Raw genomic sequence first — 57671 nt, 5'->3', positions numbered from 1 at the left:
GGTTGTATACCCTTCTGTTCCATGGACTACTTGATAGAATCCTTCTCGAAGAATAGCCATATTTTCAGGCGAAATATTTACTTCATTTTGAACAGTTGTTTCGATTTTTTTCTTTTGTTCACCTAAGTTACCATTTTCATCATTTCCATAAATTCCAGAAACGATATGTGGTTGAATTCTCTTTCCTCCATTGGCAACAGTTGAAGCGTATTGAGCCAATTGAATTGGTGTATACGTATCAAACTGACCAAATGCTAAGTCGGTAAAGTTACCAGATGTATACCATTCACCGTCATTATCCGCGTTAAATTTCTTCATAAAGTCAACTGAACGAGAAATTCCAGCTGATTCATTAGGTAAATCAATTCCTGTAGTCGTTCCCAACCCAAATTCTTTAAAAGAGTTTCGTAGTTCATCGTAAGCTTTTGTTTCTTCATCAAGGCCAGGAAGTCCCATGTTAGGTGTATATTCTAATCCTAACATTTTTAATGCTACTTTGATCATATACGTATTCGAAGATAATTCGAGTGCTTTCACTGCATTTAGTGCTATTTGACCACTTCTGTTAAAGACAGAACTTTTTTCAGCAGAACCTTGTAATTGAATGGGTTCGTCAATCAAGACCTGGTTTCCACTAATAACACCAGTTTTCCAACCAGCTGCCAAAGTACCAGCTTTGACCACTGACCCTGGCGTGAATGCGTTAGTGATTGTTCCAAGAGCATTCTCCGTGATTTCTCCTGAACTTTCTTCATGGCTAAAACCAGCTAATGCTAATACTTCCCCAGTTTGTGGATTCATCGCAACTGCGTATGCACCTGGTGAATATTTGGCTTTGCCGCTATCAACTAAAGCTTGGAAGTTCCGTTTTAAAATTTCATCCACTTTATTTTGAAATTCTGCATCAATCGATAATTTTAAATTTGAACCTTTTTCGCCAGCAAAAATTTCTTTTTGACTTGAAACATTTCCTTCGTTATCTAATTTCACTTCATATTGTGTTTTTGTTCCTTGTAGCACATCTTCATATTGTTTTTCCAAATAACTTTGACCAACACGATCATTTCGTGAGTATCCTTTTGCTAAATAAGCATCAATATCATCGGCAGGCAATCCTTGTTTTTCGGTTGTTACACTACCTAGAATACTTTTCATCGAATCGGCAGCTAAATACTCACGGGTCCAATCAACACCAGTTGAAACCCCTGGTAACTCTGAAGCATTTTCAGCAACAACTGCTAATTCACGATCTGTTACACCAGAATTTTTGATATAAACCGTATTTAATTCATACGCGCTGTTCATTCGTTTGAAAATGGTTGCCATCTTTAATTGTTCTTCATTGAAATTGATTTCTTCGTCCGTTACTTTCTCCACTGTTGCTGCGTATTGTTGACTATTATCTAGTTGTTTTTCAGTAGAAGAAAGACGTTTTGTTGCTTCCGCTAAATGATCCGCATCTGCTAACCAAAAATCCTTTTTATCACGAGCTGTTAATGAGTCATCAGCTGGCACATCAATTAGTTCGTTCAATTTTTTTGTTAATTTCAATAGGTCCGTTGACGTCATCTGTGAGCCTCTTGTAAAAGTGATTGCCTGATTTGCTTGATTTTTTACTAAAGCTTTTCCAGTTGCATCGTAAATCATCCCACGAGGTGAACTTTCTTGAACGGTAATTGTTGAAGATGATTTAACTTTGGCTTCCATCGTCTCACCATCAACGATTTGTAAATAACCTAACCTAGCAATCAATGCTACGAATAACGTAAATATAATAAAGAAGAGAACATTTAAACGAAAAGGAACGTGGGAACGCCGATAGGGTTTATTCCTCGGTTCTTGTGTTCCCTTTTTTAACTTGTCAAACCAAGAATTATTCTTTATTTTTTTCATAAAATCTTTCATTATTTCCTATCCTTCCCGCATACTTACATTCACGAAAAATTATACCCAAAAAAGTATGAATAACAAAGAAAAAATCATCAGATGATGAAATTCTTTAACGAAATTCAAGATACCAGAGTTTTTTTGTTTCACACTAGGTGGAACACAGTCAAGGAAGCTTGACTGAAAACTCATAATTTTAAGTGTTTTTTTGAAAACAACGTTTCCCATTCCTGTGAAACATCTACAAAAAACTTAACCTTGTGGAAAACTTTCTCCACACAAGTTTTCTTTTTCACGAATCAAATCCAGCTTTTTTACGCTCATTATTTAAAATATTGCTGAATTGCTTCACGTGTTTGAGCCACTTTCTCGCTTAAGTACTCATTTTTTGCCATATAGAAATAAAAAATGATATCAACTGTCGCAAATTGTGCCAATAGTGAGTTTGTGGCCGCACTTCGATTCGTGATTTCTTTAGGGCGAGAAGTTTGTACAGTTACATCTGCTAATTTACTTAATGGATTGTTTCCAAATTGAGTTAACACGATTACTTCGATATTCAATGATTTTGCTAACTCTCCTAAAGCAACGACATCTGCACTCTTTCCCGAATTCGAAACGAGCCAAAGAACTTTTTTTTGTTCGTTGCTGACTAATTGAGGCAGTAGCACATGGATATCTTTTTCAAAAATAATCGGTTTGCCCACTCGCGACCACTTTTGCAAAATATCTTCAACAACTAAAGACGAGGCGCCCACACCATAAAGGAAAACCGTTTCTGCTTCTTCTAAACTTTGAACAACAGTCCGGATGGTTTCTTCCTCCAAAATATCAACGGTTTCTTTGATTGCCACTTGTGCATTATTTCCAAGTTTATTTTTGATTGAATAAAACGATTCATTTGGTTCAATATCACTAAACCCTTCAACTAATCCTGTTTGTAATTCCGTTGAAACGGTAATTTTGAAATCCGTTAGACTTTGAAAGCCAATTTTTTTGGAAAAACGAACAACTGTCGGTGCACTTGACCCAGCTGCTTCGGCTAAATCATTCGCAGTCATTGTCGGAATTTTTTCTACATGATTGATAATATAATTGGCAAGTTTTCTTTCCGCAGAAGAATATTCTTCCATCATACTTTCGATACGACTAATTACGCTCATAAGTCACCATCCATTTAATTAGAGTCACTTTAGTATAACATACGAAAAATTTTTTCATTTGATTCCACCAAGAAAAAATTGGTTAATTTGTTCGAAAAATCCAAAATAAAAAAAGGCTAGGACACTTACGCATCCTAACCTTAGCAAAAAAATCGTTTAGCCTTCACGACTGTAGTTTTTCACTTCAGCAACCATTGCATCAACAAAAATATTTAAGTCTTCAACAGAAGTTTCTTTACTTCCATAACGACGAACGTTGACAGTTGCATCATCCATTTCTTTGTCCCCAACAACTAATTGATAAGGAATTTTTTGTGTTTGTGAAGCACGAATCTTGTAACCCATTTTTTCATTACGATCATCAACTTCCACACGCAAGCCCTTCATTTGAAGACGTTCTTTGATTTCATAAGCGTAATCACCATGTGCTTCGACAGAAACAGGGATAATTGTTGCTTGGATTGGTGCTAACCAAGTTGGGAATGCACCTTTGTATACTTCTGTTAAATAAGCAACAAAACGTTCCATCGTTGAAACGATTCCACGGTGAATAACTACTGGACGATGTGTATTTTCGCCATCTTCGCCTACATATGTTAAGTCAAAACGTTCTGGTAACAAGAAGTCTAATTGAATAGTTGACAATGTTTCTTCTGTTCCTAAAGCTGTTTTTACTTGAACGTCTAATTTTGGTCCGTAGAATGCAGCTTCACCTTCTGCTTCAAAATAGTCAAGTTCTAATTCATCCATTGCAGCTTTTAACATTGTTTGGGCTTTTTCCCACATTGCATCGTCATCAAAATATTTCTCTGTATTGTTTGGGTCGCGATAGCTTAGACGGAAACGATAGTCTGTGACGTTAAAGTCTGCATAGACAGCAACCATCAATTCAAGTGTGCGTTTGAATTCGTCTTTGATTTGATCTGGTCGTACAAAAGTGTGTCCATCATTCAAAGTCATTTCACGTACGCGTTGTAAACCTGAAAGTGCCCCAGATTTTTCATAGCGGTGCATCATTCCTAATTCAGCAATACGAATTGGTAATTCACGATAAGAATGGATATTGTTTTTATAAACCATCATGTGGTGAGGGCAATTCATTGGGCGCAATACTAACATTTCGCCATCGCCCATATCCATTGGTGGAAACATATCTTCTTGATAGTGGTCCCAGTGTCCAGATGTTTTGTACAGTTCAACATCACCCATAATTGGAGTGTATACATGTTGATAACCTAAGCTAACTTCTTTATCTACAATATAACGCTCAATTGTGCGTCGGATTGTTGCACCTTTTGGTAACCAGAATGGTAATCCTGAACCAACTTCAGGTGAAACCATGAATAAACCAAGTTCTTTTCCTAGTTTACGGTGATCTCTTTCTTTTGCTTCTTCACGTAAGCGAATAAATTCTTTCAACTCTTTTTTGTCGAAGAATGCTGTCCCATAGACACGTTGCATCATATGGTTATCTGAATTTCCGCGCCAGTAAGCACCTGCCACTGATAATAGTTTGAATACTTGGATGCGTCCAGTTGACGGAACGTGTGGGCCACGGCATAAATCAATGAATTCACCTTGTTGGTAAGCAGTAATTACTTCATTTTCTGGCAATTCAGTAATTAATTCTACTTTATAAGGATCGCTTGCAAAAACTTCTAGTGCTTCTTGTTTTGATAACACACGACGTTCAATTGGCAAGTTTTCTTTAACGATTTTCATCATTTCAGCTTCAATGGCTGGCAAATCTTCCGCTGTAACAGGATTTTCGCCATTGTCAGTATCATAGTAAAACCCAGATTCAATCGCTGGGCCTACACCAAAATGAATACCAGGATATAAACGACGCATTGCTTGAGCCATCAAATGGGCGGCAGAATGACGAACTAATCCAAGTGCGTCTTCGTGATCTGGTGTAACAATTTCAATTGTTGCATCTTCTTCGATTGGACGATCCAAATCAACTAATTGGCCATTCACTTTACCTGCTAGTGCTTTTTTAGCTAAACTTTTTGAGATGCTTTCAGCAATTGCTACGGTTGTGATGCCAACCTCAAACTCTTTGACTGCGCCATCTGGAAAAGTAATTTTTAACATAGAAATTCCTCCTTTGAATTTTGATTGACTCGATTCGACAAAAAAAGCCCTAGTATCTAAACAGATACTAGGACGAAAATTTCGTGGTTCCACCTAATTTTGAACACAAAAGATGTGTTCCTCGAGCGTGTTAACGGTCCGACCGCCTTTGTTTCAACAAAGGTTTCGAAAGTGGTCATCCTTTGGTTTTCTTCTGGAAAAGTTTCAGCCTAGCTTTTCCTCTCTAATAGAAGACTCTCAAATTCAGTTGTCTTTCTCATCAATCAATTATGTGTTTATTTAACCACTAATATTTAGAAAAAGCAAGTATGAAATCAGACTTATTTTTTCCATTCTCCATTTACACCATAAGTACCTTTTTTCATTTCATTGATAATGACATGGATATGCTCTTTTGGTGCGTCCGTATTTTTATGAACAACCTCAGTGATATCTTTCATCATATTTTCTAATTGTTCTGGGCTACGTCCTTCGACTAATTCTACATGAACAAACGGCATTTCCTTCACCCCCTTTCGCGATAGTTTTCTTTCTTAAGACAAAAATAAAAATGGATGACATACAGCATATAAATCATCTACGTTTTAATTTGAATTCAAGTACTAGTTTTTCAACTAATTAACCTTGTTCTTCCGTACTTTATATTAGCACAAAAATAGGGATCGATTTTACTTGTTTTGAGACATTTTTATGGAACAGAAAAAAACTTTCTAAAATAAAAAAGCAGTCAAAGTAAATTTATTTTGCGTTTCACTTTTCGGAATAATCACATACAAAAAATAAAAATTAAGGAGTATTTTTCCTTAACGCCTGTTTGTCTTTTGAAAAAAATAAAACAGACTGGATATCATACCAAAATTGCATGTAAGAAAATAGTGCTCTATCCATAAGCAAACTAGCATCAATAAAACAAAAATGAGTTGAACTACATAGAGCCTTTTCTTGGAATTTCTTTCAGATGTCGTCGAATAGATCGTTTTTCTCATTTATTTTTATTCCTTTTATTTTGTTCCGTTCTAGCTTAATACTACTCGTTCTGGATTGTTCTCCTGCAAAACCTTTTGTTTTTCATTTTCAGCAAAAAACTCCAAGCTTAGCTATCCCATTATGTCATACTCCGTTCTGCTTTGCTTGTGATAATCATCCTGTTATTTGCTGTCATTAGTTTCTTGTTAAATAAAGGAGGTATGACAAAAATCTTGTCATACCTCCTTTTGCCGAATAAGCGATGTTCCCAACGCAACTCCTCTCCACATCATTCACAACTGTCCAAAAATATGAAAAGTTATTTTTGTCAGTTTCTCGCTATCTGTTCAGAGCTAAGCAGTTTGCGCCACAACCTTATTCACGGTGTTCCCAAACTAACTCTTCGAGATAGCTTACATTCACTGCTAAATATAAAGAGCTATTTTGCGTGCTTGCTCGTTATCTGTTCGGAGCTAAGCAGTTTGCGCCACAACCTTATTTTACAACGTCTTGACTATCGTCCGGCTCATTTGCTTCTATTTTTGCATCACCAGCATGAGCAGGTTTTGTTCCATATTTTTCAGTTAACTCTAAACCCTGAACTTCTAACGCAGGATAGTACTCTTTATTTGCAGCATTCAGATCTACATTATTCGTTGTTCCATCACGTAAAAATGTTTTGACCAATTCATAAATACCATTATCTGCCATCTCACCGACATGTGAAATCACCTGATCAGGTTTATGATAAAATTCTTGAGGAACAATTGTTTCCCCAATTGTTCCATTAGGAAATGAGGCAAGATGCTTCACATCAGCTGGTGTTGTTAGTTCATCATTTTTTGAAATAATTGATAGATAATTTATGCCATCAGGAAAAGCGGAAGAATTAATTCGAGTTAAGAAATCTGATTCCCGTGTTGCTTGTCTAATTGCTGGAACAAAAGGAATAAAATCTGGAATTTCTGGCAACCCTTGGAATGGTGCTCCTAAAGCTACATACGTTTCGACATTTTGAGCCATGAATGTAGGACGATAATGTAATGCCCATGCTGTTGCTAAGTTTCCCATACTATGAGCAACAATCGAGAGTTTATGATCTGGGTATTTTTCTTTCAGCAACCAAACAGCAGCTGCAACGAATTTCCCAGAGTATTGTAAGTCTATCGTATTCCTCTTTGGTAAAGTAATTGTCGCCGGAATAAATTCATCTTCTGGTAACTGGGCACCATACGACCACGACCACGCACCAAAACCAGTATTGTCTTTACCATTGACTAGCAAAACAATTTCTTTCTTTTGGCTAATCAAGTTTTCGTCTGGATACACCCATAAACTGTTTTCAACAATGTCCTGATTTAGCTCTTTAAATTCAAGTTCACTTTCATACGATTTAGAACTAGCATACACGGGATGTTTAACATGTTTAATGCCTGTGGCAATACCAGCTACGCCTACTAGAGTAATGGCAAAACAAATAAGTCCATTTCTTTTATTCCATTTCATCCTAATTATCCCCTTTCAAAAAAGTAATTCCTTCCAAAATCCCCTCTTCTGCTTCATCATAAATACCGATTTTATCCATAAATGCATGAATGAATCCTGGATATACGGTCATTGAACCTTCTGTCTTTGCAGCTAGCAACTTTTCAGCAAATGATTCTACTTGCTGTCTTAACGGATCAAATTCACCGACGATGATTTTTACCGGTGGTAATTGGGACAAAATCTTATCCGAAGCGAATAGTGGTGAAATCAACTCATTTGAACGATTGATTGAAGCCCCACAATACCAATCTTCAACCTGTGCCTCCAAAGACGAGAACCCATTAATATACTCCGTAACCAGTTCTTTTTCTTCTTCGCTTTGCGTTTTGATCGCACGCGTATCCCAAAATTCACCTTTTCCTGTTGATGTCAGGTCAACAACAGGATAGTAAGAAACTATTTTTTTTACATAACCAGTGGTCATAATTGACGCATCTAAAATAGCTACGCTGATTGCTAAATTCCCGCCTGCTGAATCACCAGCAACAAAAATTTTATCTGATGAAATATGGAATAAATGACCTTCCGTTGCCAAAACTTCAACCACTTTATAACAATCCATCAATCCAGCTGGAAAAGGATTCTCTGGACTTAAGCGATAGCCAACAGAGACTACTGCCAAATCTGCTCTATCAGCAAATGTTCTGCAAATTTTCTCTACATTTTGGATTGAGCCCCCAAAGAAGCCTCCACCATGATAATAAACTAAAACGGGTAATACTTTCCCTTTAAGTTTTTCCTTGCGATACACTCTTACGGGGATATGCCCCTTAAGTACCGTGTCCTCAATTAGCAGGCTATGCGTTGTGATGTCTTTAGCTGGCCACCCCATACCATCTCTCATTTGAACAATCGTTTGTGGTGTGCTTTCTGTATTCGATTGTCCTGTCGATGGCATTAGCTCCTCTCTACTCCCAGAAGTTAATTTTCCAACTAAGTTTTTTCTTTCAATGTTCATTGTTCCATTACCTTCTTTACTTTTTTATTTTGTGCTTGAATAAATAGCTGATAGATTACTGCACTAATAAGCAACAAAGCACCTGACAACAAAAAGGTTGTTGATGTCGTAGTGATTCCAGCCAATTTACTGAAACCTGATATAATTGTAGGATTTAAAAACACGCCCAGATTAATTCCAACTAACAGACAGGTGGAAGCAATATTTTGAGAAGCAGCGTTGCTGACTTCTGCCACTTCACTAAAGACCGTTGGGTTAATTAATCCTTGGAAAAATCCAATAGCAATCACTAACAAAGTAACTAGCACCAAGTGATTCACTAAACTGAGACTTCCAAGTGCAACACCAAGACATGCAACAGCAACCGGACCAGTAAATGACTTCAATCCTTGTTTTACTTTTCCAAAAACAATTCCACTAAAAAATCCACATGCAGTTAAAATGGCTAAACTCAAGCTGGCTTGTGCTGGTGTCCCAATCCCCATTTCGATGAATAAAGAAGCCAGTTTAAAAATTGCAGTCATAAAGAAAGCATAAACAAAAAATAGATAAACTGAATAAAAAATAACTGCTCTTTCTATTGTTACTTTTTCATCTGACGCATTTTCTTCTAAGTCTTGTTGGCCATTCGGTACGATAAATCCAAATAAAATGATTGGAATAATCGCAATGAAATACACAAGATAGCTTAAATGCCAGTTGAATTGTAATAACCATCCTGCAATCAGGCTAAAAATGGTACTACCTAAAGCTGTTAACGCTCCTTGGTATCCCAATAAGCGATTCCTTTCCTCACCACTGTAGTATTTGGTAATTAAAGAATATGCTAATGCATTGAATAAACCTATTCCGCAACCAAGCAAGAATCGTGAAACCAATAACAGAGTATAGTTTGTTGTAAAAGCTGGTGTGACTCCTGCTAAGAGGGCAATCGTTAGCCCCAGCAATACAGTCGGTTTGTCACCAATTTTTCGAGTAATCATTGGAGCAATAAAAACAAATAGAAAAATACCAAAATTGGGGACTGACATTAATAGTTCAATTGAACCAGCACTTCTGTTTGGAAACACTGATAAGATATCTGGCACAGTCGCCGATACAGCTGGCGCGACCATACAGATTAGGGATATCGACAAAATAGCAAATTTGAATAATGGGTTATTCTTACTCATACTAAAAAACCTCCAATTTATTTAGATAGCGCTTTCTATACTTGAATATTAGCTCACGCGATTAAATAAAATAAGAGGCTTTCCTGCTTACTATTAGGGCATATCCTGACCTTTGGATGCTTAGCGAAAGAATTTTGCCGTCTGATTATAATATTTTTTTAGTGTTTTATTTAAAGACTTTGTACTGGCAAACCCTGTTTCTAAAGCAATTTCTTCAATTGTTCGATCTGTTTCGCGAATCAACTGTATCGCCTGATAGCTCCTAATCAATTCTAAATAGCTAATGATTGAAACACCAACTTTACTGTTAAAGTAGCGAGAAAGGTACCCTTCTGATAAATAAAATTCATCAGCAATCATTGAAATTTTCAAGCGTTGATCAGAATTTTTGTGTATATAGTCTAATATTTTGTAAATTTTTTCATCCAACAGATGGCTTGAATTTTCTGCTTGTTCAATAGCAAATTCTTTGACATACATTCCCAATAGTTTCAATAAACTGGCAGTAATCATGACATTGTTTATTCTATCAACTGGTTTCTTGACTAACTCAAACAGCGAATCAAGCTCTGAAATAAACATGGCATACTGTTTCTTGGTAACACTCTCTTGAGAAATTTTTGATTGATTTATCCTAAATTTTGCTATATCCGGAAAATATTTTTCAATCCACGGTGTTGGAAAAATAATTGTAAGTACACTATCCGGATAAGAAGTTTCCTTGATATTTCGTATACCATGTATTTCAAATGGATTGACAAATACTGCTTCACCTTCATTAACTGTATAATTTTTTCCTTCGATAAAGTAACTATCAACCTTTCCTTTAGCGACATAAGTTATCTCAATCTCTTTATGCCAATGACGCAAAATTTGTGTTTCCTCGGCCTTTTGGATAATAAAGATAGCTGGAAATTCACTGTTCTCAATAAACTGTTCCAACTTATACTGCATCAACTGTAGCCTCCTCACCATTCATTTCTACAAACAGAACCACTTTTTCGTTTGATATGTTGGTTTCTCTTTTTCACTAATTATAACACCCCTTATTCTCTACACTTGCTAAATAAAAGAAAAAAGGATTAGTTGGCTACCACCTAACTAATCCTCATTTATTTTCTTATCTTGTTCCTACCCATTTTCAAAGTTGACAATCCCTAACAAAAATGAAACCCTTACTCACTTAAAAAATAGCCTGAATCACCAATAATCACTTCTCACAACCAGGTTTACTGCCTTCATTTGAGTGCAACTATTTTTTTGCACGTAACGCACTTAAAATCGAGACTGTATCAACTACTTCTTGTAACATAGCTCCCAAGAGTGCAGGGATTATTCCAAAACTTGCGATCAACATGAGTGCAATACAAATAAAAATGCCAATTAAGACTGATTGGCGTGCAATACGCATCGTTTCTTTGGCAATCAAAACAGCTTCAGGAACCCGTGTCAAATCATCTTTTAAAATGACTACGTCTGCACTTTCGCTAGCGGCTGTTGCACCATGTGCCCCCATTGCAATACCAACATCTGCTGCACTTAGCGCAGGTGCGTCGTTCACGCCATCACCTACCATCGTTACTGGTCGTTGTTTCTCAGGGACATCCGCTAAAATCTGCCATTTATCTTGTGGTAAACATTGCGCATGAACCGTCGTGATTCCGACTTTTTTGGCGATTGTTTGCGCCACAGTTTGAGTGTCCCCAGTTAGCATCATCACCTGTTTCAAGTGGAAATCTTTCAGTTGCTTGATGGCATTTGTTGCCTCAGGACGAATCACATCTGCAAAGTGGATTGTGCCAACAAATTCTCGATCAAAAGCAACATAAATAATGGTTTCTTCCGAAGCAATTTCGGGTACGCCCAGCCATTTGGCTCTGCCAACTTGAAGAAAGTGATTATCAATTCTTGCTTCTATTCCTTGACCAACAATTTCTTTTAATTCTGAAGTTGGCAACAGTTTTTGATTTTTTGCATAACTAACTAATGAACGAGCTAAAATATGGCTAGATTCTTGTTCTGCACTAGCTGCATACATTAGTAATTCTTCTTTTGACAATTTACCAGCTGGTTGAACTGCTGTCACTTCCAATTGTCCCTTGGTGATTGTCCCGGTTTTATCAAAAGCAATCGTTTTAGTCACTGCTAGCTTTTCAAGCGTGGTACCATTTTTAACAACGATTCCATTTTTACTCGAACGACTCATTCCGGCAACAAGTGCGACGGGCGCTGCCAAAATTAAGGGGCAAGGTGAAGCAACAACTAAGACTTCGACAAAACGATGTGGATCACCTGAAAGCCACCAAGCGATTCCGCCAATGAAATAAGCTACCAATGTAAATGGGACTGCATAGCGATCTGCCATTCGGACAAACTTTGCAGGTTTTTCTTTCGATTCTTGAACCAGATTAAGAATCAATTGATATTGGCTATCTGCAGCACGTTTTTCGACCCGCATTTCTAATGAACGATCACCATTGATTGAACCAGACAATAACATATCACCGATATTCTTAGTAATGGGTTGTGATTCACCTGTTAGTGAAGACTCATCTATTTCCGAGCTTCCTTTGATTACTCGCCCATCAACAGGGACTGTTTCACCCGGTTTAACAACTAGTTTATCGTTGACTTCGATTTGCTCGACGGGTAATTCTTGCCAATTTCCATCAATCCACTTATGTGCTGTTTGAGGTGTATTATCAAGCAGTGCTTGTAACTCTTTACTAGCTTTTTGATTCGCATAATCTTCTAGACTATCGCCACCCGTTAACATAATCAAAATCATCAAGCTCGCCCAATATTCTTTCACTATTAACGTTGCTACAATCGCTGTAATTGCTAAAATATCGACGCCATATTTTCCTGAGCGTAATGTTTTGATCATTTCGAGGAACATCAAAAAGGCAAGAATACCACCAGTAACTGCAATCAAGAAAAATGCCAGTTGAGACTGATGAAAAATAAATTCACTGATTAACGCTATCCCACCAATCAATACTGTTAAAAGAAATTTTTTTAAATGTGTCATCTTTCTCAACCTTCTTTCACTTTCAAGCATAGGCGTTCTTTTCTCTTTTTTAAACTAATACGTGCTAAATGAAAACAACTATCATTCTTGTTTATTCTTTCCTTTTTCACACATTACTTTGACTAAGCTGTTACCAAACTTTTTTTCACTAACTTTTAAAAAATACCTTTTTTCCCATAATTGTGCTATACTTTTAGTTCGTTATTTAAGGCGGAAGGAGCAAATAAGCCATGAATGAAAGACAAATGGAACAAGCACATGTGGACGAAACCGTTCAATTAATCCAGCTTGAACAAAAATTATTAAACAGTAAGCAACAAGAATTGACCCAAGAAATGAATACCTCAACAAAGGAAATAGCTAATCACCGTATCCGTGCTGGTTCTAATGAGTCATTTTACGAGTCTGCTGTTGAATACCGCCAACATGAACAAGAACTACTGTTAAAATATCATACTCTCGATGCACAACAGCATCGTTTACAGACTTTAGATGTCATGCAAGGGAATCCCTATTTTGCCCGCATTGATTTTAAAGAAGAAAATGAAGCAGAAACCCTTTATTTAGGGATTGCTTCTTTACGTGATTTGACCGAAGAAACAATTGTCATCGACTGGCGCGCACCAATTGCCAATCTTTATTATGAAGGTGAAATCGGACCTGCTTACTATGAAACAGATGTCGAACGTATGACCGTGGAGTTGTTACTTAAACGCCAATTCAAAATCCAAGACGGCGAGATTCTCTCAATGGTAGACACTTCTGAAGTAATCAACGATGATTTTTTACTAGAGATTTTAGATGAAGCTTCAAGTACCCATATGAAAAATATCGTTTCGACAATCCAAAAAGCACAAAATGCAATCATCCGCGATACAACTAGCAAAGTAATGCTGATTGAAGGAATCGCAGGAAGTGGAAAAACTTCTGCTTTGCTTCAACGAATTGCTTTTTTACTGTACCATAATCGGAAATGGTTAGATGCGGAACACGTATTGTTATTTTCACCCAACCATTTATTCTCAGACTATATTTCAACTGTCTTACCTTCTCTTGGTGAAAGTGGTGTCCCAACCAAGACATTTAGAAGCTATATAGAAGAACTGCTACAAGATTATTCGCTAGTTGAAGAAGATCAACAAGAACATGGTTTTTTATTTGGAAAAAATGATCCAATCCACGACTTAAAAAATGGCTTAACACTAGTTAACCATATCAATCATTATGTGAAGGCAATTACGAATTATGGACCTTTATTCCGTGACATGAAAATCAATGGACGAACCATTCTCGCAAAAGATTCTATACGAAAATGGTACCAAGAAACAAATACTTTGCTACCTTTGCATCAACGTCTTTCTCTGCTGCAAACAAAGCTACTTAAAAAATTAGGTGGCTTACAAAAAGATGAAACGCGTCAACAATGGGTGAAAGATTTGGCTGAAGAACAATTGCAAGAATTATACGCAACTGATCCAAACCTTGAGTACACAGAGCAAAAAGAAAAATCTTTACGCAAAAAACTGGCAAATCAAATCGTACGTAAAAAATTTCGTCGTGTTCATCGTGGTATTACCAGCTATCAATTTGTGAATATGCCTAAACAATATCTCCACTTTTTACAAAGTGTTCCAGAAAAAGCACTGGTTTCCCATGGGATTTCCAAAGAACAATGGACAAAACAAATTGCTGAGATTCGTCTAAATTTTCGTCAAAAACAAATGAAACAAGAAGATGCTGTTTTATTCTTCTTGCTAATGCGTCGCACATTTCCAGTAACAATTACTCAGAAAGCTCGTTATGTTTTTATTGATGAAATGCAAGATTTCGCACCTTCACAGGTTGCCCTGCTTCAAGCACTTTATCCAAAAGCAAACTTAACTTTCTGTGGCGATCTCAATCAAAATGTCTTTGGTAATGAAACCATCGTTGGTTCTCTTCCACAGCTTTTTGACAATCAAGAGGTCACACGTTTCCAATTAACAACCAGTTACCGTTCAACTAAAGAAATCACTGACTTCGCAAATCATTTCTTATCCAAAGAAGATCGTGTCGAAACAACTGCTCGAAAAGGTGATAAACCAGTCATCATCGAAGCTTCAACTGCTGAAAAACAACTTCATTGGTTTGAAGAAACACTTGAACAAACGCAAGCCAAAGCAAAACACTGGCGGACAGCAATCATTGCTAAAACACAAGAGGAATGTGAACAGTTATATGAACAATTCCCTGAAAGTTTGAAACAACAAGTTCAATTGATTCTTGATGAGGAAGACTTTATGAAACGTTCAATTATTCTGTTACCTGCCTTCTTGGCAAAAGGACTTGAATTCGATCGCGTCTTCTTATGGAATATTAACGAAGAGCAGTTCCACACAGAACAAGACAAGCTAATTTTGTATACTATGTGTACACGCGCAATGCACGAATTAACACTGTTTACGTCCTTCAATAAGAGTCCATTATTGAAGGCAATTGATTCTTTGACTTATAACAAAGAAGTGATTTAAAGCATTTTACCAAAAAAAGGGGGTACGACAAAAAGCTTGTCGTACCCCCTTTTTGAATATACGAATAAAGGTTATTCCAAAACAACTCCTCGGCATAGTTTGCATCCACTTCAAATTATGGAAAGCTATTTTAAATAAAGCATCCTTATTGCTTGGAGCTGCAACCTCATTCACCGTATTCAATAAGTAACTTCTTTCAAATAAGTCTAAATTTGACAAAAATTTGAAAAATCATTTCTGAAAATTTCTCCTTATTTCTCGAAACTGACTATTTCTGTCACAACCTTACAATAATCTAAAGTAAAAAAAGAGAGAAGCATCAGCGTCAGCCGATGTTCCCCTCCCATCTTAATATGTTTATGCTGTACCGATTACCAAAAAATTAGTATCTGCACCGAAAATTTTTATATTATTCAGGTATCTGCAAATCTGTTTCCGGATATTTCAAACTAACTAAAGTCACGATCATTCGTAATTCTTCAATGTTTTCTGGAAATTCGGGATCAAATATTTTACTATGACGCCCCACTCCACCATTGTCGATCAAACGATAAATTCGATTCCAGTCAATAAATTGTTCAATTGTTTGAAAATGACTGATTGGATATCCTCCGCTATCCAAAATTTCGGTCAAGCGAAACACGAGATAGGCACTGTCGATGATTTTCTCTTTGGATGAAGTAACAGTTGGATCTTGTTCAATCAAAATCTTCTCTGGTTGATGTTTCAGACTCCATTCTAACAACAAAAAGAAAGCTTCCATTCGATACCCCTCGTTAAACAGCTGGAAAGAGGTTTCAGCATTTTTAAACAAGAGTGGAATCAAATAATTCTTTTGATAAATGAGCATGGGTACTCGATCAATTGCACATTCCAAATAACGATTCAAATAACCTATCCCAGTATAATTTCCTAAACGATAGCCTTCTACACCAAATCTTGCATACTTATGTGCGATACTTGAGCAATCAGCAATATTTACCGCTAATTCTTCTACTTTTTCGTAACCGCTTAATATTCTATCGAAAGGTTCCAAAATTATTTTTGCTTCCATCATTATTCCTCGCCCAAATTCCAATATACTCTGTATCATTTCAAAATAATACCTGTAACCTTATGATACCACAGGTGAAATGGAATAAAAAACAAAAATCAACTAGTAAAATCTTTCCTTCATCAAAAAAGAAGCATGGCATCAACCTGCCATACTTCTTTGATTTGAAAAAAGTTTGAACAAACTAGGCAAACGCCTAATCGTCCAATTCAACGTTATGGAAAATATTTTGAACATCTTCAAGTTCATCTAACGCATCGATCATTTTTTCAAATTGTACTAAATCATCACCAGTTAAAGTGATTTCAGTTTGTGGTAACATTTGAATTTCTGCAATCGAAAATTCTGTAATGCCTTTTTCTTTCAATGCTTCCTGGATAGCGTGGAAATCAGGAACTTCACCATAAACGATGATTTGTCCTTCTTCTTCGATGACATCACGAACATCGATATCTTTTTCCATTAAATATTCAAGAATTTCATCCGCATCGTCGCCAGCAAAACCAAAAATAGCTGTGTTATCAAACATATAAGAAACGGCACCAGAGACACCCATGTTTCCGCCGTTCTTACCAAAAGCTGCACGAACATCTGCTGCAGTTCGGTTCACATTGTTTGTCAATGTATCAACAATCACCATCGAGCCATTTGGTCCAAATCCTTCATAGCGCAATTCAGAATATGTTTCGTCTCCTGAACCTTTTGCTTTTTCAATGGCGCGGTCAATAATATGTTTAGGCACATTATAGGTTTTCGCACGATCAATAACGAAATGTAACTTTTGGTTAGCGTGTGGGTCAGGTTCACCTGATTTCGCTGCCGCATAAATTTCAATCCCGAATTTTGCATAAATTCGACTGTTGTTTGCATCTTTAGCAGTTTTCTTTGCCACAATATTAGCCCATTTACGACCCATATTTTCACTTCGCTTTCTCTTTTTCTAGTTCCGTAACGCAAAAACGTCCTGTTTCATTATACTTGTGAATCCTAATTCTGTGAAGCTTTTTTTCATTATTCCCATTTTATCAAAAAATCAGCAATTTATTTTCTCTATCCCTTGATTAGAATTGGCATTCGGCCAAAATTTTGTTCAATCAACTGACTGTTCGCTAAACAATAAATTTGATCGCTACGAATTAATAACTGTGCTTCTGTGGCTTCTTTTTTCCCTATTCGTGAATAGACATGACTAATGTCTTGTTTTTTTTCTTTCAGAAACTGTCTCCCCGCTTCAGTAAATCCTAATATGTGAAGATAATTTTTTTCTTGCTGCGCGAAAATTTCAGATTCCGTTATATTTAATAACACGTAGCACGCCAATCGTTGGATTCTTGTCCAAGTATAACGTTTCGTCTTAACCAAAGATACGAAAGAATGAAAGTCTGTAGATTGCTTCGCAGCTTCTTGTAAGCGAACTTCTAAGCCTTCCGTCATTTGATAAATTTCCTTCAATTGTGTTACATGCGTCGATAATAATTTATAACGCAGATATGGCCATAATTCATCCCAAGTTTGAGTTGGTTTCGTTAGTAAATCGTGAGCTGTTACTTCTGGAACAACGTGTTGAATCTCAGCTTGCCTAGCAACAGCTTCTCGAATGGCAGTGGCACTTGCGATCGTCTCATCAGCAATTTCTTTTTCGTGATAACCAGCACTTTTCCTTTCAATCGGATGCAGTGCCATCGGTCGTTCATACCTTGCATTTTCTTTGGCATAACTCAAGCCCAAAATATGGTTAGGTGAAGCAAAATCGAGCTGTTCATCTTGCAGTAGTGTGCGAAAAACTTCTGTCATTTTTTGTGGATAGCTGATTTTTTGATCGGCTAAATTTTGAAATGCCTGATCAATTTCACGTTGGTTGTCCCAAACAAATTTTCCAAATGACTCGTAGTCAAAATGAGTCGTATTTTCTGTTCCAAAACATAATGAGTCACAGCCTAAATCTTGCAACAACCTCACTGCACCTTTTGCAAAATAATCGGCAGATTGAACTGCCCATTCAACCGGTAATTCGATAACTAGATCAACGCCATTTTGTAATGCTTCATTTGCACGCTGCCATTTATCAAGAATGGCCGGCTCACCTCGTTGCAAAAAATTACCACTCATCACAGCAATGACGACTTCCGCATCTGTCTGTTTCCTTGCCATCTCTGCGTGGTAGCGATGACCATTATGAAATGGATTATATTCTACAATTAAGCCACAACTTTTCATCAGATCCCTCCCCATTACTCTTTTTCTAAGGAAAACAAGAAAAAAGAGCAGCGACATTTGTCACGGCTCTTTTTAAATTCATTCTTTATAGGCTACAAAGAACCAGCGTTTCGTTTCTTCAGTTGGTGTTTCATCTGTAAAATCACCATAAGCTTCTACTTTTGAAAAACCACTATTTTCTAACATGCGCAAATAGCTTTCCATTGAATACGTGCGTTCTTGATGAAGCTCGTCTTCACGGATGAATTTTTCAGGCTGATCCAAATCCTCTACAAAAAAGGTTAAGAAATGTTCAATACTATGTGGTTCTTTTCCTGGATAACTGTCCCATAAAAAAGCAAACTTTTCACTTTGATAGTGATAACTATATTCTGGAAAAACCGTATCTACTTGATAAACAGAATGTACATCAAATAAAAAACGGCCATTTTCTTCCAAAGCTTGATATACTTCATCAAAAACTTGTTGAACTTCTTGCCCATTTTCCATGTAACATAATGAATCTGAATAACAAGTAATTGCTTCGTATTGTCCTACTTCTGAAAGATCTAACATGTTTCCTTCAACAAATTGGATTGCTGTTTCTTGCTCAAAAGCGCGCTGACTTGCCATCATTAACATATCTTCCGACAAATCAAGTCCAGTCACATTATAACCTGCTTTTGCAAATTCAACAGCTAATGCACCCGTACCACAAGCAAGCTCTAAAATGTTCTTTGTTTGCTCAGGTAAGTGTCTCTTTGAAAATGCTAACCATTGCTGATATAGCGCTTCATCCATTACTTCATCATAAATAAAAGCGAATGTTTCGTAAGCCATATTAATCCAACCATTCAGAAATGTTTACAAGTGGTGCATCTGACCATAATTTTTCTAAATTATAAAATTCTCTTTCAGGTGCGTGGAAGACATGGACAATCAAGTCACCAAGGTCAATCAAGATCCATTTTCCGCCTTCTTTTCCTTCAATGCGTTTCACTTCGTAGTTATTTTCTTCTTCTTTGTCAATAATTTCTTCTGTAATTGCGTTCATTTGACGTTCACTGTTCGCTGAACAAATCATAAAATAATCTGCCAATAACGAAACTTCTCTCACGTCAAGTGCTAAAATATCTTCTGCACGTTTTGAATCTGCTGCTTTTACCGCAATTTGTAATTGTTCTTTGCTATCTATGATAATTTCCTCCTTAACATTTGGTGACAAATTTATTTTTTCGCCACCCAATGATTGTATGTTTCGATTGTTTTTGGATAAATTTGTTGTTCTTGTTCAATTAAGTGAGCTAATGTGTGCTTTGTTTCAAAAGCAACTGCTTCATCTAAGTCGACTAATGCAATTTCGCGCGCGTCTTCTACCCCAGGGAAATTTCTGCCTGGTTCAATGTAGTCAGCAACATAAATGATTTTATCCAGTAAAGTCATTTTTGCTGCCCCAGTTGTATGCACTCGAATAGCATTTAAAATCTCGGGATCAGTAATGCCCAATTCACGTTCAACAAATGAAGCACCCACAAGTCCATGCCAAATCGCATTGCCATAATTTAACAAATCAGAATCAAATCCATCACGTTTGATGACTAGTATAAACTCATCATCCGGACGTTCTTTTGCATAATCATGGGTCAACGCTGCAATACTAGCTTTTTCTGGTGAACAACCATATTTCTCAGCTAATGCTACCGCCATTTTTTCCACGCCTAAGACATGTTGAAAACGACGTTCACTCATTCGCATTTGGACTTTTTGCATCAGTGTTTCGCGAGTATCTGCAGTATAATGACTACTATAATCCATGTTGATACAAGCCTTCTTTCTGAATATAATCAACTACTTTGTCAGGAACTAAGTAGCGGATAGAGCAACCTTGGCGAACTTTTTGACGAATCTTGGTCGAACTAATGTCAATTTCAGGTACATCGACCCAAATGACCGGATACGGTGTTTCGACTCCATAACCAGCACGCTTGATACCTACAAAATGAACAAGATGAACTAATTCATCAATTTTGTACCATTTTGGAAGATACTCAACCATGTCACCGCCGATGATGAAATAATAATCTGTATCTGGATTGTTCTGCGTCAAGGCTTTCATCGTGTCATAAGTATAACTTTTCCCACCACGGCTCAATTCAACTGTTTCAATTGCCAAAAATGGATTGTCTTCGATTGCAAGCTCGAGCATATTCAAACGATGCGCTGCCGGAATCGTTTTTTTCTCATCAATATGTGGTGGTTCATAGGATGGCATTAAAAATACGCGATCCAGTCCTAAATTTTGTCCAACTTGTTCAGCCATAACCAGATGTGCCAGATGGACAGGGTTAAATGTTCCTCCCAAGATTCCAACTTGTCGTTTTTTTTCAAAAACTTGTGGCATTTCTTTCGGAAAAACTTGTGAACGAACAAATAGATTAGCCTGCGTACTCATTAATGACCACTCCTTAGATTGCTTTTACTTCTCGTGAAATGCGTTGGTATTTTTCTTTACTTGATGGTTTATATAATACCAATACACGTCCAATGATTTGAACAATCTCACATTGAACTTCTTCTTCTAAAATTCGTGCAACATCTTCCGCGATTTCATCTGTATTTTGTAGCAAAGTAACTTTGATCAACTCACGTTTTTCTAATGCTTCATTGATTTGAACAAGCATTGCTGAGTTGATTCCACCTTTTCCAATTTGAAAAATAGGTTGTAGGTGATGTGCTTGACTACGTAAAAAACGTTTTTGTTTTCCTCTTAATTCCATTTTCGTCCTTCTTCCTTAAATTAAAGCTTTACGCTTGATTACATCAACACCCTTAGGCGCCCACCCAGCAACAACTGCTGGCTGTGATACAGTGATCCATCCAAGACCGGCAAAAACAATATCTGTTTTTTCTTTCACTGAAAATTCAAAGCGAACTAATTCAGGGAACTCTTCTACCTCGTCAGGACGTGGTGGCTGTAAAAGTCCACCCACATGTTTTGCGTAAAATTCATCTGCTTTTTCGAGTTTTGTTCGATGGATATTCACATCATTTGAAACATAAGCAATAAATGAGCCACGTTCACCACTTACAAAATCAAAGCGAGCCAATCCGCCTAAGAAAAGCGTTTGACCGTCATTCAATTGATAAACTTTTGGTTTGATTTCTTTTGTTGGTGCAATGATCCGCAAATCTTTTTTACCTAAGTAATGTGCCATTTGATGACGATGAATAATTCCCGGTGTGTCAATTAAAGCTTGACCATCATCTAAAGGAATTTCAATTTTATCTAAAGTCGTTCCGGGAAATTGTGAGGTAGTAATCACATCTTGAACACCCGCAGTATTCTTAATGATCTGGTTAATCAATGTTGATTTACCGACATTCGTTACACCAACGACATAGACATCTCTACCTTCGCGATATTCTTCGATTTTAGCTAGTAGATCTTCCATTTCATGTGCTTTTTTAGCACTTGTTAATAACACTTCGACAGGTCTTAGCCCTGCTTCATGCGCACGTTCAGTCATCCATTGGATCATTTTAGGTTTCTTCAGTGATTTCGGTAAGATATCGACTTTATTACCTACTAATAATACCGGATTATCACCGACAAAACGATGTAGTCCCGGAATCAATGAACCGTTGAAATCAAAGATATCGACAACATTAACAATCAACGCGTCTTTTTGACCTAATTCATTTAACAAACGTAAAAAATCATCATCTGTTAAAGAAACATCTTGGATCTCATTGTAATGACGTAGTCTGAAACAGCGTTGGCAATAGACCTCACCTGATTCTAAACCTTTTTCTAAGGCAGATTGCGGTGTATACCCTAGTTCTCCTGGTCTATCTGTTTGAATAATCGAGCCGCACCCGATACAGTGTAATTCTTCACTCATTCAATTCCACCTCGCCAGCCCATATCAGGATTATTTACTAATAAATGGGCCATGATTCTTTTTTCAAAAAAACGATTAATTTGTGTTTTCCAGCTATCCGTCTCAATAATTGGTTTCACCAAAATACTTCGGATTCCTGCGCGATTTGCACCACGAATATCCGTCATGATTTGATCGCCAATCATTACAAGTTCTTCATCAGCAAGGTTCAACTTTTTCTTTGCTTGATTGATTCCCACAGCAAATGGTTTCATCGCACGAGCAATATAAAGTAAATCAAATTTTTCGATTGCTCGCTCAATTCTCTTCGAGTTATTATTCGAAACAACTACAACAGGAATACCAGCATTTTTCATTTCTAAAATCCAATTTAACAATTCTTCTGTTCCATCTGGGTTATTCCAAGCAATCAAAGTGTTATCCAAATCAGTTAACACGGCTTTGATGCCTAAATTTTTCAACTGTGCAGGGGTAATTTGATAGATGGCTTCTACCATCCATGTTGGTTTATAATTTGAAAACATCTTGTCTCCTCATTTGCAAAAAATGAAGGAGCACACCAGGTACTCCTCAGCCCCTAATTATACTGCATAATCTAAAAAAAAACTACCTTTACCATTCAATCCATCCCACACATTTTTGTATCCGTTCACAATTGTTTATTTACTTTCTTTTGTCTTGCTCTTTTGCAAAAAGAAAAACGATCACCACTTTGGCAATCGTTTTTCTTTTATAAAACTTTTTCCAGAAACTGTCGTGTTCGTTCTTTCTTCGTTTCTTCAAAAAGTTCTTTTGGCGCTCCCTCTTCAATTATCTTTCCATCATCCATGAATAAAACACGATCACCAACTTCTCGCGCAAAACCCATTTCATGGGTCACAATTACCATTGTCATACCTTCTTTTGCTAACTCCTGCATAACAGATAGAACTTCTCCGACCATTTCTGGATCTAACGCAGACGTTGGTTCATCAAATAACATGACTTTGGGTTCCATTGCAAGAGCTCTAGCAATTGCGATTCTTTGTTGTTGTCCACCTGACAATGATTGAGGATATTCATCTGCTTTTGTTACCAAGCCAACTTTATCAAGTAATACTAACGCTTTTTCTTCTGCTTCTGCGCGACTGATCTTTTTTACTTTCGTCGGTGCCAACAAAATATTTTCTAAAACAGTTAGATTTGGAAATAAATTGAACTGTTGAAAAACCATGCCCATTTGTTCTCTCATTTCATAAATATCTGTTTTTTTGTTGGTGATTTCTTGACCATCAAATAGGATCGTCCCACTGGTCGGCTCTTCTAGCAAATTCAAGCAACGTAAAAATGTACTTTTCCCAGAGCCAGACGGGCCAATCACTACCATGACCTCTCCTTGAGTAATCTCTAATGTGATGCCTTTTAAAATTTCTTTTTGTCCAAACGTTTTGGTTAAGTGATTCACTTGAATAAGTGCTTCCATTGACAGCCTTCCTTTCATCGGTATCCTTTACCTAATTTTATTTCCCAAACATGTAGCAATCTCGACATCAAAAATGTTAGAACAAAATAAATAATTGCAGCTACATAGAGGGGCTCTAAAGGGAGATACGAATTCGAGATAACGATTTGTGCACTATTTAATAACTCATAGATCCCAATCGTTGAAAGTAGGGAAGAATCCTTGATCAACGTGATAAATTCATTACCCATTGGAGGTAAGATATTTCTTAATGCTTGCGGTAAAATCACATATCGCATCGTCTGCATTGGTCTGAGTCCCAACGAGCTAGCCGCCTCTTCTTGACCAAAATTGACAGCCATGATTCCACCACGGACGATTTCAGCGACATAGGCACCTGAATTCATTGATAAAACAATCATCCCCGGTATCAGCCGGCTAAAGTCAACATCTAATACACCCAGAGTTAATGTAGGCGCATGAACCACGCCTTGTAACAAGCCAAAACCGATCAAAATTTGGATTAGCATCGGTGTCCCACGTAAGACTTCAATATAAGCATTGGCAAACCACCGTAATGGTCGAATTTTTGAAAGTTTCAACAGTGCCATAATGACGCCAATTATTGTTCCAAAAACAATCGTGATAACGGAAATAATTAATGTAATTAATGCACCCGACAGGAAATAGGGATAGTATACCGATAGAAATGAAAAATTCACGTAATCAAACTCCTTTATTCTTCTGCTTTTTTAGCTAGCTCTGTATTTTTTTTGATGAATTCATCCATTTTTCCTGAGCTTTGTAATTCTTTGATGACTTGATTGACTTTCTTTTGTAAATCTTCTTCGCCTTTTGGTAACGCAATTGCGTAGGCTTCTTCATCGCTTGAGACTAAGTCAACATCTGCTAACATTAACTCTGGATTATTTTCAATATAAGAGTTTGCAACGGTTTCTTCTAAAACTAATCCATCAATTGATCCTTGCTTTAACTCAATAATCAAATTAGGTACTTTAGCTATAGAAACTAATTGTGCATCTGGAACTTGTTCTTTCACAACGTCTTCTTGAACTGATCCTTTTTGCGCTCCTACTTTTTTCTTTGCAAAACTTTTGAGACTGGTTAATTCATTTGCGTTTTCTTTGTTGATGACCATTTTTTGTGGTGGAGCAAAATAATTATCTGAGAAATCAAATGTTTGTTGACGCTCTTCTGTTGCCGAAATACCAGAAATTGCTAAATTAACTTTTCCTTGTTGTAAGGCTGCTAACACTGCGTTGAATTCCATATCCATCACTTCGACTTTGACACCTAGTTCTTTTGCAATTTCATTCGCCAAATCAATATCCACGCCAACAATCTGGTCTTTCCCATCAATCATCGTATGAAATTCAAACGGAGCAAAATCTGCAGAAGTTCCCACTACTAATTTTCCAGAATCCTGGATGCTTTGAATCCCCTGTTTTTTTGAATCGTTACTTGTTTCTTTTCCACCAGAGCTACACGCCCCTAAAAGAACCACCATTGAAACCATCGTAAGCCAAATTATTTTCTTCATCGTTACTCTCCTCTAATATTTATACACCCAACATAAACTTAATGAGTTATTATACATAATATCAGATTTTTTATTCATTTCAAGAGTGTTTTTTGAAAAAATATGCGCAAATTTCATTTATTGTGTGTTTTTCTTCTTTTCCAACTAAAAAATCATCCCCATTCACCCACATATCAAACGATTCCAAGCCGTTGTAAAATCCAATCGAACGAAAGAGACGCAAGCTGTTTTGTTTTTTCAATACAAAAAAAGGTCGGGATTTATCCCGACCTCTCATCATCAAATCGCTTAATACTTACGGAATCTTTCATAACGCTTTTCAAGTAAAGATGTTACATCCGTTTGCGATAATTCAGTTAATTTTTCAATCATTGATTTTTTCATCATGTATGCTATTTTAGCCCAGGGAATTGGTTCCCCATTAAAAGTTTCTGGAATCACCTTGTCCACAATCCCTAGCTCATGTAATTCAGGCGCGGTAATTTTCATCAGCTCCGCCGCTTCCGCCGCTCGGCTACCATCTTTCCATAAAATAGATGCAAAACCTTCTGGCGAAAGAATCGCATAAATTGTTTGTTCAAGCATCCAAACTTCATCTGCAACGCCAAGTGCAAGTGCACCACCGCTGCCGCCTTCGCCAATGATGATTGCTAAAATTGGTACGTTTAGATCAGACATTTCTAAAAGATTCTTAGCAATTGCTTCTCCTTCGCCGCGTTCTTCCGCTCCCACACCACAATAAGCCCCAGCAGTATTGATCAACGTGATGACTGGGCGTTTAAATTTTTCTGCCTGTTTCATCAATCGTAATGCTTTACGATACCCTTCCGGATGCGGTGAACCAAAGTTTCGTTGGATATTTTCCTGTAGATCTCGACCTTTTTGGATTCCAATCACCGTGACTGGTTTACCAGCTAAGCTAGCAACACCACCAACGATTGCTTCGTCGTCACCAAATAAACGATCCCCATGAAACTCCTGAAACCCATCAAAAATTTCTTCAAAAAAATCTAAACTCGTCCAACGTTCTTTTGCTCTAGCCAGTTGAACAACCTCATGAGCAGTTTTATTCATGATCCAACCAACCTTTCTGTGTATGCAATTCGAGCAAATGATGAATCGTTTTCTTCAATTCTGTTCGCGGAACAATCTGATCAACAAAACCATGAGCTAACAAAAATTCTGCCTTTTGAAAGTCTTCTGGTAATTCTTGCTTAATCGTTTGTTCGATTACCCGACGTCCAGCAAAACCAATCAAACTTTGCGGCTCAGCTAAAATCACGTCACCTTCCATCGCAAAACTGGCGGTTACACCACCAGTTGTAGGGTCAGTCAAAACGGTTAAGTAAAAAAGCCCTGCGTTGCTGTGACGTTTCACCGCCGCGGAAATTTTCGCCATTTGCATTAAAGAAAAAATGCCTTCTTGCATTCTGGCACCACCAGAGGCAGTGAACAAGACCACAGGTAATTTAGCAGTTAATGCTCGTTCAAATAATCTAGTTATTTTTTCACCAACAATCGTCCCCATGCTTCCCATAATAAAATTTGAATCCATAACACCAATCGCTAAAGGAATATCATTGATCGTTGCTTTACCAGTCAAAACTGCTTCATGCAAACCAGTTTTTTCTTGCATCACTTCAATTTTTTCTTGGTACCCTGGGAAATTCAAAGGATCTTCTGTCGTTAATTCGGTATCCCACTCTTCAAAACTTTTTTCATCAATCGTTAACGCTAATCGTTGCCAAGCACTGATACGAAACGTGTAACCACAATTAGGACAAACGCGTTCTTCACCAATATCTTTCGTATAAATGATATGTTTACAATTCGGACATTTTGCCCACATATTGTCAGGAACAGTTGGTGGACTTGTAGGTTGAGCTCCTCGATTTGGGTTAATGCGAATATATTTTTTCTTTTTAAACAGAGCCATCTACTCGCCTCCAATCTCCGTTTCAGGTGTCCAATTTGGTAAAAATTCTTCTTGTAAAAATGCCGTTGTATAATCACCAGCAATCACTGCTGGGTGACTAATCAAGTCCATTTGAAATTCGGCATTTGTCACAACACCATCTGTCACGATTTCGCTCAAGGCACGTTGCATTTTCATCAACGCTTCAAAACGCGTATCACCATGAACGATGACTTTGGCAATCATTGAATCATAATATGGCGGTATTTTATAGCCTGAATAAACTGCGCTATCAACACGTAAACCCATGCCCCCAGCGGGAAGTAATAAGTTTTCAATGGTTCCGGGTGATGGAGCAAAATGAAAAGCTGGGTTTTCTGCATTGATTCGACATTCAATCGCATGGCCTTGAAACTTGATGTCATTTTGTTCTAAGCCCAATGGTTCACCCGCTGCAATTTCAATTTGTTTTTTCACTAAGTCAACACCTGTTACCATTTCTGTTACAGGATGTTCCACTTGAATTCGCGTATTCATTTCCATAAAGTAAAAGGCACCAGATTCATCCATTAGAAATTCAATGGTTCCAGCATTCTCGTAATTTACAGCTTTCGCTGCACGAACAGCCGCAGCGCCTAAATCTGCACGTTTTGCAGCAGAAATCACAACCGATGGTGATTCTTCAAGAACTTTTTGATTATTTCTTTGCAACGAACAATCACGCTCACCTAAATGAATGACATTTCCATAATGATCGCCCAATATTTGAACTTCAATATGTCTTGCTGGATAAATAATTTTCTCCAAATACATTTCGTCATTTCCAAACGCTGCAGCAGCTTCTTGTTGCGCTGAAGCAAAGTGTTGTGGTAGTTCTTCTTTGGTCATTACTTTTCGAATTCCTTTACCACCACCACCCGCAGCAGCTTTTAACATAACTGGGTAGCCAATCTTATCCGCAACTGACAAAGCTTCTTCCACAGTCGAAAGTACACCTTCACTTCCCGGAATTACCGGAACTTTGGCTTCTTGCATCAAGCGGCGGGCATTGATTTTATTCCCCATCGCATCAATGGTTTCACTTTTAGGTCCAATAAAAACAATATTGCATTCTTCACACATTGATGCAAAACGACTATTTTCAGATAAAAAACCAAAACCTGGGTGAATCGCTTCTGCCTTGGTAACAATTGCCGCACTTAAAACTTGTTGCACATTCAAATAAGAATCAACAGCTTTAGCTGGTCCAATACAGATCGCTTCATCTGCTAATTGAGTATGCAATGCATCAGCATCTGCTTCTGAATATACAGCAACTGTTTGAATACCTAATTCACGACAGGCACGAATAATCCGCACGGCAATTTCACCGCGGTTAGCTATCAAAACTTTTGAAAACATATTTCACCTATCCAATCATAAAGGTTAATTCAGCTTCGGCAACTTTTTTGCCATCCACTTTTGCGACACCCTTCCCGATTCCAGCGGAAGATTTTACTTTGATAATTTCAACTTCCAAATACAAAGTATCTCCTGGTGTCACTTTGCGACGGAATTTTGCTTTATCCAATCCGCCAAAATAAGCTGTCTTTCCTTTAAATTGTTCTAAAGACAATAAGGCAACGGCTCCAGCTTGTGCCATTGCTTCAACAATCAGCACACCGGGCATAACCGGTTCTTCTGGAAAATGACCTTGAAAAAAGGGTTCATTGATTGTGACATTTTTCTTAGCGATAACACTTTCGCCTGCAACCATTTCTTCCACTCGATCAATCAGCAGCATTGGGTAACGATGTGGAATGATTTCTTTGATTTCTTGAATATTCATCTTCTACCTCTTTCTTATTTTGGCTGAATTTTAACGAGTGGTTGACCAAATTCAACAACTTCTTCATTTTCAACCAGAATTTCAACAATTTCTCCGTCAAAGTCACTGGTGATCTCATTCATTAGCTTCATTGCTTCAATAATGCAGATGATTTCACCTTTTGCTACTTGGTCACCAACTTTTTTGTAAGCTGGTTTATCCGGTGAAGGTTGCAAGTACACAACACCAACAATTGGTGATTTTACTTCAATGCCTTCAATTTCTTGCTTTGTGTCTGCTACTACAGTCTGTTCTTTAACAGGTTCATCTGCTTTGATTTCTGGTTTCGCTGATACAGGTTGAACTGCAGGTGCTTCCATCGTTTGAGGTGCTGTTACTGCTCCACGACTGGTATTGTTTTTATTCATATAAAGTTCAAATTGACCTTCACGTAAATCAAATTCAGTCAAAGAAGATTGATCGAATTGCGTTACTAGTTCTTTAATTTCACTGATGTTCAAGCTTATTCCTCCCAGCGTTTCATGCAAAGGACCGCATTGTGTCCGCCAAAGCCTAGTGAGTTACTCATGGCATAAGTAAGTTCAGCAGGTTTGCTCTCATTTTTTACGACTGTTAAATCAATTTCTGGATCTTGATTTACTACGTTGATAGTTGGTGGTACAAATTGGTGCTCTAACGCTAATAATGTTGCTAAAGCCTCGATTCCCCCAGCAGCACCTAGTAAATGTCCTGTCATTGATTTTGTACTGCTAACATAAGTGTCTCGGAAGTTTTCACCAAGTGCTAGCTGAATTGCTTTTGCTTCTGCTTGGTCATTTGCAGGTGTGCTTGTTCCATGCGCATTGATATAGCCCACTTCTTCTGGTTGGATGCCTGCTTCGTCCATCGCCAATTTCATTGCTTTTGAAGCCCCTGATCCGTCTGGCGTTGGTGCTGTCATATGATATGCATCACAATTTGATCCATAACCTACGATTTCACCATAGATTTTCGCACCGCGTGCTTTTGCATGTTCTAAGGACTCGATCACTAAGATTCCAGCGCCTTCTCCCATAACAAAACCATTACGTTCTTCATCGAATGGAATAGAACCACGGTCTGGATCTGTAGCAGTTGATAAAGCTGTCAACGCAGCAAAACCTGCGATTCCCATTTCACAAATCGTTGCTTCTGTTCCGCCAGCTAGGATAACATCTGAATAACCATGTTTAATGTTACGGTAAGCTTCACCAATGGAGTTCGTTCCACTAGCACAAGCTGTAACGATTGATGTACAAATGCCTTTAGCACCTACTCGTAAAGCAATATTCCCAGCAGCCATGTTGGCAATCGACATAGGAACAAACATTGGTGATACTCGTTTAGCGCCTTTTTCATGCAAGCGAATTACTTGATTTTCAATTGTTGGTAAACCACCAATTCCTGAACCAACGATAACACCGAAACGATCTTGATCAATTTTTTCTTTTTCTAATCCACTCATTTCAATTGCTTCAAGAGCAGCATAGATTCCATAAATTGAAAACATATCCATACGTTTGCTATCTTTTTTAATAAAATATTTATCATAAGGGAAATCTTTTACTTCACCAGCTAGCGTAATCCCTGTTTCAGTTGCATCAAATTTCGTAATTGGTGCAATTCCGTTCGTTCCGTTTTTTAAACTATCTAAAAAGCTATCTCCATCGTTTCCGATTGGCGAAGTAACACCATAGCCTGTAATTACTACTCGATTCATCAATCATCTTCCTTTCTATTATCCGTGCATGACCAAACCGCCATCAACATTGATCACTTGACCTGTGATGTACGCATTTTCTGCTAAGAAAACTGCAGTCTTGGCAATATCTTCCACGTTACCAAAGCGCTGCAATGGAATTTGTTTTGTGACTTGTTCTTTTACTTTTTCTGATAGAACATCCGTCATGTCTGTTGCAATAAAGCCCGGCGCAATGGCGTTACATGTAATTCCACGCGTCGCTACTTCTCTGGCAACTGATTTGGTTAAGCCAACAACTCCGGCTTTACTGGCTGCATAGTTTGCTTGTCCGACATTCCCGATTAAACCAGAAACACTTGCCAAATTGATGATTGCACCTTCACGTTTTTTCATCATTTGTTTTAGAACATGTTGGGTCATGTTGAATGTACCAGTCAAATTGATATCCAAACATTTTTTGAAGTCTTCAGCGTCCATCCGAAGTAATAATTTGTCATTTGTGATTCCAGCGTTATTGACTAAAATATCAACAGAACCTAGCTGCTCTTGCGCTTCCTTGATCATTTCACCTGCTTTAGTAAAATCTGCGATATCACCAGATACCCCAATGCAGGTAACACCTAAAGCTGAAATTTCAGCCAATTTTTCTGAAGAAATCGCGCTGCGACCATTTAAGACAACATTGGCACCCGCTTTAGCAAACGCAATTGCAATTGCTTCCCCGATACCTCTCGTACTTCCTGTGACAAAAACGTTTTTTCCTCTAACGTCCATAATTACCTCCCCGATAATCGTTGATAAGTTTCTTCAAATGTTTGTTGATTCTCAACACGGTAAACAGGAATCGTTTTATCGATTTTTTTCATGAAACCACTCAAGACTTTCCCTGGTCCGACTTCAATCATTTGGTCAATTCCCAATGATTTTAATTTTTCAATACTTTCATAAAAACGAACAGGAGACATCACTTGACGCTCTAATAAGTTTGGAATTGCTTCTTTTGTCATAACCTCAGTGGTTGTATTGCTAATCACTGGGATCCTTGGTTCGTTAAATGAGATTGTTTTTAATTCCTTCGCTAGCTTTTGCGCTGCTGGCGCTAGGATGGCTGTATGAAATGGTCCACTAACATTTAATGGAATCATTCGTTTGGCGCCTTGTTCTTGTAACAAAGTCATCGCCGCATCAACAGCTGTCACTTCCCCACCAATAACGATTTGCTGTGGTGTATTGTAATTTGCAGGTGAAACAATGCCAAACTGACTTGCTTTCTGACAACAAGCTTCAATCAATTCAATCGGCGTATTCATCACAGCGACCATTTTGCCACTTCCGGTTGGCGCAGCCTCAGTCATATAAGCACCGCGTTTAGCCACTAATGCTACTGCTTCTTCAAACGATAGCGCTTCGCTCGCAACCAATGCTGAATATTCTCCTAAGCTAAGCCCTAATGCTGCGTCCGGAGTAATTCCTTGTTCTTGTAATAAGCGATGATAGGCAACACTTACCGTTAAAATCGCCGGTTGTGTGTAAGTGGTCTGATCTAGTTGCTGATTTTCAGTAAAACACAATTCTGCCATGTCATAACCAAGAATTTGGCTTGCTTCATCAAATGTTTGTTTTACTACGGGTTCATGGTATAAATCTTGACCCATGCCTTGGTATTGAGCGCCTTGCCCACTAAATAAAAATGCTGTTTTCATTATATTCTCCAATAGTTTAGGATAGACGACTAAGTATCCATTTATTCAAAAAGGCTAAGACATTTCACATCGGAAATGTCCCAGCCCCCAACCTTATTACATGATTATGCAGTTTGTTTTTCAACGTAAGTAACTAAATCTTGTACAGTTTTAATGCCATCTTCTGTTTCAATTTTCACATCGAATTCATCTTCGATTTCGTTGATGATTTGGAATAAGTCCAAGCTATCAGCTTCTAAATCTTCTTGAATATCTGTTGTTAATTTAATTTCTTCTGTTTCTTTACCTAATTCTTCTGCAATAATTTCTTGAATTTTTTCGAATACCATACGATATATTCCTCCGATATTGTTTACAATTTTATAGTTTTATTTTTATCATTTATCAGTTTATAGCTCCATGAGGATACTTCCCCATGTTAAACCTCCGCCATAACCTGTAAATACCACTTTTTGATTACTGCCTAATTGAAGCGTTCCAGCGGAAACCGCCTCGTCTAATAAAATAGGAATACTTGCAGCAGAAGTATTACCATATTTATCCATGTTTGCTAGAAACTGCTCTTGTGGAATTTTGACCTTCCGAGCAATTTTTTCAATAATTCGTTGATTTGCTTGATGCAAAAGTAGATAATCAACTGAATTTTCTTGCGTTATTTCTTTTAGATTTTTCGCGACATCTCGGACTGCAAAGTCAAAAATATCACGTCCAACCATTTGCAAATAGTAAGAACCTTCTGACTTTTCAGAATAAAATGGACTTTTATTTTCATGATATCCTGCTGTTAACGAAGAACCTCGTGTACCATCCGTTGCTAAATGCTCCACTAATAATTTTTGTGTTGCGCCAGCTTCTAATAACACACCACCTGCTCCATCACCGAATAAAACAGCTGTAGAGCGGTCTGTCCAGTCAAGTAACTTAGACAACGTTTCTCCACCAATGACAAGCCCTTTTTTCGAGCCACAGCGAATCAGTTTTTCAGCAATACTTAGTGCATACACAAAACCAGTACAAGCAGCACTCAAATCAAAAGCAATTGCTTTGGTTGCGCCCAATCGACCTTGGACTTGCGCAGCCACTGACGGCATTGCATAATCCGGAGAAATCGTAGCAACTACGATGAAATCCAGTTCTTCGGGTTGGATTTTTTGCTTTTCTAGTAATTTTTGCGCAACTAGGAAACAAAGATCTGATGTTGTTTGATTCGTTACACAACGTCTTTCTCTAATCCCAGTTCGTGAACGAATCCATTCATCTGATGTTTCCATCATTTGTGAAAGCTCATCGTTAGTCACGATTCTTTCAGGAAGTACACTTGCAGTTGCCGTAATTGTTCCAAATTGTTCCATTAACGTTCCTCACTTATACTCTCGCAAGAAATCATGCAAGTTTTTCAGTGCATTTAGCAAAGCATGTTGTTCTTGGTCGCCCATTCCATCCAGAATGTTTTTGACCATTTCTCGATGAAAATGTTGATGTACGCGATACAATAGCTTTCCTTTTTTCGTCAAGCCCAGTTTCACCACACGCCGATCATCTTCACTGCGAATACGCTCAACATACCCTTTTTTCACTAATTTGTTGATGGCAGTGGTCAAGGTCCCAACAGTGATCGATAACTCCTTTGCTACTTCTGAAGTTGTTTTTTTCTTATACATCCCGATTGCCTCGATCGTATGCATCTCAGTAATTGATAGATCGTTGAATTGTGATTTTTTCAACTCAGACTCTTCGATCGTCAAAATATCATTGAACACACTTACGAGATAATCATTAACTGTTTTCAAATCTGGTTCCATGTTCCACCATCCACTAATTAGTTTGATTATCAAATCTTTTGATGTTCAAACTATATCTTAACTTTTTTCAAAAATCAACCATAATCAACAACTTTTTTCGATTCTCAGTTTATTTTAAGAAAAAATTCATTTATAAATGCTGATAAAACAAATATTTAACAAAGATAGATTAAAAATTCATTTCAAAAAAATATTTTGATTATCAAAGCTTTTTTGTCCAGTAGTTTTCTAAAAAAACAAGTTTTCTTGTTTGTTTTTTTCAAATTTGATATAGTTTTTTTGATTGAAAGATAAAAGGAGTAATTATGCTTAAAGAAAAAGTGAAACATTTGCCTCTTCTTCCCGGGGTTTATTTAATGAAAGATAAACATGGCTCAGTGATTTATGTTGGTAAAGCCAAGCAATTAAAAAATCGTGTGAGTAGTTACTTTCAGCAAAACAAACAACATTCAACTAAAGTGCTACGAATGGTACATACAATTGTCGATTTTGATTTTGTGGTGGTAGATACCGAATTAGATGCATTGCTTTTAGAATGTGAATTGATTCAACACTATCATCCATTCTATAATCGACAGATGAACTATTTTACCAATTACAATTATCTTCAATTAACTGATACTGGTTTTATCCTGTCAGATGAGCCGACTGCTCAAAGCTTCGGTCCTTTTCGTTCCTACAAAAAAATACCTACTATCTTACGTATTTTAGAAGAGACTTACCAAATGCCTTGGCTGAAAGAAATTAGTTTATTAGCTTTGCGAACACAACTTCCAACAATCGCTCAGTTGTCCTTTCAACAAAAGAAAAAAGAAATTGAAGGTCTTTTAAAAGGTCGAAATAAAAAAGTTTTAACTTATCTTAAACAACGACAAGAACACTTTATTGAACTTCTCAATTTCGAACGTGCAAGTAGTATTCAAAGTGAAATTGAGTTAATGACTTACTTCATCCAGCAAATCCAAAACCAAAAGACCTTTTTGCAAACACCTCGTCTCATTTTGTCTTTACCCGTTGCAGCAGATCAAGAATTGACAAAATATTATTTGATTTGCTACGGTCAATTAGTAGCGACAACTAAAATAGCTGGTAACACCCCACCTAATTTTCATTTTGCTGTTGGAAATGATACTTTAGCAAAAAAACAACAGCTAACAAAAGCTGAAGTTGATCCTGTTCAAATTTTACTCAGCTATCAACGCAAGCTTAGCAAAGAACAGTCACAATAAATAACCTACGAGCGTCTCTTAATAGCCACTCAAACAGAACAACATAAAAAGACCAAGACGAATAATCATCTCGGTCTTTTTATGTTGTTTACAAGCTTACGCTAAATGAGCAAAACTTATTGGATTAAGTCGTAGATTTCCATCGCAACGATATCAATATTATCAAACTCGTATTGTTGGTGTGTATCTGTTTCAGTTAATTCAAATGTAGTAGTTGCTTTATCATAAGTTACTGTACATTTTTCAACGCCTTCTTTTTCAAAGCGACGAACTTGCAACTCGTTGTCTGCTGATTCGACCATAGCCTCCAGTCGTTTAATAATTGCGACTAATTGTGAATGTGTCATAGGAGGTCCTCCTTTTCTTATTTCTGTTATATTGTATCAAAGTCATGGCTGTCTTGCATTGATTTTCGCGAAAAAAACCAGTTTTTTATGATTTTTTTTCTGGAACATTTCCATTCGGCCACCAAAGTTTAATCAACGCTTGTGTCCCATCATTTTCAAACCCTTTACCAGTCAACTGTTCGTACAAGATAAGTGCTTGTTTTGTAGCTGGTAGTTCAAGTGATTGGTTTTCAGCTTCATCTAAAGCAATTTTTAAATCTTTGATAAAATGTTTAACAAAAAATCCGGGAGAGTAGTCTTCGCGTAAAATACGTGGCGCATAATTGCTCAAAGACCAGTTTGCTGCACTACCACCAGAAAGAGTTTCAATCACCTTTTTCAAATCAAGTTGATTTTTTTGTGCGTAAGCTAACATTTCGGTCATCCCTGTCATTGTACCAGCAATCATGATTTGGTTGGCCATTTTTGTATGCTGACCTTTTCCTGCATCACCATGTAATGTAAAAGTTGAGCCAAACTCTCTAAAAATTGGTAAAACTTTTTCGTAGACATCTGATTGTCCACCAACCATAATGGTTAATGTCGCGTTCTTTGCTCCTAAGTCGCCACCAGAAACTGGCGCATCCAACGCAGCTGCTCCCTTTTCAGAAGCTGTCTGAGCAATTTTTTCTGCCAAAGTTGGCGTACTGGTTGTTAAGTCAACTACAATTTTCCCCGAAACATCTGCTGAAAAAATCCCATTTTGCCCATAATAGATTTCTTCAACGTCTGTTGGGTATCCAACCATTGTAAAAATCACTTCGCTTTGTCTAGCAACTAGTTGTGGTGTCTCTGCCCAAACAGCTCCCTTAGCAACTAAAGGATCTGCTTTTGCTTTTGTTCGATTATAAACGACCACTTCGTATCCTGCTCGTAATAAGTGTTCAACAATTGAGCTACCCATTACTCCTGTTCCAATAAATCCGAGTTTCATCTTTCAACCTCCTAAAAAAAACCTTGACTCTAGTATACGCTAGAATCAAGGTTTTTTAAGAATAAATTGCTTTATTTATCGTTTAAATGAATTTAATTTAATTTTAATTCGCTCGATGGAAGCTTCTTCTTCTTTTCTGCGCGTTTCCTCTTCATGATAAACAATCATGTCTTGATAAAATTCAATCATTGCTTCACCAAAATGAGTAGACGAAATTTCATAAAGCTTCGCAGCTAAAACTGCTTCATCACGAGGAATCTCATCTGTTATATATTGAATAAGTGCTTGTGCAAAATCTTGGTCTGTTTCAAATGTTTTTCCTAATGATGCGTGATCAAATAGGCGATTTAAATAAGCGTTACCTTCAACCACACACGGTGTACCAGCAGCCATAGCTTCTGTATATGTTAACCCTTGTGTTTCGGAAGTGGACGCGCTGACAAAATAATCTGCTGCTTTATAATACAGAGCAACTGCATTGTTATCAACTTCACCAGTAAACTGAACGACTTCTTGTAAGTCTAATTCTTCTATTAACTCTTGTAATTCTTCCATATAAGGTCCTTTTCCAACAATCACTAAGCGCGCATTTGGATAAGATGCAATGACTTCTGGAAAACCTTGAATAATTGCTTGAATGTTTTTCTCATAAGAGAGCCGACTAAGCGAAAGCACCATCAATTGGTCATCAGTCATTCCTAATGACGTACGTAAGGCGCTGATTTCCTGAGTAGTAATATCTGATCGCTTAAACTTCTCGATATCAATCCCCGTTGGAATCACTCGCAACGGTGCAACTACACCATACCCACGTAACGTGTCAATCACTCGTTCACTTGGACAAACCACTCCTGTCGTATGGTTAGCAAAAATACGCGAAAAATATTTGACGTGTGACTGTCTGATCACCTTACCATTTGCAATATAATGAAGATAATCCTCATACATTGTATGGTAAGTATGAATAACTGGAATTTTCAATTTCTTGGCTACCATTTTCCCCAGAATCCCCGCTCCAAATTCGGTATGTGTATGAATCAAATCTAGCTCCAGCTCTTTGGCAACTAAATAAGCATACCACATGCCTCTTACAACGATTCGCCGATCTTTGAAAGAAACAAACGGAACACTTGGCATCCTAATAACATCTTTTTCTAATTTATCCGCATTCGGATCTGTTGTAGTGAAAATATAGACTTCATGACCATTTTTTTCAAGTTCATCTTTTAATGTCTTGATTGATGTAGAAACCCCGCTAACTTGCGGAAAATAGGTATCGGTAAAAAAGCCAACTTTCATGTTTTTTTGCCTCCAAACTACCTTTTCATTGATTTACTTTTTCTTACCTCTAAAGGTGCTTCTTGTTCCTCTAACACCATTTCATAAACTCCTTGAAGTTCTCGCCCAATTCGTTCGATGCTACGTTCTTCGGCTGTTTGATAACCAGCTTGCACCAAACTTGGAACCTCTTTTTCAGTTATTTGTCTGATTTTTTCAATAAATTCTTGATTCGTTCGTCCCATATAACAGTTTTCGCCATCTTTTAACCAGCCTTCATACACTGGAATATCTCTAACTAAGACATTTTGTCGACTTGCTAGCGCCTCTAAAACAACGATTCCTTCAGTTTCTTCGTATGAAGGAAAGAAAAACAAATCTGCACCTGAATAAGCACCCTCAATGACATCTCCACGAATGTAACCAGGGAATATGACATTTTCCGGATGGTCTTCTTTAACGATTTTTCGAATATTTTTAGGAATCGAGTACATCGGTACATGACCAAACCAAACAAATGTGTACTCAGGCATTTCTCTAGCAATTTCAACGAAGTCAATGATTCCCTTTCGTTCAAAAAACAAGCCAACACAAATCACTACTTTTTGATCTGAAGACAAATTGAAATATTCTCTAAATCTTTGTTCTTTCGTAAGATCAGGTTGGTATTTATCTAAATCAATTCCATTGGAAATTGCACGAATAGGTACTTCGATTCCGTAGCTTTCTAATAACTTTTTAGAATATGGTGTAGGCGTAATCAAATAATCTGCCTTTTGATACAAACTCACTAGATATTTTTTGACGACAGGAGATAATTGGTTAGAGCCAATAAACGAATTGCGAAAGTCTTCTTCTGTCGAATGTGCATGATAAACAACTTTCTTGCCATCTCTTCGCGCTTTGTTAACCATATTATGACTATTGATACCATAAGTATTAATGTGCAAAATATCATAGTCGTCGTTGGTATCTAATGTATAAGGAATCCCCACATCTGACAAAGCACGCTTTTGATGATCAAGCGCACGCCCAATCCCAGATTTTGCAAGTATTTTTTCACTTTCAAAATATAATAATACTTTCACCTTACGTCCCCCTTCTCCTATATAGTATAACATAGCCAAGAAACTGTCACTCAAACTTAAGCCCTATTTTTCAACAACTTAAAAAGTAAGCGATTCAATTGAAAAAACTAAACATGTTACGAGAAAATAAAAAAAGTGTTAGAAATCTCGCTAAAGCTAGCAAAATTTCTAACACTCAATAGTCAAGCTTATTTTACGTATTCATTTACAAGTTCAACGACTTCTTCCATTGTATCGCAATCTTTCAATGCGCGATCTGCAAGTTCAGCCATTTTCGTTGTATCTAAACGTTTCATCAAGCTACGTGTTTTAAGAATAGATGTTGCGCTCATTGAGAACTCATCTAAGCCCATACCAACTAATAGAGGCACAGCTGTTTGATCCCCAGCCATTTCTCCACACATTCCAGCCCATTTGCCTTCAGCATGTGCTGCGTCAATCACGTTTTTAATTAGACGTAAGATTGATGGATTGTAAGGTTGATATAGATATGAAACACGTTCATTCATACGGTCAGCAGCCATAGTATATTGGATCAAGTCGTTTGTACCTACTGAGAAGAAGTCAACTTCCTTAGCAAACTTGTCAGCAATGACAGCTGCGGCAGGAATTTCAATCATAATTCCGACTTGGATTGTATCAGATACTTCCACGCCTTCATTAATTAATTTTTGTTTTTCATCTTCAAAGATTCCTTTTGCTGCACGGAATTCTTTCAAAGTAGCTACCATTGGGAACATGATACGCAAGTTACCATGAACAGAGGCACGTAACAATGCACGCATTTGTGTGCGGAACATGTCATCACCTTGTTCAGACAAGCTGATACGTAGTGCACGGTAACCCAAGAATGGGTTCATTTCGTGTGGTAATTGTAAGTAAGGCAATTCTTTGTCCCCACCGATGTCCATTGTACGAACAACAACAGGTTTACCTTCCATACCTTCTAGGACAGCTTTGTAAGCTTTATATTGGTCATCTTCTGTAGGGAAGTCCGGAGAATCCATGTATAAAAATTCTGTACGATAAAGACCAACAGCTTCTCCGCCGTTGTTATGAACACCAACTAAATCTTTTGGTGTTCCAATATTTGCGGCTAATTCAAAATGCTTGCCATCAGCCGTAACTGTTTCAGCATTTTTTAATTTTTCCCATTCTGCTTTTTGTGCAGCGTAAGATTCTCCTGCTTTAATAAATTCAGCCTTTTGTTCTTCTGTTGGTTCGATGATTACATCACCTTCGATACCATTAACAGCTAACATTTGACCTTCTTTTACTTTAGCAGTGATTTCTTTCGTTCCAACGATTGCTGGAATTTCTAAAGAACGAGCCATAATTGCAGAGTGAGAAGTGCGTCCGCCAATATCAGTCACAAAAGCTTTAACAAATGTACGATCTAATTGAGCTGTGTCACTTGGTGTCAAATCATGAGCAACAACGACAACTTCTTCGTTAATCATTGAAGGATTTGGCAAGTTCACACCTAATAGATGCGCTAAAATACGTTTTGCAACGTCACGAATGTCAGCAGCACGTTCTTGCATATAAGCGTTGTCATCCATAGCTTCAAACATGCCAATATACATATCAGTTACTTCTTTAAGAGCTGATTCAGCATTCACACTGTTATCTTTAATATTTTGCTTGATTTGACCAATCATTTCTGGGTCTGATAGAACCATCAAATGAGCATCAAATACTTGCGCTTCTGCTTCACCTAAGCTTTGCGCTGCTTTTTCACGAATTTGTTGCAATTCTTCAGTAGATTTTAATAATGCAGCATCTAAACGAGTTTCTTCAGCAGCTGTATCTTCTACTGTTGTCTTACTGAATGATAAATCCGGTTGAACTAGCAGGTAAGCTTTTGCAACGGCTACACCGTCACTAGCGGCAATCCCTTTTAGCATTTCAACCATTATTCAGATAAGCCTTCTTTCTTCATTGTTTCTACGATAGCTGCCATAGCGTCTGCTTCGTCAGCACCTTCAGCTGTAATTGTAACGTCAGAACCTTGACCTACACCTAAAGACATAACGCCCATGATAGATTTCAAGTTTACTGATTTACCTTTATACTCTAAGTTTACATCAGAGTTAAATTTGCTTGCTGTTTGTACTAATAATGTAGCTGGACGTGCGTGGATCCCAGTTTCTGCTACTACGTGAAATTCTTTCTTTTCCATATTGATCGGTCTCCTTTAAGTGAGTGTTGTTTTTATGTGAGGGTTTTCTTTTTTAGCAATCCAGAAGATTTCTAATAAAGCTTTACCCTTTCATTTGTAAAGATTACCATTTTTTGTCGACAGATACAACAGTTTTCATTCAAATTCAATGAAAAGTATTTTATTTAAACTCCTTTTCTTTTCGTTATTGGATTTATCCTTTCGCATTCATTCGTTGATTCCGTTTTCAATAAACTTCTATTATTTTATCTTCTTTTTTGGACAAATCACACAAGTTTTTTTCTTCTCTCTTCCTTAAGAAAAAGTACAAGGCTTTGTTATGTAGTCTAAGACATTCTTTCTATTAGATGCGCCTTTATTACGCTATTTTAAAATCAAAATTGATTCGAGTTAAAATAGTTGATTCTCTTCTTTTTTTTAGTATAATAAGTTCAAAGGTCAGAAATGGTCAATAGGCTTTTTTTACCTTCTCAACTAACGAATGATGGAAGAAAGATAAGGGTTTTCTTTTTACCTCTTGAAATATGCGTTGTAAAATAAAGATGCAACCCATTTTGTGAAAGGACGTGAACAACACATGCTTTGTCAAAATTGTGGCAAAAATGAAGCAACGATTCATTTATACGCAACAGTTAACGGACATCGAGCGCAATTAGATTATTGCCAGAGCTGTTATCAAAAAATGAAAAATCAAAAAAATGGAGGTCTGACAAATATGGCCCAAAATGATCCATTTGGATTTGGTAGTCTTGACGATCTATTCCGTTCAATGTCTAATCAAATGCAACAACAAGGAAATGGTTATGAACAAACACCACCTACTCAATTCGGTGGCGGTAATAACTTTAACGGTGGACAACCACCACAAGGAAATACTGAAGGTTTGCTTAGTGAGTATGGCATTAATATCACTGAACAAGCTCGTCAAGGTGATATCGACCCAGTTATCGGTCGTGATGAAGAAATCAAACGTGTGGTTGAAATCCTCAACCGCCGAACAAAAAACAATCCTGTTTTAATTGGTGAACCTGGTGTTGGTAAAACAGCAGTCGTTGAGGGTTTGGCACAAAAAATCGTTGATGGCGATGTTCCACAAAAATTGATGGATAAAGAAGTCATTCGTCTAGATGTTGTTTCTTTAGTTCAAGGAACTGGGATTCGTGGTCAGTTTGAAGAACGGATGCAAAAACTGATTGAAGAAATCACACAAGCAGAAAATGTAATCTTATTCATTGATGAAGTTCATGAAATCGTTGGTGCAGGTGCTGCGGGTGATGGAAACATGGACGCCGGAAATATCTTAAAACCAGCTTTAGCTCGTGGTGAACTTCAAATGGTTGGTGCTACTACTTTGAACGAATACCGAATTATTGAAAAAGATGCTGCTCTTGAACGTCGGATGCAGCCAGTCCGTGTCGATGAGCCAACTGTCGATGAAACAATTAGTATTTTAAAAGGTCTACAAAAACGTTATGAGGACTACCATCATGTGAAATATACAGATGAAGCAATCAAAGCTGCAGCTGTCCTGTCTAACCGTTACATCCAAGACCGCTTTTTACCTGATAAAGCAATTGATTTATTAGATGAAACTGGTTCAAAGAAAAATTTGACGATCCAAATCGTTGATCCAAAAACGATTGATAAAAAACTTCAAGAAGCTGAAACACAAAAAACGCAGGCTTCTAACGAAGAAGACTTTGAAAAAGCAGCCTATTATCGTGACCAAATCAATAAACTTCAAAAAATGAAGGAAAAACAAATCACCGATGAAGAAACACCAGTCATCACAGAAAAAGATATGGAACAAATTGTTGAACAACGCACAGGTATTCCTGTTGGTGAATTGAAAGAAAAAGAACAAACACAGCTTAAAAATCTTGCAACTGATTTGAAAGCGCACGTAATTGGTCAAGACAACGCCGTGGAACGCGTTGCCAAAGCCATCCGCCGTAACCGCGTTGGATTAAGCAAAAAAGATCGCCCAATTGGTTCATTCTTATTTGTTGGACCTACTGGCGTCGGGAAAACAGAACTTGCTAAACAATTAGCTTTCGAGTTATTTGGTTCCGAAGACTCAATGATTCGTTTCGACATGTCTGAATACATGGAAAAACACAGCGTGTCAAAATTGATTGGTTCCCCTCCTGGCTATGTTGGTTATGAAGAAGCTGGTCAATTAACTGAAAAAGTACGACGTAATCCGTATAGCCTAATCTTGCTTGATGAAGTTGAAAAGGCACATCCAGATGTCTTGCACATGTTCTTGCAAATTTTGGATGATGGTCGTTTAACAGATGCGCAAGGTCGGACAGTCAGCTTCAAAGATACGATCATCATTATGACAAGTAATGCTGGTACAGGTAAAGTTGAAGCAAATGTTGGTTTCGGTGCAGCGAGAGAAGGCGTTACTCGCTCTGTTTTGAATCAATTAAACAACTATTTCACACCAGAATTCTTGAACCGTTTTGATGGCATCATTGAATTCAGCGCTTTGTCAAAAGAAGATTTAATGTCCATCGTTACTTTAATGTTGAATGACGTGAATGAAATGTTGGCACCTCAACAACTTCATATTGAAGTACCTGAAAATGTCAAAGAAAAATTAGTTGATTTAGGATATGATCCATCAATGGGCGCACGTCCACTTCGTCGAACAATCCAAGAACAAATTGAAGACGGGATTGCGGAATTCTATCTAGATCATCCAACAATCCATGATTTGAAAGCAAAACTAGATAAAGAAAACCGAATCGTTATTACATCAAAACCTGAACGTTTGGCAAAAGAATCAAAATCTAAAGCTGTGGAATAATTGACAACTAACAACTATTCGCAGTGTGAATCAAAAAGATAAGTCGTGCTTTCTTCAATTTGTTTTACAAATTTTATAGAAAGTTCGGCTTTTCTTTCTCTCCTTAGTTTTTTTTAAAAGACAATGCAAATTACTGTTCATTTTATGAGAAAAAAATTATAATTAGGTAAATAATTCTGTTACTTATGTACTTATGCGTAAAGAAGAGAGGTGAGCGCCATGAAATTAGTAAACGTGACGAATAGCCATTCACGCCTTGTATTAAATCAATTAGAAAATACTGACGCACATATGGTCAAAGTTTATAGCATGGGAAATACCACAGTTGTCTATACTGAAGCACCTGAACACAATGAGATTTTGCTAGTGAATCATAAGCGAAATATCCGCCAAAATGAAATTCAAGAAGTGCAAAAATACTTCTTGAAGAAACTCCATGACGCAGACTATCGTAAAGAAGATATCACAGTTATTGAACTTGAAGGTATGGTTGAAATTTCTATTCCAAAACAACCACTAGGACAAGAATTAGCATATAATTAAAAATAAGCCTAATCAACTTGAATTGTTCATCAATTCTTGTTGGTCAGGCTTATTTTATTTTTGTCTTTCTTAATATTGAGATAATCATGTTTTTTCTATACTACACTGCATACAGCCACACGTACCTGTACATATATACAGTAGCTAGTAAACTATTTTAGTTAGTTGTTCTCATTGCTTCTTGCGACACTTAGTTCGTTGCTTAATTTTTTTATTTCTCTGATTCTTTGTTCTTTTTGAGTCTTCATGACATTTTTATTGTTAACTTCTGGTTTTCGAGTCACTCCGCTAACTATTTTTTTGATTTCACTACTGATTGCTTGATTTTGATCCCAGTCTTCAATATCCAATAGTCGGCACAGTCTTAGCATCTCCGCTTTTTTTCTCAATTTTCGTTCTCGTTTTTGCCATTCTGTCTCCATCGTTTCCCACCTCGCTTTCCTTTTTTAAGTTTATATACGCAAAAAAGAATATTTTTTTTATTTAAAAATTTATTTTTCGCAAGTAATGTAAAAATACTCGTAGCGGGAAAACTTAAGAAACTTTTGTATGTACTTTTTCATCCGTTTAGCACCAATTACAAAAAAGCTGGGAGTTAAATTCCTCCCAGCCTCGTAGAACAAAACACAATTATCTCGTCCTTGTAATCTATCGACTTTCTAAAATCAGTTTAACCTTCATCAGTTATTCCTTCTTTTTTAGTAACAGCTAACCAGATTTCACTAGCCAAATTTTCTTGATCTTTTGTCCAACTAGTAAAAGAAATTTCCGGTGCCTCTACTAATTGGTATTCTGATGAAGGTAACCATTCAGAGAAAATCAGTGCCATTGTTTCTTGTAACACTTCAGGAAACTTTCCACGGTTAGGAAAAATAGCCCATGTATGTTCTGGAACAGTTATCTGTTCCAAATCACTAAAAATATTTTCTTTACTAGTTAAAAAACCAATCATATGGGTTAAGCTTCCTGTTTCTGCTAATCTTCCCTCATCAAAATGATAAGAAGCATTTACTACTTGGTGAGGATATAAGTCACCTAATTGATGCATTTCTTCCCGCTGTTTTTCGGTAATGGATTATGCCAGTTCAACAATTCTTTGATTTTCTCCCTCAAATTGGATTGGTACACGCTTCGACACACCTACTAGTCGAAATGGCGCTTTTTTTTCAATTTTGAATTCCATTGAAATTCCTCCTCTTACTTCAATATAAAATGAAAGTTTAGGAAAAGATTTTTGAATTCCTATTTTTCTAATCTCTGAAGGTAGGTATCCACTCCACTCTCGAAAAGCTCTTGAAAAACCTTCAACTGTCTGATATCCATAGCTAAATGCGACTTCGGTAACTTTTTTTCCTGAAATCAAGTCTTGATTTGCTAATTCCAGTCTTCTATTTTTAACATATTCCGTTAAAGTCATACCAGCAACAAATGAAAAAGTTCGCTTTAGATGATAGTCAGAAATGCCCATTTGTTGAGCAATTTCAGTCAATGAAAGTTCACCTGTTAAGTTTTCTTCGATATAATCGATTAGTTTGTTTAAGTTTTGAATCATCTTTTCCTCCTAACTTCATTAACAGGTTATCCTTTTGTCCGTGACTATACTTGATTTTAGCTAGACATCTTTAGTCGATTTTTCATAACATGAATGGAGTAAAACAGTTTAGTTTCTTTGTATAGCAAGTTTATTTTTTGCTTTTGATTTGTTGCTTGATTTTTTTTATTGCCCACTCATAGTGACTGGAAGTCGAAGATACACAATAACTGCCTAACGTCGAATGCCCCGTCCAGCTTAGTTGATTTTTTTCAAATAGTTCTTCATTTGTAAAAGAATTGATCACAGTCATTACTTCGTGATGGCTCTGCTCCAACAATTTTTTTGCTTGCTCCAGAGAAGTAGTTTGGTGCTTTTCAACAAATACTTCATTCATTTCTCCATATGTTCGCCAGTTATAAGGTGACGGCAGAAATGAAATTTCTTGACCAGCTTGATTTTCTTTCACCCAAGTTAAAAGTAATTGATGCCATTCATATAAATGAATGAAAACATCTCGGACATTTTTATCTCGACGCCAGTGTTTTTCTTTTTTCTTGGTCAAAAACGCCTCATCAAAGGTAAATGGTGCCTTCTGTTCCTCATCAGTCAACGTATTTACCAACTCCATCAACGCAACAAATTGTTCCTCTGCAAGGAACATCAGATCAGTCTTCGTCTTCGGTCTTGCCATTGTCACTCACTCCCTGAAATTTATTCTTGATAAAATCATAACAAAAAACGGTTCTATTTGTCGCCTGCTAACTTAAAATGTGGACTATACTCTCAGAATGAGATGAAAAAGAGGATGAGATTTTGTTTTATCTCACCCTCTAAAACTGTTTTTTATTTTTAAACTTTTTAGACAAAAATTCCTACTGATTCATGCCAATGAAAATCCCTAGAACGAAAGGAACTAGCCATGCAATCCAGACAAATAAACTAAATTGATGAAATGTCTGTTTGGCTTTGTCGTCTTTTTTAATCAAAATAATTGTTGCCCAAATTGCATGAAAAGCCATTAATAGTAACGCAACTAATCCCGTTACGCTGTGCAAATTAAATGTAAAACCACGACCAGAAATTTTACTCATGATCGTTGTTCCAGCAGTATCAAAGACAAAACCACACCAGAAAACCAATGCATGCCAGTTCAACAATAAACCTTTTTTTCTTTCGGCAAATACTCCAATTGTATAAAACGTTAAAGCTAAAACCATGCAACTAATTGCTGCAATCAATAAAGTTGACATCTACGCTTCTCCTTCTTCCTACATTTCATTAAGCATTTCTTTTTTTATTGCTAATAACACCATCAACAATGCCACTGTGACTCCAATATGCGATAAACCCGCAATCCCAGAAATCATGGCATCCACACCAGTAGAAATCGTTTGTTGTTGGATTTGGATTAGCCCTCTAACAACCATCATTACAATCATCAAAGGAAAAGATAAGTTATACAGTATATAAAACTTTTTATATCGTTTATTTTCTTCTAAGCGTGTCACCTTAAAAAGAACTGCTATCAATAAAAAGAGTCCCGTTCCTAAAGCAAATAAATGAGTATGGACAACTGCCAAAACCGTCTGCCCCGTAAAATCATTTAACTTGGTGGCTTCTCGATAAAAAACACCACTAGTCATTGCCAGAACAAAATAAACAATAGCTGTATTCATCACTTTTTTCATATTTTCCGCTCACTTTCTATTTGAATTAAAGTAGTTATACCAAAAAACGATGCCTGCTAAAAACAATGCAGACCCTAGACCACTGTAAAAAATGGCGATAAATTGTTCAGGTAATAGTTGAAACTTTCGAATACTAAAACCTCCAAGAATCATGATTGCCATGATACTAAATGATTTGCCATCAAAAAACTTTAAAAAGAACTGTTTTTCTTCGTTAAGTTCACTGATTCTTTGTGTATGTTTTTTTGTCAAAGGTCCAAATACCATGAACCAAAAGAGTAAAAAAATGAAAATGGATAGAAATATGTTCAATATTCCAACATAATTTTGATATGCATCTATTCCAATCTTTATGACATTAAAACCTGCAAACAGCCAAACCAAACTTGCAATTAATAATAACTGGATTTTTTTTACCATAAGCACTCCTTGTGAACGATGTTCATTTTGCTTTAAAATTTTTACTAATAGATTGAGTTACGGACGAGTTGCAATAAATTTTCATGTTTTTTTTCGCTAATTATTGTGTACAAGAATAGCTCAAATATATAATCGACATATTCTTCCATTGATAATTGTTGATTAAACACACTTTCTCGAACTTGTGAATCTTTTTGTAACGCCTTGAGCATTCCTTGCTTGATGTGGTTCCAATAAGTTTCCATCAATTCTGAACCCATTGCTTGATCTTCCGCAGGCATAACTAACGCATGCGCCGTAAAAAAATTAGGATATAGTTCTTTTCCTTTTTCGATGCTTCTTAGCAAAGCTGCTAAGCAGTCAAGAAAGTTGTTAAAGTCGAAAGATGTTTCAGACAAATGAAAGATTTCTGCCCAAATACTTCCAATTGTTGCAGATAGCAAATGACTTTTTGAAGGAAAATAATTATAAACAGCCCCAACAGAGATACCGCTTTTTTTGGCTAAAGAACGGATATTAACCGCCTGAATCCCTTGCTCTTTCACAATTTCTTTACAATAGCTAATCAGTTCTTCTTTTGAGCTAACAGCATTATTCATTACTCTTCCTCCTCTAACATGAACAATGTTCATATTGATGATACTAAAATTTCATTTAGTCGTCAACAAAAAAAGTTGAAGCATGAGATATACTTGTTTTTTACCTGTTCAGTTTTCTTACTATTTTTAGAAAAATATTCCTTTTGACTTTTTCAATTACACAAAAAAAGCCCATCAAAAATAGGCTCTTCTGTGCTATTGTTTTATCTTTTAGCTAGTTATTTCTTTCTATTAATTCATCAAGTGTTTTCTCAAGCATTTGTATTAATGATATCCTCGCCTTTTGATTTCCACCGCACCGATTGTTACAATTGTTGCAACCAACAGAGTGACTCCACCAACAACAATAAAGGAAGTGTAGTCAACATAACTATGATCAAGAAACATTTCAACGCTAGCAATAGTAAAAAAAATCAAATAAACCAAGATGAATAGTAACCACTTAGGCAAAGACAGCTTTGAAAGAAGCAACATTGCCCCATAGAGAAATAGAAACGTATAGGTCGTTTGCATGTTACTAAATAGGAAGCGATGATTGAAGAGATTTAAAAAGCTTTCGCCTATTGCAACTAAACTAACCACTGCAATCATCCTATAAAATGGTGATTTCTTAAGAATTTGATCTATTTTTCGAAACATGTCTGGGCCCACCTCACATCATTTTTTCTTCTATGTAATCAATCAAAATCCATTTCTTTTATACTTAATCCTGTACTTTATTATAGCATAGGAATGTTTCGATCATTCCAAACAAAAAAAGCCCTTTTCCATCAAATTTTGACAAAAAAGAGCTTTTGTAAGTGTACGATTTTTATTTTTTACAGCTGATTCACGAGCAATCTTTTTAGAGCAAACTTTTCAATTCAACATCCGGATACTTGTCGCTAAACCAGCGCATGGCGAATTGATTTTCAAACAAGAAGAGTGGTTGATCGAAACGGTCACGAGCTAAGATATTTCGACTTGAACTCATCTTTTCGTCTAGGTCTTCTGGATTGATCCAACGCGCGATTTTATTCCCCATTGGCGTCATAATGACTTCTGAATTGTATTCATTCATCATTCGGTATTGGAAAACTTCAAATTGGAGTTGTCCTACAGCACCAATAATGTATTCTTCAGTCAAATAAGTTTTATACAACTGAATTGCACCTTCTTGAACCAATTGTTGGATTCCTTTATGGAAAGATTTTTGTTTCATCACATTTTTTGCTGTGACTTTCATAAACAATTCTGGTGTAAATGAAGGCAATTCTTCATAAGCAACTTTTAATTTTCCTTCATATAAAGTATCACCAATTTGGTAATTTCCGGTATCATAGACCCCAATAATATCACCTGCAACTGCATTTTCGACATTTTCACGAGCATCTGCCATAAATTGAGTCACATTACTTAATTTCAATTTTTTGCTTGTACGTTCCAAAGAAACGTCCATTCCGCGCTCAAATGTTCCTGAACAGATTCGCACAAAGGCAATTCTGTCACGATGTGCAGGATTCATATTTGCTTGAATTTTAAAGACAAAGCCTGAAAATTCTTCTTCGTAAGGACTAATGACTTGCTCATCCCGAGTTTTATGTCCATGTGGTGATGGCGCTAAGTCTACAAAAGTTTCCAAGAAAGTTTGCACCCCAAAATTCGTTAACGCTGAACCAAAGAAGACAGGTGTTTGCTCACCTCGTGCAATTTTTTCCGCATTAAAAGCATCGCCGGCTTCTTTGACTAACTCAACCTCTTCCAATACTTGTGAGTAAATTGAATTTTGAGTTAATGGATGATTGTCAGGCAACAAGCCATCTTCATCTAGTTCAACTAAACGTTCATCGTTATAGTTTTCAGGACGGTAAAATTCCACACGATTATGGTAAATATCATATAAGCCTTCCAACCCTTTTCCCATACCAATTGGCCAGTTCATTGGGTAAGACTCGATATCCAATAATTCTTCGAGTTCTTCAAGTAATTCAAGTGGTTCGCGACCATCACGATCTAGTTTATTGATGAAAGTAAAAATCGGGATACCGCGTTTTTTGACAACTTTAAATAATTTTTTCGTTTGTGCTTCGATCCCCTTCGCGCTATCAATCACCATCACTGCACTGTCGACAGCCATCAATGTTCGATAAGTATCTTCAGAGAAGTCTTCGTGTCCAGGTGTGTCCAAAATATTGACGCGTTTTCCTTTGTAATCCAATTGCATCACTGAACTGGTAACTGAGATCCCACGTTGTTTTTCGATTTCCATCCAGTCAGATTTAGCAAAATTCCCTGTTTTTTTTCCTTTAACCGTACCGGCTTGGCGAATTGCACCACCAAACAAAAGTAATTGTTCAGTAATCGTTGTTTTCCCCGCATCCGGATGGGAAATAATCGCAAATGTGCGGCGATTATCAACTTGTTGTTTTAATTCCTTGTTCATAGATTAACTCCGTTTCTTCATCATTTATTTACTGTTTCCGCGAATACCTAATAGTCTCGTCTTACAACTAGATTAGTATATCATGTATTTCTTGAATGAAACAGTCAGTGAGTGGATAAATTCAAAAAAGAAGCTATGATTTTCATCACAGCTTCTCTTCGTTTTATCTTCTAAGTTCGTCGTCTTCGAACTCTTTTCTAAAATAACGACGTTCCTCTTCTGGCTCGACTTCGACTTCTTCTGGATCATGGAATTGGACACGAATTTTTAAAATTCTTGATCCTTCCATTTCTTCTGAAATCAATGTCACGTTATCAACATCAAACGAAAGCTTTTCGCCTTCATCAGGAATCAATCCTAATGCTGTAATCAAGTAACCAGCCATCGTGTCGACATCGCTCATATGAAGATCTGTGTCAAACGCTTCATTGAATTCGTCGATCAGCATCCGTCCTTGAATGATATATTCATGTTCTGCTACTTTTTCATAAAGGCTTTCAACTTCATCAGATTCATCGTCGATTTCACCAACGATTTCTTCTAGCAAATCTTCTAAAGTTGCTAAACCTACTACACCACCATACTCGTCAAGCAAAATGGCCATTTGATTTTGTGTTTTCTTCAATTCATACAACAAATCATCAATAAAAATTGTTTCAGGAACAAACAATGGTTCTTGCATGATTTTACGAATTTCTAAATTAGCAAAGCCAAATTTGTGAGCAGCTTTTAATAAGTTTTTCGTATGAAGAATCCCGATTACTTTATCCTTATCTTCGTTATAGACAGGTATTCGAGAATAGTTTTCGGATAAAACTTCATTGATATTATCTTCAACGGAATCATTGATGTCGATCATAAAAGCATCCGTTCGAGGTACCATCACTTCTCGCGCAACTTTCGTATCTAAAGAAAAAACACCTTGCAACATTTCTAGTTCTTCATTATCCAAGACACCTTCTGTTTCCAACATGTAACGCATTTCGTCTCGAGTCATCTTTGAGTCCTCATCGTCAAATGTCATCGGAGTGATTCGGGCTAACAAACTAGTTGAGGCAGACAACAACCACACGAAAGGTTTTGCTACCACACCAATTGCTCGGATAAAACCAGAAGTTAATTGTGCAACTTCTTCAGATTTATTCAAAGCGATTCGTTTTGGATAAAGCTCACCAAAAACAATCGATACATAAGTTAAAATCGCTAAAACAATCACACTAGCAAGATTTTTTGCTGCCGCACTACCACCTAGCACTGGAGCAAGTTTCTCAGACAACGTATTGGCCAAAGAAGCACCAGATAAAATGTTGACCAACGTAATCCCAACTTGAATCGTAGATAAAAAGTTGGTAGGGTCTTGCAATATTTTCAAAAGTTTTTGTGATTTTGTATCTCCTTCTTCAGCTTTTTGTTCAACCCGGTTTTTATTGATAGACACAACCGCAATCTCTGAAGCAGCTAAAAAAGCATTGATCAATGTCAAAACGATCAATAATAAAATCTGCGCTAACAGCGACTGACTCTCAGGGTCAGCATTCATAATCGCATTCTCTCCTTGTTAAGTTAAATTTTTTTAGTTTACGATAGAAAAAAACGTGGCTAGGTAGCCACGTTAAAATGGTATCACAAAGCGATTTTCTTTGCAATAAAAATAGCGGTGCACGTCTTATGGTGTCGTCGCGATTTTCTTCGTACTTTCGTTTCGCTGATCTTCCTTAACGATTTTGATAACATAAGAAACAATTGTTTTACAAATCGCATAAAAAGGTACACCTAAGAAGATTCCTAATAGTCCAGCAATATTTCCAGCAACTAGTAAGACGATAATAATTGTTAATGGATGGATTTTCAATGATTTCCCAATAACATTTGGATAAATGATATTTCCATCTAGTTGTTGAACGACTAATACAACGACACAGCAAAGCAATGCTTTAAATGGCTCATTGAAAACCGTCACTAAAAAGGCTGGAGCTAACCCTAAATAAGGACCTAAGTAGGGAATCAAATTGGTCAATCCTGCAATCACGCCGAATAAAAAGGCATAATCAACCCCTAGAAGAAAATATCCTAGGAAGGTAAATGTACCGACAAATAAACATTCGATTGCTTGCCCACTAATATAGTTAGCTAATGTTTGATTCAGTTGGCCAAGTAATTCGACAATTTGACTTCTTCTTTTTTCTGGGAAAAAGCGCTCAATATTCGGTACTAACTTTTCACCATCTTTTAGCATATAGAACAAAATAAATGGTGCCGTCACAATCACGATTGTCGCAGAAGCAATCGTTCCAACAATCGAACCTAAGCTAGAAGAGATTCCGCTTAAAAATTGTTGAATGATTCGCCCATAAGAAATATCTAGCTGGTCTAAATATTTGCTGATATTCACTTCTTTAAAAATCGGCAATTCTGCCATTTCTCTTAACCAGCGTTCGACCTGTTTGATGAAGTCAGGCATGTTTGAAGCCAATGAAGAAATTTGTTGTACCAGATTTGGGATTACGCTTAGTAAAATCCAAATAATTGCCGTTAATAACATCAGCAATACAAGAACCACTGCCCAAGTTCGTTTGATTTTTGTTCGCATCAGCAACTTAACAATCGGATTCAAAATATAATACAAGAATCCAGCAATTAAAACTGGTGCAAATAAGGTTGAAAAAAATGTCCCAATGGGTTCAAATATAAAATTGATTTTTGAAGAAACCAAAATCAATGTGGCTAAGATCAATAATTCAAAAGACCAAAACATTAATTTGGAATTTCTCAGTTTTTCAAACAATCGATTTCCTCCTTTTCTCTTTTTTATAGTATAGCGCATCTAGTTTAAAAATTCTTCTCTAACTTCTCTTTTTTTATCTAACGACTAGGATTGCCACGGCTTTTCATTTCACAAACTTTCCAGTATACTAAAAAATAATGAGAGGTGATTGTAGAATGAAAATCGTACAAACAAGAGATACGTTAAGTGGGATTTATTTAGATGCTATTCGCATTCGACATCAAGTATTTGTCGTTGAGCAAGGCGTTCCATTAGAACGAGAAATTGATAAAGATGAAGCTAGATGTATTCATTTTGTCCTTTATTCAGAAAAAAAAGAACCCTGCGGAACTGTTCGTTTACTACCATTAGATAATGGCAAAATGAAATTGCAGCGAATGGCAATTCTTCAAAATTTCCGTCAACAAGGTTTAGGAAATCATTTAGTGAAAGAAGCGGAAGAATTCACCAAAAATCAAGGCTACAATACCATTCTTTTAGGTGCTCAAGAAACTGCTGTGAATTTTTATTCCAAACTAGGTTATGAAATTTATGGCGAACCATTTGAAGATGCGGGAATGCCTCATCTACATATGCGAAAAAAAATGTCACAACCATAAAAAAGAACAGCGAGTTTAAGAAAAATTTCTTAAGCTCGCTGTTCTTTTTTGTTTTACTTTCGCGACAATTGCTTATAACGATCATACCAAACATCAATATAGCCTTCAGAAAAAGGTCCTTGTTCATTATTGATCCAGTCAACTAAAATCTTCACATTCTCTTTTAAAATGAAGTCGATGTCATTAGGATAATGCATGATTTTACTATGCATTTCATATTCATCAACATCCAACAATCGTTTCTCTCCATCAGGAAACACCTTGATATCTAAATCATAGTCGATATACTTCAAGGCTTCATCGTCTAATAAAAAAGGTGAAGCTAGATTACAATAATAGGAAACCCCCTTTTCACGAATCATTGCTATTACATTAAACCAGTATTTTTTGTGGAAATACACAATCGCTGGTTCTCGCGTTACCCAGCGGCGACCGTCAGACTCGGTAACTAAAGTGTGATCGTTCACGCCAATCATTGAGTGTTCGCTTGTTTTTAATACCATGGTATCACGCCACGTTCGATGCAATTTGCCGTCGTGTTTGTAACTTTGGATCGTGACAAACTCTCCTTCTTTTGGAACTCCCATAGCAACCCTTCCTTAAGCAGCATCTTGTGCTTTGTGTTTGGGTGTTCATTACACCGACATCGTAATTATTATATCAATAAACTTTCTCTTTGCCTAGGAAGGATTACGATTGTTTCTATTTTTCTCAAGTTGTTCCACCAATTTCATTTGAACTTTCGGAAAAACAAATTGAGCAAACTTTGCTTCATCAGTCCACAAAGCAGCTTCTGTTTCCGGTAACAGCTGATTAGTCCTGCTTGTTGCTCGCCCGTAAAACAAAAGAACATGCCATTTTAAATGACTGAACACATGGACTACCTCGCCCAAATGACGCTTTTGCCAAACGACTGTCTCTTGGTGTGCAAAGGGTAAATCTATCTGTTTTTCTGCGACCAGTAACTCATCAAACAAATTCGGTTGATTGTCAACAACTGATGCCCATTCTTGCTGAAGTTCCTGATACCGTTCAAGTGTGACTTCAACTAACGGAAACGTCCACATGTCTGCCAATAACTTTTGACTGGTTCGTTTTTCCAAATAAAAGCTTCCTGCTTGATCTTGAATTGCTGCTGCCACATAATAAACATCTTTTGGCTTTGCTTTTTTTGTTTTAACAGGAAAGTTGGCTTGTATTCCCCGTTTATTTGCTAAACAAAAAGATTGAATGGGACAAATCTCACATTTGGGTGACGTCGGTGTACAAATAGCCGAACCTAAATCCATGAATGCCTGATTGAATTCTCCCGGATGTTCTTCGTCAATAATGCTTCGAACTGCTTCATCAAAAACTTTCCTACTAGACGCTTTCGCAATGTCTTCTTCAATGCAAAACAAACGACTCACAACTCGCATCACATTTCCATCAATTGCGGGTTCAGGCAAATCAAAGGCAATGCTAGCAATCGCTCCCGTCGTATAAGGACCGATTCCTTTCAACGAACTAATTTCAGCAACTGTTTGGGGCATTTCCCCACCAAATTCACTCATGATTTGTTTCGCTGCTGCTTGAATATTTCGAGCGCGGGAGTAATAACCTAACCCTTCCCAAGCCTTCAATAATTTTTCTTCTGGTGCATTGGCTAACTCCTCAATCGTTGGAAACCACTCCATAAACCGATAAAAATAGTCGATAACTGTATCGACGCGCGTTTGTTGTAACATAATTTCTGAGATCCAGATGCGGTATGGGTCGTGATTATAGCGCCAAGGTAAATTCCTTTTTTCTCTTTCATACCACTCAACAAATTCTTCCTGAAATTCTTTTGTCTGCTCTGTTGACCAGTTTTGCCATTCTTTATTCACTGATTTCTGCTTCCTTTTCTGAAATAAATCGTTGAATCAAATCCAGATTGAATCCTTTTTGATACAGACTTTGTTTGACTTTCATTCTGCGTTTTGTTAAATCAAAACGTGCATTCTTTCGCCATAATTTTTCGCCTTGGCTTACCAACAACTCATACTCAGCTTCCTCATCAACTTCTTGTGGTAATTGGGCAATCGCCTGCTGGATGACTTCCGAGTTAAAGCCTTTAGTCATTAAATTTTGTTGGATTTTTCGTAAAAGTTCTTTCTGACTTTTTCCATGATTTTTTTTATATGCTTTTTGTGCCGCGATACTGGCAACCTCCACTTGGTCTTCAAAAAGATATTGGCTCAATGCTTGCTCGATGATTTCTGGTTTTAGCCCTTTTTGCTGTAATTGCTGGCTCAACTTTCTGGGACCTTTGTCACTCAATCGCATCTGAGTTCGGACGTAGCTTTCTCCGTAAACAAGATCATTAATCAAATCTAATTCTTTCAATCGTGCAACGATTTTATTTCGATCTTCTTGAACAATTTCTTTTTCTTTTAAATAGGTACGAATTTCTTTTTCTGAACGTAATTGATAACTCAAATAATTCAATGCTTGTTGAAAACCAAAGTCTTCTCCACTGCTTTTTTTGATTTCTTTGATTAATTCTTCATCTAACTCTCGTCCCTTTAATAAACGATAACGAATTAAAACATCTTCTGACACGCGCAGTGGCTCGCCAACAGATAAATCGACTTGGTAAAAAGGGCCTTTGCCTTTACTGATCCTCGTCACTGTTATCATGAAACTCCTCCTCGAACATATATTCTCTATCATATCATAGAAACTCCCCGCCGA

The 57671-nt window shown here is 37.0% G+C and carries 57 protein-coding genes and 1 pseudogene (1 of these 58 only partly in view); 5 read left to right on the top strand and 53 right to left on the bottom strand.

The annotated features are described in order from the left end of the window. The 9 genes from AB3I20_RS03900 to AB3I20_RS03860 all read right to left on the bottom strand — a co-directional run. Positions 1–1908, bottom strand: partial view of a penicillin-binding protein 2 gene (locus tag AB3I20_RS03900; protein ID WP_067480951.1) — the 5' portion only. Its footprint begins 246 nt before the window's first position; 1908 of the gene's 2154 nt are visible here — the first part of the coding sequence; its start codon is at positions 1906–1908; the stop codon falls past the left edge of the window. 302 nt (positions 1909–2210) lie between these two features. Beyond that, on the bottom strand, positions 2211–3050 hold the full coding sequence (locus tag AB3I20_RS03895; protein WP_067480948.1) for a MurR/RpiR family transcriptional regulator: 840 nt from the start codon (positions 3048–3050) through the stop codon (positions 2211–2213). A gap of 156 nt (positions 3051–3206) precedes the next feature. Next, a complete protein-coding gene (thrS, locus tag AB3I20_RS03890) occupies positions 3207–5147 on the bottom strand; it encodes a threonine--tRNA ligase (protein WP_284591158.1) in 1941 nt (646 codons plus the stop codon). Between the two features lie 320 nt (positions 5148–5467). Further along, complete coding sequence (locus AB3I20_RS03885) at positions 5468–5647, bottom strand: 2-hydroxymuconate tautomerase (protein WP_284591156.1); 180 nt, start codon at positions 5645–5647, stop codon at positions 5468–5470. A gap of 961 nt (positions 5648–6608) precedes the next feature. Then, entirely contained in the window at positions 6609–7619 is a 1011-nt protein-coding gene (locus AB3I20_RS03880) for an esterase/lipase family protein (protein WP_368026960.1), read from the bottom strand. Position 7620: 1 nt separating this feature from the next. After that, entirely contained in the window at positions 7621–8619 is a 999-nt protein-coding gene (locus AB3I20_RS03875) for an alpha/beta hydrolase (protein ID WP_368026959.1), read from the bottom strand. Further along, the gene (locus AB3I20_RS03870) at positions 8616–9791 is read right to left on the bottom strand and encodes an MFS transporter (RefSeq protein WP_368026958.1); all 1176 of its coding nucleotides are present in this window, start codon (positions 9789–9791) and stop codon (positions 8616–8618) included. Before AB3I20_RS03870 ends, AB3I20_RS03875 begins: the two co-directional genes overlap by 4 nt. A gap of 120 nt (positions 9792–9911) precedes the next feature. Beyond that, a complete protein-coding gene (locus tag AB3I20_RS03865; RefSeq protein ID WP_067480934.1) occupies positions 9912–10745 on the bottom strand; it encodes an AraC family transcriptional regulator in 834 nt (277 codons plus the stop codon). A gap of 298 nt (positions 10746–11043) precedes the next feature. Further along, on the bottom strand, positions 11044–12822 hold the full coding sequence (locus tag AB3I20_RS03860) for a heavy metal translocating P-type ATPase (protein WP_368026957.1): 1779 nt from the start codon (positions 12820–12822) through the stop codon (positions 11044–11046). Between the two features lie 230 nt (positions 12823–13052). Between AB3I20_RS03860 and helD the strand changes: the two genes are divergently transcribed. Continuing rightward, entirely contained in the window at positions 13053–15332 is a 2280-nt protein-coding gene (gene helD, locus AB3I20_RS03855; protein WP_368026956.1) for an RNA polymerase recycling motor HelD, read from the top strand. A gap of 409 nt (positions 15333–15741) precedes the next feature. On the opposite strand, the gene AB3I20_RS03850 is transcribed toward helD, so the two are convergent. The 24 genes from AB3I20_RS03850 to AB3I20_RS03735 all read right to left on the bottom strand — a co-directional run bounded on the left by AB3I20_RS03850 (position 15742) and on the right by AB3I20_RS03735 (position 34454). Then, positions 15742–16386: a hypothetical protein gene (locus AB3I20_RS03850; RefSeq protein ID WP_067480921.1), complete on the bottom strand. Its 645-nt coding sequence runs from the start codon at positions 16384–16386 to the stop codon at positions 15742–15744. Between the two features lie 196 nt (positions 16387–16582). Then, positions 16583–17302 carry a YebC/PmpR family DNA-binding transcriptional regulator gene (locus tag AB3I20_RS03845; RefSeq protein ID WP_067480918.1) on the bottom strand — a complete coding sequence of 240 codons (720 nt, stop codon included), beginning with the start codon at positions 17300–17302 and terminating at the stop codon, positions 16583–16585. 134 nt (positions 17303–17436) lie between these two features. Further along, on the bottom strand, positions 17437–18603 hold the full coding sequence (locus tag AB3I20_RS03840) for a nucleotidyltransferase (RefSeq protein ID WP_067480916.1): 1167 nt from the start codon (positions 18601–18603) through the stop codon (positions 17437–17439). A 78-nt stretch (positions 18604–18681) separates the two neighbouring features. Continuing rightward, positions 18682–19422 (bottom strand): class I SAM-dependent methyltransferase, encoded by a 741-nt coding sequence (locus AB3I20_RS03835; RefSeq protein WP_067480913.1) that lies wholly within the window; start codon positions 19420–19422, stop codon positions 18682–18684. Position 19423: 1 nt separating this feature from the next. After that, positions 19424–19807, bottom strand: a complete 384-nt coding sequence (gene rsfS / locus AB3I20_RS03830) for a ribosome silencing factor (protein WP_231885363.1) — start codon at positions 19805–19807, stop codon at positions 19424–19426. A gap of 2 nt (positions 19808–19809) precedes the next feature. After that, a complete protein-coding gene (gene yqeK, locus AB3I20_RS03825; protein ID WP_067480910.1) occupies positions 19810–20397 on the bottom strand; it encodes a bis(5'-nucleosyl)-tetraphosphatase (symmetrical) YqeK in 588 nt (195 codons plus the stop codon). Then, positions 20387–21034, bottom strand: a complete 648-nt coding sequence (locus AB3I20_RS03820; protein WP_067480907.1) for a nicotinate-nucleotide adenylyltransferase — start codon at positions 21032–21034, stop codon at positions 20387–20389. Before AB3I20_RS03820 ends, yqeK begins: the two co-directional genes overlap by 11 nt. Before the next feature lie 13 nt (positions 21035–21047). Continuing rightward, on the bottom strand, positions 21048–21359 hold the full coding sequence (gene yhbY, locus AB3I20_RS03815) for a ribosome assembly RNA-binding protein YhbY (RefSeq protein ID WP_067480904.1): 312 nt from the start codon (positions 21357–21359) through the stop codon (positions 21048–21050). A 15-nt stretch (positions 21360–21374) separates the two neighbouring features. Then, entirely contained in the window at positions 21375–22484 is a 1110-nt protein-coding gene (gene yqeH, locus AB3I20_RS03810; RefSeq protein WP_067480901.1) for a ribosome biogenesis GTPase YqeH, read from the bottom strand. Next, complete coding sequence (locus AB3I20_RS03805; RefSeq protein ID WP_067480898.1) at positions 22481–23008, bottom strand: YqeG family HAD IIIA-type phosphatase; 528 nt, start codon at positions 23006–23008, stop codon at positions 22481–22483. Before AB3I20_RS03805 ends, yqeH begins: the two co-directional genes overlap by 4 nt. Before the next feature lie 206 nt (positions 23009–23214). After that, positions 23215–23946 (bottom strand): amino acid ABC transporter ATP-binding protein, encoded by a 732-nt coding sequence (locus AB3I20_RS03800; RefSeq protein ID WP_067480895.1) that lies wholly within the window; start codon positions 23944–23946, stop codon positions 23215–23217. 14 nt (positions 23947–23960) lie between these two features. Next, positions 23961–24647, bottom strand: a complete 687-nt coding sequence (locus AB3I20_RS03795) for an amino acid ABC transporter permease (RefSeq protein WP_067480892.1) — start codon at positions 24645–24647, stop codon at positions 23961–23963. A 14-nt stretch (positions 24648–24661) separates the two neighbouring features. After that, positions 24662–25486 (bottom strand): transporter substrate-binding domain-containing protein, encoded by an 825-nt coding sequence (locus tag AB3I20_RS03790; protein WP_368026955.1) that lies wholly within the window; start codon positions 25484–25486, stop codon positions 24662–24664. Between the two features lie 288 nt (positions 25487–25774). Further along, positions 25775–26560 (bottom strand): acetyl-CoA carboxylase carboxyl transferase subunit alpha, encoded by a 786-nt coding sequence (locus AB3I20_RS03785; protein WP_270346093.1) that lies wholly within the window; start codon positions 26558–26560, stop codon positions 25775–25777. Further along, positions 26553–27422 (bottom strand): acetyl-CoA carboxylase, carboxyltransferase subunit beta, encoded by an 870-nt coding sequence (gene accD, locus AB3I20_RS03780; protein WP_086270812.1) that lies wholly within the window; start codon positions 27420–27422, stop codon positions 26553–26555. The genes AB3I20_RS03785 and accD overlap by 8 nt, the downstream gene beginning before the upstream one ends. Next, positions 27423–28802, bottom strand: coding sequence for an acetyl-CoA carboxylase biotin carboxylase subunit (locus AB3I20_RS03775; RefSeq protein ID WP_067480880.1), 1380 nt, complete (start codon positions 28800–28802; stop codon positions 27423–27425). A gap of 7 nt (positions 28803–28809) precedes the next feature. Then, positions 28810–29229 (bottom strand): 3-hydroxyacyl-ACP dehydratase FabZ, encoded by a 420-nt coding sequence (gene fabZ, locus AB3I20_RS03770; RefSeq protein WP_067480877.1) that lies wholly within the window; start codon positions 29227–29229, stop codon positions 28810–28812. A 14-nt stretch (positions 29230–29243) separates the two neighbouring features. Next, on the bottom strand, positions 29244–29729 hold the full coding sequence (accB, locus tag AB3I20_RS03765) for an acetyl-CoA carboxylase biotin carboxyl carrier protein (protein WP_067480874.1): 486 nt from the start codon (positions 29727–29729) through the stop codon (positions 29244–29246). A 2-nt stretch (positions 29730–29731) separates the two neighbouring features. After that, on the bottom strand, positions 29732–30967 hold the full coding sequence (gene fabF, locus AB3I20_RS03760) for a beta-ketoacyl-ACP synthase II (RefSeq protein WP_067480871.1): 1236 nt from the start codon (positions 30965–30967) through the stop codon (positions 29732–29734). A gap of 18 nt (positions 30968–30985) precedes the next feature. Next, positions 30986–31723, bottom strand: a complete 738-nt coding sequence (gene fabG / locus AB3I20_RS03755) for a 3-oxoacyl-[acyl-carrier-protein] reductase (protein WP_067480868.1) — start codon at positions 31721–31723, stop codon at positions 30986–30988. A 2-nt stretch (positions 31724–31725) separates the two neighbouring features. Further along, entirely contained in the window at positions 31726–32652 is a 927-nt protein-coding gene (fabD, locus tag AB3I20_RS03750; RefSeq protein ID WP_270346095.1) for an ACP S-malonyltransferase, read from the bottom strand. Between the two features lie 104 nt (positions 32653–32756). Beyond that, positions 32757–32981 carry an acyl carrier protein gene (locus AB3I20_RS03745; RefSeq protein WP_002287614.1) on the bottom strand — a complete coding sequence of 75 codons (225 nt, stop codon included), beginning with the start codon at positions 32979–32981 and terminating at the stop codon, positions 32757–32759. 60 nt (positions 32982–33041) lie between these two features. Continuing rightward, positions 33042–34004, bottom strand: a complete 963-nt coding sequence (locus AB3I20_RS03740; RefSeq protein ID WP_067480860.1) for a beta-ketoacyl-ACP synthase III — start codon at positions 34002–34004, stop codon at positions 33042–33044. A gap of 9 nt (positions 34005–34013) precedes the next feature. Further along, positions 34014–34454, bottom strand: coding sequence for a MarR family winged helix-turn-helix transcriptional regulator (locus AB3I20_RS03735; protein ID WP_067480856.1), 441 nt, complete (start codon positions 34452–34454; stop codon positions 34014–34016). Positions 34455–34759: 305 nt separating this feature from the next. Here AB3I20_RS03735 and AB3I20_RS03730 point away from each other — a divergent pair, with 305 nt between their 5' ends. After that, positions 34760–35683: a GIY-YIG nuclease family protein gene (locus AB3I20_RS03730; RefSeq protein WP_067480853.1), complete on the top strand. Its 924-nt coding sequence runs from the start codon at positions 34760–34762 to the stop codon at positions 35681–35683. Between the two features lie 116 nt (positions 35684–35799). Here the strand turns inward: AB3I20_RS03730 and AB3I20_RS03725 are convergent, their stop codons facing one another. The 6 genes from AB3I20_RS03725 to AB3I20_RS03700 all read right to left on the bottom strand — a co-directional run bounded on the left by AB3I20_RS03725 (position 35800) and on the right by AB3I20_RS03700 (position 41551). Further along, entirely contained in the window at positions 35800–36030 is a 231-nt protein-coding gene (locus AB3I20_RS03725) for a YkuJ family protein (protein WP_067480849.1), read from the bottom strand. Between the two features lie 85 nt (positions 36031–36115). Further along, on the bottom strand, positions 36116–37003 hold the full coding sequence (locus AB3I20_RS03720; protein WP_368026954.1) for an NAD(P)-dependent oxidoreductase: 888 nt from the start codon (positions 37001–37003) through the stop codon (positions 36116–36118). A gap of 75 nt (positions 37004–37078) precedes the next feature. Continuing rightward, entirely contained in the window at positions 37079–38302 is a 1224-nt protein-coding gene (locus AB3I20_RS03715) for a glycosyltransferase family 4 protein (protein ID WP_067480843.1), read from the bottom strand. A 17-nt stretch (positions 38303–38319) separates the two neighbouring features. Continuing rightward, the gene (locus AB3I20_RS03710) at positions 38320–39369 is read right to left on the bottom strand and encodes a glycosyltransferase (RefSeq protein WP_211276007.1); all 1050 of its coding nucleotides are present in this window, start codon (positions 39367–39369) and stop codon (positions 38320–38322) included. 188 nt (positions 39370–39557) lie between these two features. Then, positions 39558–41285, bottom strand: a complete 1728-nt coding sequence (ptsP, locus tag AB3I20_RS03705; protein ID WP_067480840.1) for a phosphoenolpyruvate--protein phosphotransferase — start codon at positions 41283–41285, stop codon at positions 39558–39560. Continuing rightward, complete coding sequence (locus AB3I20_RS03700; protein WP_002287602.1) at positions 41285–41551, bottom strand: phosphocarrier protein HPr; 267 nt, start codon at positions 41549–41551, stop codon at positions 41285–41287. Before AB3I20_RS03700 ends, ptsP begins: the two co-directional genes overlap by 1 nt. 577 nt (positions 41552–42128) lie before the next feature. Between AB3I20_RS03700 and AB3I20_RS03695 the strand changes: the two genes are divergently transcribed. Together AB3I20_RS03695 and AB3I20_RS03690 are read left to right on the top strand one after the other, a co-directional pair. Beyond that, entirely contained in the window at positions 42129–44366 is a 2238-nt protein-coding gene (locus tag AB3I20_RS03695) for an AAA family ATPase (RefSeq protein WP_368026953.1), read from the top strand. 219 nt (positions 44367–44585) lie between these two features. Then, complete coding sequence (locus AB3I20_RS03690; protein ID WP_067480834.1) at positions 44586–44909, top strand: DUF1827 family protein; 324 nt, start codon at positions 44586–44588, stop codon at positions 44907–44909. A 161-nt stretch (positions 44910–45070) separates the two neighbouring features. Here AB3I20_RS03690 and AB3I20_RS03685 read toward each other — a convergent pair whose 3' ends face one another. The 11 genes and pseudogenes from AB3I20_RS03685 to AB3I20_RS03635 all read right to left on the bottom strand — a co-directional run bounded on the left by AB3I20_RS03685 (position 45071) and on the right by AB3I20_RS03635 (position 54396). Continuing rightward, entirely contained in the window at positions 45071–45331 is a 261-nt protein-coding gene (locus AB3I20_RS03685) for a hypothetical protein (RefSeq protein WP_067480831.1), read from the bottom strand. A 248-nt stretch (positions 45332–45579) separates the two neighbouring features. Beyond that, positions 45580–46461 (bottom strand): annotated as a pseudogene (locus tag AB3I20_RS03680) (GyrI-like domain-containing protein). Positions 46462–46591: 130 nt separating this feature from the next. After that, positions 46592–47134 carry a ClbS/DfsB family four-helix bundle protein gene (locus tag AB3I20_RS03675; protein WP_067480825.1) on the bottom strand — a complete coding sequence of 181 codons (543 nt, stop codon included), beginning with the start codon at positions 47132–47134 and terminating at the stop codon, positions 46592–46594. Between the two features lie 181 nt (positions 47135–47315). Continuing rightward, positions 47316–47693, bottom strand: a complete 378-nt coding sequence (locus tag AB3I20_RS03670) for an HsmA family protein (protein ID WP_067480822.1) — start codon at positions 47691–47693, stop codon at positions 47316–47318. 18 nt (positions 47694–47711) lie between these two features. Beyond that, the gene (locus AB3I20_RS03665) at positions 47712–48131 is read right to left on the bottom strand and encodes a DUF2871 domain-containing protein (protein ID WP_368026952.1); all 420 of its coding nucleotides are present in this window, start codon (positions 48129–48131) and stop codon (positions 47712–47714) included. Between the two features lie 9 nt (positions 48132–48140). Continuing rightward, positions 48141–48551, bottom strand: a complete 411-nt coding sequence (locus AB3I20_RS03660; protein WP_368026951.1) for a hypothetical protein — start codon at positions 48549–48551, stop codon at positions 48141–48143. 44 nt (positions 48552–48595) lie between these two features. After that, complete coding sequence (locus tag AB3I20_RS03655) at positions 48596–49150, bottom strand: TetR/AcrR family transcriptional regulator (protein WP_075491212.1); 555 nt, start codon at positions 49148–49150, stop codon at positions 48596–48598. Between the two features lie 264 nt (positions 49151–49414). Then, positions 49415–49789: a hypothetical protein gene (locus AB3I20_RS03650; protein WP_368026950.1), complete on the bottom strand. Its 375-nt coding sequence runs from the start codon at positions 49787–49789 to the stop codon at positions 49415–49417. Positions 49790–49994: 205 nt separating this feature from the next. Next, the gene (locus tag AB3I20_RS03645) at positions 49995–51572 is read right to left on the bottom strand and encodes a peptide chain release factor 3 (RefSeq protein WP_067480807.1); all 1578 of its coding nucleotides are present in this window, start codon (positions 51570–51572) and stop codon (positions 49995–49997) included. A 163-nt stretch (positions 51573–51735) separates the two neighbouring features. Beyond that, the gene (locus AB3I20_RS03640; RefSeq protein ID WP_067480803.1) at positions 51736–53112 is read right to left on the bottom strand and encodes a hemolysin family protein; all 1377 of its coding nucleotides are present in this window, start codon (positions 53110–53112) and stop codon (positions 51736–51738) included. 126 nt (positions 53113–53238) lie between these two features. After that, complete coding sequence (locus tag AB3I20_RS03635) at positions 53239–54396, bottom strand: AI-2E family transporter (protein ID WP_071868236.1); 1158 nt, start codon at positions 54394–54396, stop codon at positions 53239–53241. 116 nt (positions 54397–54512) lie between these two features. On the opposite strand from AB3I20_RS03635, the gene AB3I20_RS03630 reads away from it, so the two are divergent. Then, positions 54513–54956, top strand: coding sequence for a GNAT family N-acetyltransferase (locus AB3I20_RS03630; protein ID WP_067480796.1), 444 nt, complete (start codon positions 54513–54515; stop codon positions 54954–54956). A gap of 53 nt (positions 54957–55009) precedes the next feature. Here AB3I20_RS03630 and AB3I20_RS03625 read toward each other — a convergent pair whose 3' ends face one another. The 3 genes from AB3I20_RS03625 to recX all read right to left on the bottom strand — a co-directional run bounded on the left by AB3I20_RS03625 (position 55010) and on the right by recX (position 57617). Further along, positions 55010–55543 carry a DUF402 domain-containing protein gene (locus AB3I20_RS03625; RefSeq protein WP_067480792.1) on the bottom strand — a complete coding sequence of 178 codons (534 nt, stop codon included), beginning with the start codon at positions 55541–55543 and terminating at the stop codon, positions 55010–55012. A 93-nt stretch (positions 55544–55636) separates the two neighbouring features. Then, entirely contained in the window at positions 55637–56824 is a 1188-nt protein-coding gene (gene mutY, locus AB3I20_RS03620) for an A/G-specific adenine glycosylase (RefSeq protein ID WP_095803729.1), read from the bottom strand. After that, complete coding sequence (gene recX, locus AB3I20_RS03615) at positions 56817–57617, bottom strand: recombination regulator RecX (protein ID WP_067480787.1); 801 nt, start codon at positions 57615–57617, stop codon at positions 56817–56819. The genes mutY and recX overlap by 8 nt, the downstream gene beginning before the upstream one ends. Positions 57618–57671 lie beyond the last annotated feature (54 nt).

This window comes from Enterococcus sp. C50, from assembly GCF_040887505.1.
GTDB lineage: Bacteria > Bacillota > Bacilli > Lactobacillales > Enterococcaceae > Enterococcus_B > Enterococcus_B thailandicus.
This window is presented reverse-complemented; position numbering and strand designations above follow the sequence as displayed.

Coding starts and splice junctions, on each gene's coding strand:
- AB3I20_RS03875 (WP_368026959.1), bottom strand. CDS start 8,619: ATGAACATTGAAAGAAAAAACTTAGTTGGAAAATTAACTTCTGGGAGT.
- AB3I20_RS03865 (WP_067480934.1), bottom strand. CDS start 10,745: ATGCAGTATAAGTTGGAACAGTTTATTGAGAACAGTGAATTTCCAGCT.
- AB3I20_RS03640 (WP_067480803.1), bottom strand. CDS start 53,112: ATGAATGCTGACCCTGAGAGTCAGTCGCTGTTAGCGCAGATTTTATTA.
- AB3I20_RS03655 (WP_075491212.1), bottom strand. CDS start 49,150: ATGAATAATGCTGTTAGCTCAAAAGAAGAACTGATTAGCTATTGTAAA.
- fabD (WP_270346095.1), bottom strand. CDS start 32,652: ATGAAAACAGCATTTTTATTTAGTGGGCAAGGCGCTCAATACCAAGGC.
- AB3I20_RS03880 (WP_368026960.1), bottom strand. CDS start 7,619: ATGAAATGGAATAAAAGAAATGGACTTATTTGTTTTGCCATTACTCTA.
- AB3I20_RS03725 (WP_067480849.1), bottom strand. CDS start 36,030: ATGACACATTCACAATTAGTCGCAATTATTAAACGACTGGAGGCTATG.
- AB3I20_RS03835 (WP_067480913.1), bottom strand. CDS start 19,422: ATGGCTTACGAAACATTCGCTTTTATTTATGATGAAGTAATGGATGAA.
- accD (WP_086270812.1), bottom strand. CDS start 27,422: ATGGCTCTGTTTAAAAAGAAAAAATATATTCGCATTAACCCAAATCGA.
- AB3I20_RS03790 (WP_368026955.1), bottom strand. CDS start 25,486: ATGAAGAAAATAATTTGGCTTACGATGGTTTCAATGGTGGTTCTTTTA.
- AB3I20_RS03885 (WP_284591156.1), bottom strand. CDS start 5,647: ATGCCGTTTGTTCATGTAGAATTAGTCGAAGGACGTAGCCCAGAACAA.
- AB3I20_RS03805 (WP_067480898.1), bottom strand. CDS start 23,008: ATGTTTTCAAATTATAAACCAACATGGATGGTAGAAGCCATCTATCAA.
- AB3I20_RS03670 (WP_067480822.1), bottom strand. CDS start 47,693: ATGTCAACTTTATTGATTGCAGCAATTAGTTGCATGGTTTTAGCTTTA.
- helD (WP_368026956.1), top strand. CDS start 13,053: ATGAATGAAAGACAAATGGAACAAGCACATGTGGACGAAACCGTTCAA.
- yqeH (WP_067480901.1), bottom strand. CDS start 22,484: ATGAGTGAAGAATTACACTGTATCGGGTGCGGCTCGATTATTCAAACA.
- AB3I20_RS03845 (WP_067480918.1), bottom strand. CDS start 17,302: ATGGGTCGTAAATGGGCTAATATTGTGGCAAAGAAAACTGCTAAAGAT.
- AB3I20_RS03700 (WP_002287602.1), bottom strand. CDS start 41,551: ATGGAAAAGAAAGAATTTCACGTAGTAGCAGAAACTGGGATCCACGCA.
- AB3I20_RS03660 (WP_368026951.1), bottom strand. CDS start 48,551: ATGGTAAAAAAAATCCAGTTATTATTAATTGCAAGTTTGGTTTGGCTG.
- AB3I20_RS03745 (WP_002287614.1), bottom strand. CDS start 32,981: ATGGTATTCGAAAAAATTCAAGAAATTATTGCAGAAGAATTAGGTAAA.
- fabF (WP_067480871.1), bottom strand. CDS start 30,967: ATGAATCGAGTAGTAATTACAGGCTATGGTGTTACTTCGCCAATCGGA.
- AB3I20_RS03635 (WP_071868236.1), bottom strand. CDS start 54,396: ATGCGCTATACTATAAAAAAGAGAAAAGGAGGAAATCGATTGTTTGAA.
- AB3I20_RS03850 (WP_067480921.1), bottom strand. CDS start 16,386: ATGGAAGCAAAAATAATTTTGGAACCTTTCGATAGAATATTAAGCGGT.
- AB3I20_RS03720 (WP_368026954.1), bottom strand. CDS start 37,003: ATGAAACTCGGATTTATTGGAACAGGAGTAATGGGTAGCTCAATTGTT.
- yqeK (WP_067480910.1), bottom strand. CDS start 20,397: ATGGATTATAGTAGTCATTATACTGCAGATACTCGCGAAACACTGATG.
- AB3I20_RS03645 (WP_067480807.1), bottom strand. CDS start 51,572: ATGAACAAGGAATTAAAACAACAAGTTGATAATCGCCGCACATTTGCG.
- AB3I20_RS03630 (WP_067480796.1), top strand. CDS start 54,513: ATGAAAATCGTACAAACAAGAGATACGTTAAGTGGGATTTATTTAGAT.
- AB3I20_RS03860 (WP_368026957.1), bottom strand. CDS start 12,822: ATGACACATTTAAAAAAATTTCTTTTAACAGTATTGATTGGTGGGATA.
- AB3I20_RS03715 (WP_067480843.1), bottom strand. CDS start 38,302: ATGAAAGTTGGCTTTTTTACCGATACCTATTTTCCGCAAGTTAGCGGG.
- AB3I20_RS03820 (WP_067480907.1), bottom strand. CDS start 21,034: ATGAGTACGCAGGCTAATCTATTTGTTCGTTCACAAGTTTTTCCGAAA.
- AB3I20_RS03665 (WP_368026952.1), bottom strand. CDS start 48,131: ATGAAAAAAGTGATGAATACAGCTATTGTTTATTTTGTTCTGGCAATG.
- AB3I20_RS03895 (WP_067480948.1), bottom strand. CDS start 3,050: ATGAGCGTAATTAGTCGTATCGAAAGTATGATGGAAGAATATTCTTCT.
- fabG (WP_067480868.1), bottom strand. CDS start 31,723: ATGGACGTTAGAGGAAAAAACGTTTTTGTCACAGGAAGTACGAGAGGT.
- AB3I20_RS03735 (WP_067480856.1), bottom strand. CDS start 34,454: ATGGAACCAGATTTGAAAACAGTTAATGATTATCTCGTAAGTGTGTTC.
- ptsP (WP_067480840.1), bottom strand. CDS start 41,285: ATGGTTGAAATGCTAAAAGGGATTGCCGCTAGTGACGGTGTAGCCGTT.
- AB3I20_RS03730 (WP_067480853.1), top strand. CDS start 34,760: ATGCTTAAAGAAAAAGTGAAACATTTGCCTCTTCTTCCCGGGGTTTAT.
- AB3I20_RS03840 (WP_067480916.1), bottom strand. CDS start 18,603: ATGAAAAGTTGTGGCTTAATTGTAGAATATAATCCATTTCATAATGGT.
- AB3I20_RS03740 (WP_067480860.1), bottom strand. CDS start 34,004: ATGGAACAATTTGGAACAATTACGGCAACTGCAAGTGTACTTCCTGAA.
- AB3I20_RS03675 (WP_067480825.1), bottom strand. CDS start 47,134: ATGGCAAGACCGAAGACGAAGACTGATCTGATGTTCCTTGCAGAGGAA.
- AB3I20_RS03800 (WP_067480895.1), bottom strand. CDS start 23,946: ATGGAAGCACTTATTCAAGTGAATCACTTAACCAAAACGTTTGGACAA.
- AB3I20_RS03695 (WP_368026953.1), top strand. CDS start 42,129: ATGCTTTGTCAAAATTGTGGCAAAAATGAAGCAACGATTCATTTATAC.
- AB3I20_RS03625 (WP_067480792.1), bottom strand. CDS start 55,543: ATGGGAGTTCCAAAAGAAGGAGAGTTTGTCACGATCCAAAGTTACAAA.
- AB3I20_RS03650 (WP_368026950.1), bottom strand. CDS start 49,789: ATGTTTCGAAAAATAGATCAAATTCTTAAGAAATCACCATTTTATAGG.
- fabZ (WP_067480877.1), bottom strand. CDS start 29,229: ATGAATATTCAAGAAATCAAAGAAATCATTCCACATCGTTACCCAATG.
- yhbY (WP_067480904.1), bottom strand. CDS start 21,359: ATGGAATTAAGAGGAAAACAAAAACGTTTTTTACGTAGTCAAGCACAT.
- AB3I20_RS03785 (WP_270346093.1), bottom strand. CDS start 26,560: ATGAATAAAACTGCTCATGAGGTTGTTCAACTGGCTAGAGCAAAAGAA.
- thrS (WP_284591158.1), bottom strand. CDS start 5,147: ATGTTAAAAATTACTTTTCCAGATGGCGCAGTCAAAGAGTTTGAGGTT.
- AB3I20_RS03690 (WP_067480834.1), top strand. CDS start 44,586: ATGAAATTAGTAAACGTGACGAATAGCCATTCACGCCTTGTATTAAAT.
- AB3I20_RS03775 (WP_067480880.1), bottom strand. CDS start 28,802: ATGTTTTCAAAAGTTTTGATAGCTAACCGCGGTGAAATTGCCGTGCGG.
- AB3I20_RS03870 (WP_368026958.1), bottom strand. CDS start 9,791: ATGAGTAAGAATAACCCATTATTCAAATTTGCTATTTTGTCGATATCC.
- recX (WP_067480787.1), bottom strand. CDS start 57,617: ATGATAACAGTGACGAGGATCAGTAAAGGCAAAGGCCCTTTTTACCAA.
- AB3I20_RS03685 (WP_067480831.1), bottom strand. CDS start 45,331: ATGGAGACAGAATGGCAAAAACGAGAACGAAAATTGAGAAAAAAAGCG.